This is a genomic window from Xanthomonas sp. F10 (assembly GCF_014206815.1).
Lineage (GTDB): Bacteria > Pseudomonadota > Gammaproteobacteria > Xanthomonadales > Xanthomonadaceae > Xanthomonas_A > Xanthomonas_A indica.
On the sequence record NZ_JACHNP010000001.1, the window covers coordinates 1,129,403 to 1,186,059 of the forward strand.

48 protein-coding genes and 5 tRNA genes (2 of these 53 running past the window's edge) are annotated in these 56,657 nt (G+C 68.3%); 22 read left to right on the forward strand and 31 right to left on the reverse strand.

Going from position 1 to position 56,657, the window contains the following annotated elements; all coding sequences use genetic code 11:
- From phaE to FHR56_RS05025, 4 genes are all read left to right on the forward strand, one after another.
- On the forward strand, positions 1 to 284 hold the end of the coding sequence (gene phaE / locus FHR56_RS05010; protein WP_160947271.1) for a class III poly(R)-hydroxyalkanoic acid synthase subunit PhaE. 835 nt of this gene lie to the left of the window's left edge; only the last 284 of its 1,119 coding nucleotides appear in the window; the start codon falls outside the window, past its left edge; it ends in the stop codon at positions 282 to 284.
- On the forward strand, positions 281 to 1,357 hold the full coding sequence (locus FHR56_RS05015; protein ID WP_160947270.1) for a class III poly(R)-hydroxyalkanoic acid synthase subunit PhaC: 1,077 nt from the start codon (positions 281 to 283) through the stop codon (positions 1,355 to 1,357). Before phaE ends, FHR56_RS05015 begins: the two co-directional genes overlap by 4 nt.
- An 81-nt stretch (positions 1,358 to 1,438) precedes the next feature.
- Positions 1,439 to 1,639, forward strand: coding sequence for a PspC domain-containing protein (locus tag FHR56_RS05020; RefSeq protein WP_026144177.1), 201 nt, complete (start codon positions 1,439 to 1,441; stop codon positions 1,637 to 1,639).
- Entirely contained in the window at positions 1,636 to 2,091 is a 456-nt protein-coding gene (locus tag FHR56_RS05025) for a hypothetical protein (protein ID WP_160947303.1), read from the forward strand. The genes FHR56_RS05020 and FHR56_RS05025 overlap by 4 nt, the downstream gene beginning before the upstream one ends.
- Before the next feature lie 138 nt (positions 2,092 to 2,229).
- Here FHR56_RS05025 and FHR56_RS05030 read toward each other — a convergent pair whose 3' ends face one another.
- On the reverse strand, positions 2,230 to 3,441 hold the full coding sequence (locus tag FHR56_RS05030) for an FAD-dependent oxidoreductase (protein WP_160947269.1): 1,212 nt from the start codon (positions 3,439 to 3,441) through the stop codon (positions 2,230 to 2,232).
- A 177-nt stretch (positions 3,442 to 3,618) separates the two neighbouring features.
- Between FHR56_RS05030 and FHR56_RS05035 the strand changes: the two genes are divergently transcribed.
- The 3 genes from FHR56_RS05035 to FHR56_RS05045 all read left to right on the forward strand — a co-directional run bounded on the left by FHR56_RS05035 (position 3,619) and on the right by FHR56_RS05045 (position 8,010).
- Positions 3,619 to 3,834: a hypothetical protein gene (locus FHR56_RS05035; protein WP_160947268.1), complete on the forward strand. Its 216-nt coding sequence runs from the start codon at positions 3,619 to 3,621 to the stop codon at positions 3,832 to 3,834.
- Between the two features lie 75 nt (positions 3,835 to 3,909).
- Positions 3,910 to 5,544, forward strand: a complete 1,635-nt coding sequence (locus tag FHR56_RS05040; protein ID WP_160947267.1) for a hybrid sensor histidine kinase/response regulator — start codon at positions 3,910 to 3,912, stop codon at positions 5,542 to 5,544.
- 96 nt (positions 5,545 to 5,640) lie between these two features.
- Positions 5,641 to 8,010 (forward strand): Tex family protein, encoded by a 2,370-nt coding sequence (locus FHR56_RS05045; protein ID WP_160947266.1) that lies wholly within the window; start codon positions 5,641 to 5,643, stop codon positions 8,008 to 8,010.
- Between the two features lie 54 nt (positions 8,011 to 8,064).
- On the opposite strand, the gene FHR56_RS05050 is transcribed toward FHR56_RS05045, so the two are convergent.
- From FHR56_RS05050 to FHR56_RS05060, 3 genes are all read right to left on the reverse strand, one after another.
- On the reverse strand, positions 8,065 to 11,868 hold the full coding sequence (locus tag FHR56_RS05050; RefSeq protein ID WP_237473186.1) for a PAS domain-containing protein: 3,804 nt from the start codon (positions 11,866 to 11,868) through the stop codon (positions 8,065 to 8,067).
- A gap of 160 nt (positions 11,869 to 12,028) precedes the next feature.
- Positions 12,029 to 12,409: a response regulator gene (locus FHR56_RS05055; RefSeq protein ID WP_048489724.1), complete on the reverse strand. Its 381-nt coding sequence runs from the start codon at positions 12,407 to 12,409 to the stop codon at positions 12,029 to 12,031.
- A 180-nt stretch (positions 12,410 to 12,589) separates the two neighbouring features.
- Positions 12,590 to 12,676: transfer RNA gene (locus FHR56_RS05060), tRNA-Leu, on the reverse strand.
- Between the two features lie 422 nt (positions 12,677 to 13,098).
- Here FHR56_RS05060 and FHR56_RS05065 point away from each other — a divergent pair.
- The 4 genes from FHR56_RS05065 (at position 13,099) to FHR56_RS05080 (ending at position 13,603) form a co-directional block, all read left to right on the forward strand.
- Positions 13,099 to 13,174: transfer RNA gene (locus tag FHR56_RS05065), tRNA-Ala, on the forward strand.
- 45 nt (positions 13,175 to 13,219) lie between these two features.
- Positions 13,220 to 13,295: transfer RNA gene (locus FHR56_RS05070), tRNA-Glu, on the forward strand.
- A gap of 112 nt (positions 13,296 to 13,407) precedes the next feature.
- Positions 13,408 to 13,483, forward strand: a tRNA-Ala gene (locus tag FHR56_RS05075).
- Between the two features lie 44 nt (positions 13,484 to 13,527).
- Positions 13,528 to 13,603, forward strand: a tRNA-Glu gene (locus tag FHR56_RS05080).
- Between the two features lie 310 nt (positions 13,604 to 13,913).
- On the opposite strand, the gene FHR56_RS05085 is transcribed toward FHR56_RS05080, so the two are convergent.
- From FHR56_RS05085 to FHR56_RS05105, 5 genes are read right to left on the reverse strand one after another with little or no spacing between them, the layout of a single operon-like run.
- Positions 13,914 to 15,785 (reverse strand): alpha/beta hydrolase, encoded by a 1,872-nt coding sequence (locus tag FHR56_RS05085; RefSeq protein WP_160947264.1) that lies wholly within the window; start codon positions 15,783 to 15,785, stop codon positions 13,914 to 13,916.
- A complete protein-coding gene (locus FHR56_RS05090) occupies positions 15,782 to 18,856 on the reverse strand; it encodes an efflux RND transporter permease subunit (RefSeq protein WP_184502425.1) in 3,075 nt (1,024 codons plus the stop codon). The genes FHR56_RS05085 and FHR56_RS05090 overlap by 4 nt, the downstream gene beginning before the upstream one ends.
- The gene (locus FHR56_RS05095) at positions 18,853 to 19,971 is read right to left on the reverse strand and encodes an efflux RND transporter periplasmic adaptor subunit (protein WP_160947262.1); all 1,119 of its coding nucleotides are present in this window, start codon (positions 19,969 to 19,971) and stop codon (positions 18,853 to 18,855) included. The genes FHR56_RS05090 and FHR56_RS05095 overlap by 4 nt, the downstream gene beginning before the upstream one ends.
- A gap of 23 nt (positions 19,972 to 19,994) precedes the next feature.
- Positions 19,995 to 20,813 carry a MipA/OmpV family protein gene (locus FHR56_RS05100; protein ID WP_184502426.1) on the reverse strand — a complete coding sequence of 273 codons (819 nt, stop codon included), beginning with the start codon at positions 20,811 to 20,813 and terminating at the stop codon, positions 19,995 to 19,997.
- Positions 20,814 to 20,839: 26 nt separating this feature from the next.
- Positions 20,840 to 22,300 carry an efflux transporter outer membrane subunit gene (locus FHR56_RS05105; protein WP_184502427.1) on the reverse strand — a complete coding sequence of 487 codons (1,461 nt, stop codon included), beginning with the start codon at positions 22,298 to 22,300 and terminating at the stop codon, positions 20,840 to 20,842.
- A gap of 108 nt (positions 22,301 to 22,408) precedes the next feature.
- On the opposite strand from FHR56_RS05105, the gene FHR56_RS05110 reads away from it, so the two are divergent.
- From FHR56_RS05110 to FHR56_RS05130, 5 genes are all read left to right on the forward strand, one after another.
- Positions 22,409 to 23,098, forward strand: a complete 690-nt coding sequence (locus FHR56_RS05110) for a response regulator (RefSeq protein ID WP_160947259.1) — start codon at positions 22,409 to 22,411, stop codon at positions 23,096 to 23,098.
- A complete protein-coding gene (locus FHR56_RS05115; protein ID WP_160947258.1) occupies positions 23,095 to 24,345 on the forward strand; it encodes an ATP-binding protein in 1,251 nt (416 codons plus the stop codon). Before FHR56_RS05110 ends, FHR56_RS05115 begins: the two co-directional genes overlap by 4 nt.
- Before the next feature lie 68 nt (positions 24,346 to 24,413).
- Entirely contained in the window at positions 24,414 to 24,617 is a 204-nt protein-coding gene (locus FHR56_RS05120) for a hypothetical protein (protein WP_160947302.1), read from the forward strand.
- Positions 24,618 to 25,427: 810 nt separating this feature from the next.
- Positions 25,428 to 26,024: a hypothetical protein gene (locus tag FHR56_RS05125; RefSeq protein ID WP_160947257.1), complete on the forward strand. Its 597-nt coding sequence runs from the start codon at positions 25,428 to 25,430 to the stop codon at positions 26,022 to 26,024.
- The gene (locus FHR56_RS05130; RefSeq protein WP_160947256.1) at positions 25,990 to 27,546 is read left to right on the forward strand and encodes a hypothetical protein; all 1,557 of its coding nucleotides are present in this window, start codon (positions 25,990 to 25,992) and stop codon (positions 27,544 to 27,546) included. Before FHR56_RS05125 ends, FHR56_RS05130 begins: the two co-directional genes overlap by 35 nt.
- Positions 27,547 to 27,928: 382 nt before the next feature.
- On the opposite strand, the gene FHR56_RS05135 is transcribed toward FHR56_RS05130, so the two are convergent.
- The 3 genes from FHR56_RS05135 to FHR56_RS05145 form a co-directional block, all read right to left on the reverse strand.
- A complete protein-coding gene (locus FHR56_RS05135; RefSeq protein WP_160947255.1) occupies positions 27,929 to 29,419 on the reverse strand; it encodes a hypothetical protein in 1,491 nt (496 codons plus the stop codon).
- Positions 29,420 to 29,859: 440 nt separating this feature from the next.
- Positions 29,860 to 30,069 (reverse strand): CPCC family cysteine-rich protein, encoded by a 210-nt coding sequence (locus tag FHR56_RS05140; RefSeq protein WP_160947254.1) that lies wholly within the window; start codon positions 30,067 to 30,069, stop codon positions 29,860 to 29,862.
- A 91-nt stretch (positions 30,070 to 30,160) separates the two neighbouring features.
- Positions 30,161 to 31,378, reverse strand: a complete 1,218-nt coding sequence (locus tag FHR56_RS05145) for an FAD-dependent oxidoreductase (RefSeq protein ID WP_160947253.1) — start codon at positions 31,376 to 31,378, stop codon at positions 30,161 to 30,163.
- 134 nt (positions 31,379 to 31,512) lie between these two features.
- On the opposite strand from FHR56_RS05145, the gene FHR56_RS05150 reads away from it, so the two are divergent.
- Complete coding sequence (locus FHR56_RS05150) at positions 31,513 to 32,433, forward strand: LysR family transcriptional regulator (protein ID WP_202406979.1); 921 nt, start codon at positions 31,513 to 31,515, stop codon at positions 32,431 to 32,433.
- A gap of 121 nt (positions 32,434 to 32,554) precedes the next feature.
- On the opposite strand, the gene FHR56_RS05155 is transcribed toward FHR56_RS05150, so the two are convergent.
- From FHR56_RS05155 to FHR56_RS05180, 6 genes are read right to left on the reverse strand one after another with little or no spacing between them, the layout of a single operon-like run.
- Entirely contained in the window at positions 32,555 to 33,361 is an 807-nt protein-coding gene (locus FHR56_RS05155) for a hypothetical protein (RefSeq protein WP_237473174.1), read from the reverse strand.
- Between the two features lie 12 nt (positions 33,362 to 33,373).
- A complete protein-coding gene (locus FHR56_RS05160) occupies positions 33,374 to 34,033 on the reverse strand; it encodes a DUF3299 domain-containing protein (protein ID WP_237473172.1) in 660 nt (219 codons plus the stop codon).
- Entirely contained in the window at positions 34,020 to 34,613 is a 594-nt protein-coding gene (locus tag FHR56_RS05165) for a DUF3299 domain-containing protein (protein ID WP_160947251.1), read from the reverse strand. Before FHR56_RS05165 ends, FHR56_RS05160 begins: the two co-directional genes overlap by 14 nt.
- Before the next feature lie 2 nt (positions 34,614 to 34,615).
- Positions 34,616 to 35,869: an ABC transporter permease gene (locus tag FHR56_RS05170; protein ID WP_202406989.1), complete on the reverse strand. Its 1,254-nt coding sequence runs from the start codon at positions 35,867 to 35,869 to the stop codon at positions 34,616 to 34,618.
- A 2-nt stretch (positions 35,870 to 35,871) separates the two neighbouring features.
- Complete coding sequence (locus tag FHR56_RS05175) at positions 35,872 to 36,585, reverse strand: ATP-binding cassette domain-containing protein (protein WP_160947249.1); 714 nt, start codon at positions 36,583 to 36,585, stop codon at positions 35,872 to 35,874.
- Positions 36,582 to 37,118: a DUF2796 domain-containing protein gene (locus FHR56_RS05180; protein WP_237473163.1), complete on the reverse strand. Its 537-nt coding sequence runs from the start codon at positions 37,116 to 37,118 to the stop codon at positions 36,582 to 36,584. The genes FHR56_RS05175 and FHR56_RS05180 overlap by 4 nt, the downstream gene beginning before the upstream one ends.
- Positions 37,119 to 37,279: 161 nt before the next feature.
- Between FHR56_RS05180 and FHR56_RS05185 the strand changes: the two genes are divergently transcribed.
- The 3 genes from FHR56_RS05185 (at position 37,280) to FHR56_RS05195 (ending at position 39,729) form a co-directional block, all read left to right on the forward strand.
- Entirely contained in the window at positions 37,280 to 37,510 is a 231-nt protein-coding gene (locus tag FHR56_RS05185; RefSeq protein WP_160947248.1) for a hypothetical protein, read from the forward strand.
- A 377-nt stretch (positions 37,511 to 37,887) separates the two neighbouring features.
- Complete coding sequence (locus FHR56_RS05190) at positions 37,888 to 39,168, forward strand: phospholipase D-like domain-containing protein (protein WP_160947247.1); 1,281 nt, start codon at positions 37,888 to 37,890, stop codon at positions 39,166 to 39,168.
- A 279-nt stretch (positions 39,169 to 39,447) separates the two neighbouring features.
- Positions 39,448 to 39,729: a hypothetical protein gene (locus tag FHR56_RS05195; protein WP_160947246.1), complete on the forward strand. Its 282-nt coding sequence runs from the start codon at positions 39,448 to 39,450 to the stop codon at positions 39,727 to 39,729.
- A 102-nt stretch (positions 39,730 to 39,831) separates the two neighbouring features.
- On the opposite strand, the gene FHR56_RS05200 is transcribed toward FHR56_RS05195, so the two are convergent.
- The 3 genes from FHR56_RS05200 to FHR56_RS05210 form a co-directional block, all read right to left on the reverse strand.
- Positions 39,832 to 40,272 (reverse strand): hypothetical protein, encoded by a 441-nt coding sequence (locus tag FHR56_RS05200; RefSeq protein WP_160947245.1) that lies wholly within the window; start codon positions 40,270 to 40,272, stop codon positions 39,832 to 39,834.
- A gap of 134 nt (positions 40,273 to 40,406) precedes the next feature.
- Positions 40,407 to 42,128, reverse strand: coding sequence for an ABC transporter ATP-binding protein (locus FHR56_RS05205; protein WP_160947244.1), 1,722 nt, complete (start codon positions 42,126 to 42,128; stop codon positions 40,407 to 40,409).
- Positions 42,129 to 42,227: 99 nt separating this feature from the next.
- Positions 42,228 to 43,289, reverse strand: coding sequence for a serine kinase (locus FHR56_RS05210; RefSeq protein ID WP_160947243.1), 1,062 nt, complete (start codon positions 43,287 to 43,289; stop codon positions 42,228 to 42,230).
- 184 nt (positions 43,290 to 43,473) lie between these two features.
- Between FHR56_RS05210 and FHR56_RS05215 the strand changes: the two genes are divergently transcribed.
- Both FHR56_RS05215 and FHR56_RS05220 read left to right on the forward strand, forming a co-directional pair.
- Positions 43,474 to 44,976: a radical SAM protein gene (locus FHR56_RS05215; protein WP_160947242.1), complete on the forward strand. Its 1,503-nt coding sequence runs from the start codon at positions 43,474 to 43,476 to the stop codon at positions 44,974 to 44,976.
- Entirely contained in the window at positions 44,973 to 46,256 is a 1,284-nt protein-coding gene (locus FHR56_RS05220) for a nucleotidyltransferase family protein (protein ID WP_237473161.1), read from the forward strand. The genes FHR56_RS05215 and FHR56_RS05220 overlap by 4 nt, the downstream gene beginning before the upstream one ends.
- Positions 46,257 to 46,421: 165 nt before the next feature.
- On the opposite strand, the gene FHR56_RS05225 is transcribed toward FHR56_RS05220, so the two are convergent.
- The 10 genes from FHR56_RS05225 to FHR56_RS05270 all read right to left on the reverse strand — a co-directional run.
- Positions 46,422 to 47,558 (reverse strand): glycosyltransferase family 4 protein, encoded by a 1,137-nt coding sequence (locus tag FHR56_RS05225; protein WP_184502428.1) that lies wholly within the window; start codon positions 47,556 to 47,558, stop codon positions 46,422 to 46,424.
- Positions 47,555 to 48,703, reverse strand: a complete 1,149-nt coding sequence (locus tag FHR56_RS05230; RefSeq protein ID WP_184502429.1) for a glycosyltransferase family 4 protein — start codon at positions 48,701 to 48,703, stop codon at positions 47,555 to 47,557. The genes FHR56_RS05225 and FHR56_RS05230 overlap by 4 nt, the downstream gene beginning before the upstream one ends.
- A 2-nt stretch (positions 48,704 to 48,705) precedes the next feature.
- Entirely contained in the window at positions 48,706 to 50,217 is a 1,512-nt protein-coding gene (locus FHR56_RS05235) for a radical SAM protein (RefSeq protein ID WP_160947240.1), read from the reverse strand.
- A 23-nt stretch (positions 50,218 to 50,240) separates the two neighbouring features.
- Positions 50,241 to 50,936 (reverse strand): class I SAM-dependent methyltransferase, encoded by a 696-nt coding sequence (locus FHR56_RS05240; RefSeq protein ID WP_160947239.1) that lies wholly within the window; start codon positions 50,934 to 50,936, stop codon positions 50,241 to 50,243.
- Positions 50,933 to 52,165 (reverse strand): amidohydrolase family protein, encoded by a 1,233-nt coding sequence (locus FHR56_RS05245; RefSeq protein WP_160947238.1) that lies wholly within the window; start codon positions 52,163 to 52,165, stop codon positions 50,933 to 50,935. Before FHR56_RS05245 ends, FHR56_RS05240 begins: the two co-directional genes overlap by 4 nt.
- A 2-nt stretch (positions 52,166 to 52,167) precedes the next feature.
- Complete coding sequence (locus FHR56_RS05250; RefSeq protein ID WP_160947237.1) at positions 52,168 to 53,016, reverse strand: class I SAM-dependent methyltransferase; 849 nt, start codon at positions 53,014 to 53,016, stop codon at positions 52,168 to 52,170.
- 109 nt (positions 53,017 to 53,125) lie between these two features.
- Positions 53,126 to 53,971, reverse strand: coding sequence for a Wzz/FepE/Etk N-terminal domain-containing protein (locus FHR56_RS05255; RefSeq protein ID WP_160947236.1), 846 nt, complete (start codon positions 53,969 to 53,971; stop codon positions 53,126 to 53,128).
- 11 nt (positions 53,972 to 53,982) lie between these two features.
- Positions 53,983 to 55,149, reverse strand: a complete 1,167-nt coding sequence (locus tag FHR56_RS05260) for a hypothetical protein (RefSeq protein ID WP_160947235.1) — start codon at positions 55,147 to 55,149, stop codon at positions 53,983 to 53,985.
- A complete protein-coding gene (locus FHR56_RS05265) occupies positions 55,146 to 56,087 on the reverse strand; it encodes a glycosyltransferase (protein ID WP_160947234.1) in 942 nt (313 codons plus the stop codon). The genes FHR56_RS05260 and FHR56_RS05265 overlap by 4 nt, the downstream gene beginning before the upstream one ends.
- Positions 56,087 to 56,657 carry the end of an O-antigen translocase gene (locus tag FHR56_RS05270; RefSeq protein ID WP_160947233.1) on the reverse strand. Its footprint extends 683 nt past the window's final position, so the window shows 571 of its 1,254 coding nt (coding positions 684–1,254); the start codon falls outside the window, past its right edge; its stop codon occupies positions 56,087 to 56,089. Before FHR56_RS05270 ends, FHR56_RS05265 begins: the two co-directional genes overlap by 1 nt.

Sequence of the window (56,657 nt, forward strand, 5' to 3'; positions counted from 1 at the left end):
ATGCCGCGCATCGGCGCATCGCCGAGCTGGAGCGGCGGCTGCGGCGCTTGGAGCGCGGCGACGGGCAGGGTGCGACCGCCGGTCCGGCCGTGACGCCCGCACCGGCCGCGGCCACGCCGACCTCGCCAAGGAAAAAGACCAGGAACACGGCCGCCGGCGCGCCCGCTGCCAAGACCGCGGCGACCGCATCCAAAGCCAAATCCAAATCCAAAGCCAAGGCTGCGCTGGCCGCCACGCCGCGCCGCGCCGGGGCCGCGCCCGCCGCGCGTCGGAGTCGTTCATGAAAGGGCCGTTGAGTTTCAGCAGCGATGATCTGGTCCAGGAAACCCTGGAGCTGCAGCGCAAGCTGCTCGAAGGCCTGCGCGTGCTGCCGGGCCTGGACGCGGTGGACTACGGCGCCACCGCGCGCCAGGAGGTGTGGCGCGACGGCAAGGTGGTGCTGTATCGCTTCGTCGGCGAACGCCCGCCCACCGCCAAGGTGCCGCTGCTGATCGTCTATGCCCTGGTCAATCGCCCGTACATGGTCGACCTGCAGGCGGACCGCTCGCTGGTGCAGGGCCTGCTGGCGCTGGGCGAGGACGTCTATGTGCTGGACTGGGGCTACCCGGACCGCTCCGAGCGCTACCTGACGCTGGAGGACTACCTGCTGCGCTACATCGATGGCGCGGTGGACCACCTGCGCGCGGCCGGCGACGGCGCGCCGGTCAACATGCTCGGGATCTGCCAGGGCGGCACGTTCTCGCTGTGCTACTCCGCGCTGCAGCCGGAGAAGGTGCGCAACCTGGTCACCATGGTCACGCCGGTGGATTTCCACACCCCGGACAACATGCTGTCCAACTGGGCGCGGCAGGTCGACGTCGACCTGTTCGTGGACACGCTGGGCAACGTGCCGGCGGACCTGATGAACGTCAGCTACCTGATGCTCAAGCCGTTCCGGCTGAACCTGCAGAAATACGTGGGCCTGCTCGACATCCTCGACGATCCGCGGGCGCTGGAGGATTTCCTGCGCATGGAGAAATGGATCTTCGATTCGCCGGACCTGGCCGGCGAGACCTTCCGCGAGTTCGTCAAGCAGTTCTACCAGGACAACGCGCTGATGCACGGGCGCGCGCGCATCGGCACCCACACCGTGGACCTGGGCCGGGTCACCATGCCGGTGCTCAATGTCTATGCCGAGCAGGACCACCTGGTGCCGCCGGACGCGTCGCGGGCGCTGCGCGGTGTGGTCGGCAGCCGCGACTATGCCGAACTGAGTTTCCGCGGCGGCCACATCGGTATCTATGTCTCCGGCCGCGCCCAGCGCGAAGTACCGGCGGCACTGCACCGCTGGCTGGCCGAGCGCGATGGCGGACACTGAGCGCTGGCCCCATCGCGCCGTCACGCGGGATCCGCGTCGGCGCGGGTAGAGTGGGGCGCCGCCGTTGCTGGAGCCGCCGCCATGTCGCAACCCCGTTCGCTGTCGCGCTCGTTGAACGACCGCATGATCGCGGGCGTGATGGGCGGCATCGCCCACCGCTTCGGCTGGAATGCGACCCTGCTGCGGGTGCTGTACGTGGTCGGGTCGATCGTCTCGGCCGCGTTCCCCGGCATCCTGGTCTACCTGATCCTGTGGCTGCTGATTCCCAACGAAGCCGACTGAAGCGGCCGCTGCCGCTGGCCTGGCGCCGTGCCGGCATCGCCGTCGGCGCCCTGTGGACTTCGCCCAATACCTTGCTTGGTGTACTTGCCGGGGTCATCGCGCTGGCCTTCGGTGCGCGCTTGCGTTTCAGCCGCCGTGAACTGGCGCTGGTGTTCGAACGGGTGCCGTTGCGGCCGCGTGGGGCGATGACGCTGGGCAACGTGATCCTGCTCAGCGCCGACGATCTGGACGTGGCCTGCGCCACCTACGAGCACGCCGCCGGTCGCTGCCGGCATCCGGCGGTGCGGCTCGGCGACCACGAACGTGCGCACGTGCTGCAGTACATGCTGCTGGGGCCGCTGTTCCTGCCGGTGTACCTGGCCTGCGGTGGGGTCAGCGTGCGCAATCCCCTGGAGCGGGCTGCCGATCGCTACGCGCTGTACGGTCGCGGCTGGTGGCCGGGCACGGGCTGAGTGCGCAAACCGCTGCTTTGGCCATGCACGAGGTCATCGCGTAGGAGCGGCTTCAGCCGCGACGGGCGTTCCTGGCAATGCCTGCTCGCGGCTGAAGCCGCTCCTACGAGCGACCCACGTCCTTGCGAATGGCTGCCGTCAATCCAGTCGTGAAAAACCGAACAGGCGCTTGAGCGGGTGTGCGTGCCGCTCGATCTGCGCGCGCAGCAGGCCGGCGCCGATCATGCTGTAGGTGATGCCGTTGCCGCCGTAGGCCATGGCGAACTGCACGCGCGGGCCGTGCTGCGGATGCGGGCCGAAGAATGGCAGGCCGTCTTCGGTCTCGGCGAAGGTGCCGGCCCAGGCGAAGGTCGGCTGCAGCTCCAGCCCCGGGATCGCCTTGGCGATCTTGCGCGAGAGCGTGCGTGCCTTGCTGTCCACGCGCGCATCGCGTCGCGCGGGCACGTCGACGCTGTCGTCCTCGCCGCCGGCGACGATGCGGCCGTTGCCGGTGCTGCGCAGGTACAGATACGGCCGCGCGCTCTCCCAGACCATGGTGTCGTGCAGCGGGCCGAGCGCGGACGGATCCAGCGGGTCGCTGACGAAGGCATAGCTGCTGCGGTTGCGCGCCACGCGCTGGTCCAGCCAGTGCTGATTGGCGTAGCCGGCGGCCATCACCACGTGGCCGGCGCGCACCTGCGCGCCCTGGTCGGTGCGCAGGGTCACGCCGCGGCCATTGACCACGATCCGCGCGATGCGGGTGCGGTCGTAGACGCCGACGCCGCGCCGGAACGCCCGGCCGAGCAGACGGTAGGTGAGGCGGTACGGATCCACCCGCGCCGCCTGGTGGCTGAGAATCGCGCCGTGCGCCTGGATGCCGTAGTCGGTGTCCAGCGCCCGCGCGTCCAGCCATTCCACGTTCAGGCCGTGCCGCGCGCGTACCTCCAGCTCTTCCTGCAGCACCCGCACGTGCCGGCGTTTGCTGGCGTAGTAGAGGCTGTCGTTGCGGGAGAAGTCGACGTCGCGCAGCGGCCGCACCAGGTCGCGCAATTGCTCCAGCGCCTGCGCGCAGGCACCGTAGGCCAGCGCGGCGGCGGGTTCGCCATAGCGCTTGGCCAGGTCGATCAGGTGGGTGTCGATCTCGTACTGCAGCAGGGCGGTGCTGGCCGCGGTGCTGCCCCAGCCGATGTCGCGCTGCTCCAGGACCGTCACGGCATGCCCGTGGGTGCTCAGCTCCTCGGCGATCAACGCGCCGGTAATACCGCCGCCAACGACGGCGACATCGCAGCGCACGTCGTCGCGCAGTTGCGGAAAACTCTGCATCAGCCCGTTGCGGACCGACCAGAAGGGATAGCCGCTTTTAAGATCCATGACGACCCGGCGCAGAAAGGATGTGCGACTTACGCGCAGGCCCGGTTAAGTCCGCGTGAGGCGGCGCAGGCGTCACCTTGGGGCAAACAGCCGCGATTAACCTCGGTGCAGAAGTCCCTCACATGGCGCTGTGTATGGTGCGCGCCAGTTCCACGAATTCCCTGTAGAGGAAGCGTCATGTCGGTCGTTCTGTACATCGGTGGCAGCAAGGACGGAGAGAAGGGCGTGGTGCCCTACGGTTTCCGCAAGTCCATGAAGGAAACCGAGGCAGGCCCGGAGATCTATGTCGAGCGCGTGCTGGCGGTGAGCGATCGGCAGGTGCGGATCATGGCGCTGGAATCGCTGCAGGACGAGATCGTCGTGGAACGGCTGCACAGGTATTATTCGCGTTGACGCCGGCGTGCGAACCCCGGTGTGGCCGCCCGCCTAGGCGGGCCAGCGACGGTTCGCACCGACCTGCCATCGACCATGCCCGCACCAGAAACCAGTAACAGCCCGGCGCCGCCGACGACCGTCGACCCGAACGCACCCACCGACATGTCCAACCAACGCAGCGATATCTTCTTCGCTGCGGTGCAGACCACGCGCATGCCGATGATCGTGACCGATCCGCGGCAGCCGGACAACCCGATCATTTTCGTCAATCGCGCGTTCCTGGAGATGACCGGGTACAGCCGCGATGAGCTGATCGGCAACAACTGCCGCTTCCTGCAGGGGCCGGACACCGACCGCGAGACGGTGCGCAGTGTGCGCGATGCGATCACCACGCACGACGAAGTGGCGGTGGAGATCCTCAACTACCGCAAGGACGGTTCCAGTTTCTGGAACGCGCTGTACATCTCCCCGGTCTACGACGATCGCGGCGAACTGGTCTACTTCTTCGGGTCGCAACTGGATGTCAGCCGCCGCCGCGACGCCGAGGACGCGCTGCGCCAGGCGCAGAAGATGGAAGCGCTGGGCCAGCTCACCGGCGGCATCGCGCACGACTTCAACAATCTGCTGCAGGTCATGTCCGGGTACCTGGAACTGATCGAACATGCGGTCGAGAGCGATCCGCTGAACCCGTTGCTGCTGCGCAAGAGCGTGGAGCGCGCGCGCGACGCCGCGGGCCAGGCCGCGCGCCTGACCCAGCAGTTGCTGGCGTTCGCGCGCAAGCAGAAGCTGGAAGGGCGGGTACTCAACCTCAATGCCCTGGTGGCCGGCATGAGCGATGTGGCCGAGCGCACGCTGGGCGACGGCATCGCGTTCTCGCTGGAACTGGCGCCGGACCTGCGCAACTGCCGGATCGACCCGACCCAGGCCGAAGTGGCGCTGCTGAACATCCTGATCAACGCCCGCGACGCCATGGCCGACCAGGCGTCGCCGCGCCTGGTGATCCAGACCCGCAACGTGTCGGTGCGCGCCGACGAACCCACCACCTACGACAACCTGCTGCCCGGTCACTACGTCTGCGTGTCGATCACCGACAACGGCAGCGGCATGCCGCCGGAGGTACTGGCGCGGGTGCTGGATCCGTTCTTCACCACCAAGGAAGAAGGCAAGGGCACCGGCCTGGGCCTGTCGATGGTGTACGGCTTCGCCAAGCAATCCGGCGGCGCGGTACGCCTGTATTCGGAGGAGGGCCACGGCACCACCGTGCGCCTGTACTTCCCGATCGACGACAACGTCGAGAACATGGCGCCGCGCGATTCGCGCACGCGCCGTCCGTTCGACCGCCAGGGCGACGAGACCATCCTGATCGTCGAGGACCGCCCGGACATCGCCGAGCTGGCGCGGCTGTTCCTGGAGGACCAGGGCTATGCCACGCACGTGGTCTACAACGCCCGCGAGGCGCTGGAGTTGCTCGATACCGGCGTGCACGTGGACCTGCTGTATTCGGATCTGATCATGCCGGGCGGCCTCAACGGGGTGATGCTGGCGCGCGAGGCGCGGCGGCGCCGGCCCAAGATCAAGGTGCTGCTGACCACTGGCTACGCCGAATCCTCGATCGAGCGCACCGACGCTGGCGGCAACGAGTTCGACGTCTTGGCCAAGCCCTACAACCGCCAGGAGCTCACCCGCAAGGTGCGCATGGTGCTGGACGGCCCCAACGGGGTGAGCTGACGCGGCCAGGTCGGCGCGCGCCTGTCAACGGGTTCCCCGACGGCGCGTGCACTGCGAAAATGCGGGTTTTCCGCAAGGCGGCTTCGGCCGGACGCAATGCACGACACTCAGCTCGCCCAGCAGATCGCCCACACCATCGCCGCCGAGATCGGCGCGCAGCCGGCGCAGGCGCGTGCCGCCATCGCCCTGCTCGACGAGGGCGCCAGCGTCCCGTTCATCGCGCGCTACCGCAAGGAAGTCACCGGCGGGCTGGACGACACCCAGTTGCGCAACCTGGAAGTGCGCCTGACCTATCTGCGCGAACTGGAAGAGCGCCGCGCCGCGGTGCTGGCGAGCATCGCCGAGCAGGGCAAGCTCAGCGACGAGCTGCGCGCGGAGATCGTCGCCGCCGACACCAAGTCGCGGCTGGAAGATCTATACCTGCCGTACAAGCCCAAGCGCCGCACCCGTGCGCAGATCGCCCGCGAAGCGGGGCTGGAGCCGCTGGCCGACGGCCTGCTGGCCGATCCGGGCCTGGTGCCGGAGACCTTCGCCGCCAGCTTCGTCGATGCCGACAAGGGCGTGGCCGACGTCAAGGCCGCGTTGGAAGGCGCGCGCGCGATCCTGATGGAGCGCTGGGGCGAAGACGCCGCGCTGGTCGGCGAATTGCGCAGCTGGCTGGGCGAGGTCGGGGTGATCCGCGCCCGCGTGGCCGAGGGCAAGGAGCAGGAAGGCGCGAAGTACCGCGACTACTTCGATCATGCCGAAGCGCTGGCCAAGATTCCCTCGCACCGGTTGCTGGCGCTGTTCCGCGCGCGCCGCGAGGAGATCGTGTACCTGGAACTGGATCCGGGCAGCGAGGCCGAGGCCGGCCACCAGTACGCCGAGGGCCGCGTCGCGCTGCGCGCCGGTATCGCCAACCAGGGCCGCCCCGGCGACCGCTGGCTGCTGGATGCCTGCCGCATGACCTGGCGCGCCAAGCTGCACATGCACCTGCTGCTGGACCTGTTCAACCAGGCCCGCGAAAAGGCCGAGGCCGAGGCGATCGCGGTGTTCGGCGACAATCTGCAGGACCTGATGCTGGCGGCGCCGGCGGGGCCGCGCGTGACCCTGGGCCTGGACCCCGGCATCCGCACCGGCTGCAAGGTCGCGGTGGTCGACGCCACCGGCAAGCTGCTGGCGACCGACACCATCTACCCGCACGAGCCGCGCCGGCAATGGGACCAGTCGCTGCACACGCTGCGGCAGCTGTGCACGCAGCACGGCGTGGAACTGATCGCGATCGGCAACGGCACCGCCAGCCGCGAGACCGACAAGCTGGCCGCGGACCTGATCAAGCAGAACCCGCAGCTGAAGCTGGAGAAGATCGTGGTCAGCGAGGCCGGCGCCTCGGTGTATTCGGCTTCCGAATTCGCCGCCAAGGAGTTCCCGCAGCTCGACGTGTCGCTGCGCGGTGCGGTGTCGATCGCGCGGCGCCTGCAGGATCCGCTGGCGGAGCTGGTCAAGATCGAGCCCAAGGCCATCGGCGTGGGCCAGTACCAGCACGACGTCGACCAGTACCGCCTGGCGCGAGCGCTGGACGCGCGCGTGGAGGACTGCGTGAACGCGGTCGGCGTGTACGTCAATACCGCCTCGGCGGCGCTGCTGTCGCGCGTGTCCGGGCTGTCGTCGAGCGTGGCCGAGAACATCGTGCGGCACCGCGACGACAACGGCCCGTTCAAGCGCCGCAAGGATCTGCTCAAGGTGCCGCGGCTGGGCGAGAAGACCTTCGAGCAGTGCGCCGGCTTCCTGCGTATCGCCGATGGCGAGGAACCGCTGGACGCCTCGGCGGTGCACCCGGAAGCCTACCCGGTGGTGGAGCGCATCGTCGGCGCCACCGGCAAGCCGATCAAGGCGCTGATCGGCGACGGCGGCTTCCTGCGCGGGCTTAAGCCGGACCAGTTCACCGACGAGAAGTTCGGCCTGCCGACCGTGCGCGACATCCTCAAGGAACTGGAAAAGCCCGGCCGCGACCCGCGTCCGGAGTTCAAGGCCGCGCGTTTTGCCGAGGGCGTGGAAGACATCAAGGACCTCAAGCCGGGCATGGTGCTGGAGGGTGTGGTCAGCAACGTCGCCGCCTTCGGCGCGTTCGTCGACATCGGCGTGCACCAGGACGGCCTGGTGCACATCTCCGCGCTCTCGGACAGCTACGTCAAGGATCCGCGCGACGTGGTCAAGGCCGGCGACATCGTCAAGGTCAAGGTGCTGGAGGTCGACGTGGCGCGCAAGCGCATCGCGCTGACCCGGCGCCTGGACGACGCGCCGGCACCGGCGCGTCCGACCGAGCGCGACAGCGGCGCGCGGGGTGCCGGTGGCCCGCCGCGGCGCGAGCGCGACGGGCGCGGCAACTCCGGCGGCGGCAACGCCAGGCCGCGTCCGGCCACGACGGTGGCAGCGCCGGTGAACAGTGCGCTGGCCGACGCGTTCGCCCGCGCCAAACGCGGCTGAGGTTGCAGGAGGAAGGCCGGCGCGACCGCAATGCGGTCGTGCACCCGCGCCGGATCAGGCTGGTTCGGCGCGCGAACTTTGGTCGGTGGCGAGCGTGGCCGGCGGCGGTGCCACCAGCGATGCGGCCAGTCCGAGCAACTTGACCGGATCCACCGGCTTGCCCAGGTGTGCATCGAAGCCGGCTTCCAGGGCCAGCGCGCGATCCTCGCTGCGCACGTAGGCAGTCAGCGCGATGGCCGGGATGCGGCTGGCTGCGCCAGCGCCGCGGGCGCGCACGCTGCGGATCAGGCTGTGGCCGTCGCGGCGTGGCATGCCCACGTCGCTGACCAGCAGGGCATACGGCCGCTCGCGCAGCAGCGCCTCGGCATCGTCGGCGCAGACCGCGGTCTCGACCACGGCGCCGGCTTCCTGCAGGAAGCGCTGGGTGACGCCGCGCGAATCCATGTCGTCGTCCACCACCAGCACGCGTACGCCGTCCAGGCGGATGCCGCCGCGTCGCAGCACGCCGCCGGGCATCGCCGCGTCGTCGCCGCGGCGGATCGCGTCCAGGCCGTGCAGGTCGTTGCGCGGCAGCAGCAGGGTGAAGGTCGCGCCGAGACCGACACCGTCGCTGCTGACCGACAACTGCCCCTGGTGCAGTTCGGCCAGCTGCTTGGCGATCGCCAGGCCCAGGCCGAGGCCGCCGGCACTGCGCGTGCTGCTCGCATCGGCCTGGCGGAAGCGGTCGAACACGTGCGGCAGGAACACCGGGTCGATGCCGATGCCGGTATCGCCGATGGCGATGCGCACGTGGGTACTGGTGCTGTCCAGGGTCACCGTGACGGTGCCGGCGCTGGGGGTGAACTTGATCGCATTGCCGATCAGGTTGGTCAGCACCTGCTGCAGCCGCACCGCATCGCCCAGGTAGGGCAGGGCGGTGGCGTCGTCGGCGACCAGCACGATGTCGATGCCCTTGTTCTGCGCGCCGGGACGGGCCGCATCGATGGTCTCGGCCAGCAATGCGCGCAGGTCCAACTCGTCCGGCTCCAGGTGCACCTTGCCGGACAGGATGGCGCTCATGTCCAGCAGGTCATCGATGATCTGCGCCTGCGAGTGGGCGCTGCGTTCGATGACTTCCAGGCCTCTGACCAGGTCCTTCTCGCGCACCGTCTCGTCCTGCATCAGCCGCGACCAGCCGAGGATCGCGTTGAGCGGCGTGCGCAACTCATGGCTGAGCGTGGCCAGGAATTCGTCCTTCATGCGGCTGGCGCGCTCGGCCTCGCTGCGCGCGCTCTGCTCGGCGGCGAGCAACTGTTGCAGGCGCAGGTCGGTGCCGCGGCGCTCGATGATGATGCCGGCCAGGTGCGACGCCGAGCGCGCCAGATCCTGTTCGTGCGGATTGGGGTAGTGCACGAACGGGTAGTACAGCGCGACCACGCCCAGCACTTCGCCGTCGCTGGCCAGGATCGGCGTCGAGCAGCAGGCGATGATGTCCGCTTCCAGGGCGGTGGCCAGGTAGGCTTGCCAATGCGGATTCACCCGCACATCGCTGCACAGCACCTGCCGGCGCAGGTAGGCGGCGCGTCCGCAGCAACCGGTGTTGGGACCGATCGGCAGGCGCTGCACCGCCTTGCGGAAGGCGGGCGGCATGCTCGGCGCCGCCCCTTCCAGCAGGCACTGGCGATGCTCGTCCACCAGCATGATGGTGCAGCGCAAGCCGACATCGCTCTGCGACTCGATGCCGCGCGCGATCGCCTCCAGCACCGCGTTGAGCGGCTTGCCAGTGGTGATCATCTCCAGCGCGGCGCGCTCGGCGGTGGTGGCGTTCTCGATGCGTTTGCGCTCGGCGATGTCCAGCAGCGAGCCGATGAAGCCGAGGAACTGCCCCGACGAACTGAAGCGCGGCGTGGCGGTGTCCACGCACCAGCGATACTCGCCATCATGGCGGCGCAGGCGGTACTCAATGGTGTAGCCGCGCCGGTCGGCGCAGGCGCGCGCCAAGGTGCGGCCGATGGCGGCCAGGTCGTCGGCATGGATCTTTTCCTGCCAACCGCTGCCCATCGCCTCCTGCTCGCTCTGCCCGGTGAACAGATACCACTGGCGGCTGACGTATTCGCAGTCGCCGTCGGCATTGGACATCCAGATCATCACCGGCGCGTTGTCGCACAGCTGGCGGAAGCGCAGTTCGCTTTCCTGCAGGCGCTGTTCGACCAGGCGGCGGTCGTGGATGTCGGTATTGGTGCCGATCCAGCGCACGATGCGGCCGCTGTCGTCGCGGATCGGCAGGGCGCGGCCGAGATGCCAGCGGTACTCGCCGTCGTGGCGGCGCAGCGGATACTCGATCTCGTACGGCTTGCCGCTGCGCAGCGCCTCCGGCCACGCCTCCATCACTCGCGCCAGGCCTTCCTCGGTATGGACATGACGCCAGCTGTCGTAGCCGGCCTCGCCGAGCGGCAGCCCGGTGTATTCGTACCAACGGTGGTTGAAGTAGTCGACGTGACCGTCCGGCCTGGCGGTGAAGACGATCTGCGGCATCGCATCGGCCAGTTCGCGCAGCCGCGCGGCACTGCTGGCCAGTTCGCTTTGCGCGCCGGCGCGTTCCATCGATTCCCAGCAGCGCGCCGCCACCAGCCGCACCAGCTCGATCTCGGCCGACATCCACACCCGCGGCTGGGTCTGGTGCACGCCGATCGCCGCGACCAGCCGGCCGGCCTTGTGCAGCGGCGCGGTGAGCACCGCGCGCATGCCCAGGCGCCGATAGTTCGGATCGTCCATCCGCATCGGCGGCCGGTGGGTCTCGGTGTCCTGCACCACCCACGGCCGGTTCTCGCGCATGCAGTCCAGCAGGTCGCTGCCGAAGTCGCTGAAGCGCGAGCGCCCGGTCAGGTGCGTGGCGCCATCGACGTAGTCGGCGCGCACGTCGAAGGCATCCTCGTCGGCCTCGACGATCGCGTAGGCGCAGCGGCTGGCGCCCAGGTGCTGGCCGAGCAGGGCGGCCCCGGTCTCGCAGATCGCTTCGACGCTGTGCAGGTTCTGCAGCGTGTCCTCGAGCATCAGCAGGAAGCTGTCGTGCGCCTGCGCGCGCGCCTGCTCGGTGCGGTCGATGCCGTGCACCAGAATCCCGCTGACCTTGCCCTCGGCATCGTGCATCGGCTGATACACGCATTCCAGCGTGGTTTCCGAGGTCGCTTCGTGCGTCGTGCGGCAGAGCTGGAAGGTCATCGCCTCGTCGATGAACGCCTGACCGCTGCTGCGGACGCTGTCGAGCAGGCCAATGATGCCCTGCTGCCGGATTTCCGGAATGGCTTCGAGCAGCGGACGGCCGACCACCTCGCGCGGTCCGACCAACTGCTGGTAGCGCCGGTTGACGGTTTCGATCACGTAGTCCGGGCCGCGCAGGATCGCCAGCGCCGCCGGCGACTGCTCGAAGGCATCGGCCATCTGCGCGCGTTGCGCGTCCAACGCCTTGAGCAGCGCATCGCGTTCGCGGGCCAGGGTGATCCGCGCGGTGTCTTCGGTGCACACGCACAGCACGCCGGCGATATGGCCGTCGTCGTCGAACAGCGGGCTGTAGGAGAAGGTGAAGTACACCTGCTCGCTGTAGCCGTTGCGCATCATCGTCAACGGGATATGTTCGTTCCAGGTCGATTCGCCGCTGGCCATGACCTGGTCGGCCTGTGCCCGGACCTCCGGCCACACGTCCGGCCACACCTCTTCCATCGGCCGCGCGAAACCCTGCGGGTGGCGCAGGCCGAGGATCGGCACGTAGGCGTCGTTGTAGAGGTTGAACTGGCGTTCGCCCCAGCGCACCGCCATCGGGAACCGCGAGTTCAGGCAGATCGACAGCGCGGTGAGCAGGCTCTTCGGCCACTGCTCCATCGGCCCCAGTTCGTGCTCATGCCAATCGATGGCGCGCAGCAAGGCTCCCGTGGCGCTGCCGGCGGGAAACCGGACAGGGGGCGGCGAACAGTCCTGGGCGTTGATGGTGGAGTCCCTCGAAATCGTCCCCGCCAGGCGGCGGGCTTACGATCGGGGATTCTCAGGGGCGTGCGGTCGTCTTGGCGTGAGCGTCCTGCAAGGCCTTGATCAGCTGTTCGGACAGATAGGGCTTGGTCAGCACCACGCCGGCGGCGAAGCCGGTGGGCAGGGCATCGGCGGCCACGCCGGTGGCAAGCACGAAGGGCGTTCCGCGTTCGCTCAGCGCCCGCGCCACCGGCTCGCTGGTCTCGCCAGCGGAAAGGCGGAAGTCGAGCACGGCCCGGTCGGGGCGTTCGCTGTCGATCAGCGCAAGGGCCTGCTGCACGGAGGCGGCGACACCGACCACCTCGGCGCCCGCCTGGGCAAGCTGCAGTTCCAGCAGCGTGGCGTTCATCTCGTCGTTCTCGACCACCAGGATACGCAGGCCCCGCAATGCCGACATCGCTTGCTCGTTAAGGTTTGGGAACGGAAAGTATAGCGGGACCGTCACTGCCGCCGCCTAGACAAACGGCCGCCGGAAGATGAAGCGTTTACCTGTGATCGCCATCGACGCACCGGCGGTCGTGCAAACACGCGGCGGTCGCGCAAAAAAACAAACGGCAGCCGAAGCTGCCGTAAGTCCTGGTGCCGAAGGTGGGACTCGAACCCACACGCTTTTAAGGGCGGCGGATTTTGAGTCCGCTGCGTCTACCGATTCCGCCACTTCGGCGCGGCCGCGGAGTATAGCCGACTGTGCGGCCGTGCCGCTAGCGGCGCCATGCCGGTGCTGTCTCAGTGTGGGGCAGGGGAGAGGGATGGCAGTGGGCGAGGCGTTCCCGGGCCGTTCTCTCTATAGGCGGTACGCCGTCGCGACATCTGTGTCGCGCTTCCCAGGGCGCTTCGTGTTGTGCCGACATCGTCAATTGCGCGCCGGGCATGGCTGCAGACGCTCGGCAGCGTTTCTGTGCCGCGGACTGCCATGGACCCACATCGTCGTGATGGTCGATGCGAGGCTCGCGCGTCGTGGAATGCAGGCGTCCACGACGATTCGATGAGGTATGGCGGGTGCCTTGGCGATGCCACGAACGTTCCGCAAAAAAACGCTTGCGTGTGCCGATCACGATCGTTAATATTCCGCTCCTCGCAGCACGTGGGGCCATAGCTCAGCTGGGAGAGCGCTTGCATGGCATGCAAGAGGTCGCCGGTTCGATCCCGGCTGGCTCCACCAACTTTTCGGACGTAGGCCTGTCCGCAAAGCGACATCGTTAACAGCGTCCCCATCGTCTAGAGGCCTAGGACATCACCCTTTCACGGTGGCGACCGGGGTTCGAATCCCCGTGGGGACGCCAATTTGCAGGAATTCCTCGCACGCATCCGGGTTCGGCTCTGCCGAACGCATTGAGTGCGGGGTTTGTACATCGGAAGAAAGTCGGGTAAGATTCCGCTTCTGCCAGTACACGTGGGGCCATAGCTCAGCTGGGAGAGCGCTTGCATGGCATGCAAGAGGTCGCCGGTTCGATCCCGGCTGGCTCCACCAACTTTTCGGACATAGGCCGTCCGCAAAGCAACATCGTTATCTGCGTCCCCATCGTCTAGAGGCCTAGGACATCACCCTTTCACGGTGGCGACCGGGGTTCGAATCCCCGTGGGGACGCCACTCTTCGAAAACACCCGGCATCGCCGGGTGTTTTTTTATGCGTGCTGTGGTCGGGGCGGCGTCTTGGAGATGGCGGGGGCGTGCGCCCGTACCCTCACCCCAACCCCTCTCCCGGAGGGAGAGGTGCTTTGGCTTCTTCCTTCTCCCTGTGGGAGAAGGTGCCCCGCAGGGGCGGATGAGGGTCCGGACGCGCACGACATTTCAACTGTCGTGACATGCGCCTTGGCATTTCGACCGCACGTGGCTGCGCCGTACCCTCACCCCAACCCCTCTCCCGAGGGGAGAGGGGCTATTACGCTGCGGCGCCCGCTCAATGCAGCAGCCGGCGGATCTGCAGGATCGCTTGCGGCGTTTGTTGCACGCTGTGCCCGGAGACGATCACCGTTTCCGAGGCGGCGCTGGGCAGGTGGGCGCTCCAGTACGGCACGATGCCGTCGCTGGACTGCGTCAGCGGCACGCGCGGATCCTCCTGCCCGATGATCGAGTGGTAGGTCACCTGCGGTGAGATCGGCAACTGCGCCGCGGCAAGGATGAAGGGATCGCGGTCGCTGAGGCTGTCGATGCTGTTGGGCAGTGGGCCGAGCATGTCCTTGCCGGCAATGTCCTTGAACTGATCCAGGACGCGACGGGGCAGGCCGATCACGGCGCGCGCCAGTTCGCCGAGGGTACCGGCGGCCTCGGGCGTGCCGCGCTGCGGGGTGGCCAGGAAGATCGCTTCGGATACTTCCGGCATCGGCGCGAAATGCAGCATCGGTCCGAGCCTGGCTTGCAGCGCCTGGCGCGCCTGCGGATCCAGCGCGGCCCCATCGAACAAGGTGCGCCACAGCCGCTCGCCGTCGCTGGAGGACACCATCAAGCGCGCCAGCACACCGCCCATGCTGTGCCCGATCAACACCATGTCGTGTGCGGACACGCTGCGGCGCTGCGGATCGAACTGGTCCAGCGTCTGTTGCAGCGCCGTGCGCACCTGCAGGTGGGTGTAGGGAATCGGCAGGTTGGTCGGGTAGTACACCAGCCAGATCTGGTAGCGCGCGCGGACCTGCGGATCGCCGAGCAGGTCGTTGGCCAGGTTCACCCACGCCTCCGGGCTGCTGGCCAGCCCATGCAGCAGCACCAGCACGCGCCGGTTCGGATCGTAGGGCTGGGTCAGGAACACGTGCGGCCGGTCGATGCCGTGCCCCAGGCCAAGCAGGGTGCGCAGCGACTGCGCGGCGAAGCCGGCGCGGGCCATCCATACGCCATAGCCGGCGCTGAAGTTGGCGGCCAGCGGCACGTCGGCACCGCCCATCGCCACCCGCTCGCTGAGCGAGGGATCGTGGACCTCCACGTGGGCGCTGTGGCCGGACAATACCTCTTTGAGAGTGCGGCCGTCGAAGCGCAGCAAGACCGTGAGGTTGGGCGTGGGCATGTCGCTGTAGGCGGGAGCGGCGTCGGCAGCGCCGATGACGTCCGGCGCCGGCCGCGGCAGGACCGCGACCATTTCCGCACCGAACCCGTCGCGCCGATAGACGCTGCGCAGCCCGTCGAAGCGCAGGCCGCTGGCCGCCAGCATCGCTTCGGGCATCGGCATGTCCTTTGGGCTACCGATGCCGCTGGTATCCAGCGTCACCGTCCACTCGGGCAGGGCAGCGATCTGTGCACCGGCGTCCTGCGTGGCGGGTGGATGTCGCCGGTAGCGCGCGAACAAGGCCGTGACCGCTTGCTGCACGGCGTAGTTGTAGTAGTCGCGCACCTGGGTCTGGCGTTCCTCGAAGGCGCGTTCGCTGGGCGTGCGTCCGCTGAAGAACAGGTAGGCGTAGGCGTAGCGCGCGGTCTGCAGCCAGGCGGCCAGCGTGGCATCGCCGTCCGGCTGCTGCTTGGCGGCACGCTGCGCGGCCAGGAGCGACAGTTCCGACGCCGTCGCCAGGGCGCGTTCCTGGTCCAGGTCGGTGTTGCCGAGCAACTGCTCGACGCATCGCGCAACCGTTGCCGTGCAGCTTGCCGCGTCGAGGCCGGCGACGTTCAGCGTCTGCAGGGCGGCATGGCTGGGGCGCGCGGCGCTCAGGGCGTCGCCACGCTTGGCCTGGATGTAGCGCGCGGCATCCACGCGCTGCAGGGTGACGCTGGCGCAGCCGCCGGCGCACAGCGCCAGCCCCAGCACGACGCAGGCCAGCGCCACGCGGTGCCAGCGCTGGCGCCTCATGCCGCGGCCTTCGCCGGCATGCCCGCACGGCGCGCGAACAGCAGGTCGTACAGCACCGGGATCACGCCCAGGGTCACCAGCGTGCCCAGGGCCAGGCCGCCGATCATGGTGATGGCCATGCCGGTCCACAGCGGCCCGGCGAACAGCATCAGCGGAATCAGGCCGACGATGCAGGTCAGCTTGGTCATCACGATCGGGCGCAGGCGCTTGACCGCCGCGGCGATCACCGCCTCGTGCCGGCCCAGGCCATCGGCCAGTTCGGCCTCGATCCGCTCCAGCAGCAGCACCGCGTTGTTGACGATGATGCCGGCCAGCGCGAGCAGGCCGAAGGTGGCCATGAAGCCGAACGGATAGCCGGTGACCAGCAGGGCGAGGGTGGCGCCGATCAGCACGAACGGAATGCTGGCGACCACGATGAACAACTTGCGGAACGAATTGAACTGCCACACGAACAGCAGCAGGATCGCCCCCAGCGCATGCGGCATGTACTGCAGCAGCGCCTGGTTGGCTTCGGCGGCATCCTCCAGCTCGCCGCCCATCTCGATGCGGTAACCCGGCGGCAGGCGCAGCGCCGCCACCTTGTCGGCCAGCGCGTCCACCACCTGGTCGGTGGTCAGGTCCGGGTTGCGGCCGGTGATGGTGATGGCGCGGCTCAGGTTGCGGCGCTGGATGGTCGAGGGTTCCGAACTCAGCCGGATGTCGGCGATCGCCGACAGCGGCAGCGGCGCAGCGCCGGAGGACGGATAGATCGGCGTGTCGCCCGGGTTGCCGGCGCGTGCACGCTGGTCGCTGTCGCCGCGCAGCACGATCGGCACATTGCTGCCGTCGTCGTGGATCACCGAGGCGTCCACGCCGCCGTAGCGCAGTTGCAGCGCCTGGGCGATGTCCTCGCTGGCGACGCCGGCGCGGCGCGCCTTGGCCTGGTCCACCTGCACCACGTAGCGCGGGATGCGGCTGTCCCAGTCGTCGCTGACGTCCAGCGTGCCGGGCAGGGCGCGCAAGGCGTCGGCGATGCCGGCGGCGAGGCGGCGCAGTTGCGCCTCGTCCGGGCCGATCACCCGGTAGATCGCCACGCCGGATTCGGTGGAGCCCAGCGAAAAGCGCTTGGGCTCGGCGCGCACCGCCGGATACGCCTGGCGCAGGTGGGTGCGCACCTTGGCGATCAGCGCGTCGATGTCGGTGCCCGGCCGCACGCTGACGGTGAAGTAGGCGATGTTGGCCGCCGGCAGCGGCGGGTTCAGCCCGAGCACGATGCGCGGGCCGCCATCGGCGACATAGCCGATGCTGTCGACGATCTGCGGGTTCTGCCGGCGGTCGGCCAGCCATTGGCTGATCGACTGCACGGTGCGCAGGGTCTCGCGCGCATCGCTGCCGGGCTGCAGGGTCACCGGCATCTGGAACTGCAGGCGGTCGGACTTGGGCAGGAAGCTGTACGGCACCGAGACCAGCACCGTCACCGCCAGTGCCAGCAGCGCAAGCATGCTGCCCAGGAACAGTGCCTTGTGCGCCAGCAGTGCTTCGATCGCGCGCCGGTACAGGCGGTACGGCCTGGACGTATAGGTGTCGCCGTGGCCGTCGGCCGGCGCGGCATGCGCGCGGGCGAAGTACATGCACAGCAACGGGGTGATGGTGATGCTGAGCAGCCACGAGCCGAGCAGGGTCACTGCCAGCACGATCGCCAGCGAGCGCATGTATTCGTTGGTGCTGGTCTGGCCGAAGAAGAACGGCGAGAACGCCAGCACGATCACCAGCGAGGAGGTCAGCAGCGGGATCGCCAGGCTGCGGCCGGCGGCCTCGCAGGCGGCGCGGCGTTCTTCGCCGGCGGCCAGGCGCCGTTCGATGTCCTCGGCGATGACGATGCCGTTGTCCACCAGCAGGCCCAGCGCCAGGATGATCGCGGCGATGGACACGGTCTGCAGTTCCACGTTCAGCGCCCGCATCGCGATCAGCGCGCCGAGGATGGTCAGCGGCACGATCGCGCCGACGATCAGGCCGGTGCGCCAGCCGAGGAACAGCATCACCACCGCCATCACGATGACGATGGTCTCGCCCATCACGTGGTGCATCTTGCCCATCTCGCGCTCGACCACGTCGGCCTGGAAGGTGACCACGTGCTGCGCGAAGCCCACCGGCAGCGCCTTGGCGGTCTCGCCCAGGGTGCGCCGCAGCGCCTTGCCGACCTCGGCGACGTTGTTGCCCGGCGCCATCGACACCGCCACCACCACGGCCGGCTGGCCCTGGTAGATCGCGCCGGCCTCCGGCGGATCCACCGGCATCAGCTCGATGCGCGCCAGTTGCGCCAGCGGGATCTGCCGCGGGCCGTCGGTGCCCTGCGTCGCGATGGGCGTATTGCGCAGGTCGTCCAGGTCGCGCACTTCGCCGGAGGTGGTCACGGTCATCGCCATGCCAGATGCGGCGACCAGGCCGCCACCGGCGACCACGTTTTGCGCGCGCAGTTGCTGCGCGACCGCGGCGGGGGTGAGGCCGGCTTCGCCCAACCTGGTCCGGTCGAAGGCGACGTAGACGCGTTCGTCCTGCAGGCCGTGGAAGGTGACCCGCTCAACGCCCGGCACGGCATACAGCTGCGCGCGCATCTGCCGCAGCGGTCCGAGCATCTCGGCGGTGTTGAAGCCGGGCGCGGTGACCGCGATCGAGGCGATGGCGACGCGGCCGAAGTCGTCGTCCACCAGCGGCCCCTGGGTGCCCGCGGGCAGTTCCGCGCCGGCCTCGGCCGCCTTGCTGCGCACCCGCTGCCACAGCGCCGGCAGGTCCTTGACGCTGTCCTGCGCGGTGAGCTGCACGATGGCGCTGCCGGGATGGATGGTGGTGACGATCTTCTTCAGGCCGCTGACCTCGCGCAGCCGTTCCTCCAGCGGGCGCGCGAGCAGGTTCTCCACGCGTTCGCTGGGCATGCCGGGGAAGCCGACCTGCACGATCGCATCGCGCACGGTCACGCTGGGCTCTTCCTGCGAGGGGAAGCCGAGGAAGGTGACGATGCCGCCGATCAGGATCAGGGCGGCGCTGAACAGTGCCAGGCGGCTGGACTGCAGGGTGGCGCGGGTCAGGTTCATGGCGAGACGGTGCCGAGGCGGGTGGTGGGACGGAACGGCACCACGTGCTGGCCGTCGTGGAGGAAGGCGGCGCCGGCGGCGACGATGCGCTCGCCCGCGGCCAGGCCGCGCAGGATCTGCACGCGGCCGCCATCGCTGTGCCCGATCACGACCCGGCGGCGACGCACGCTGCCGCTGTCCTGGCGGTACACGAACACCATGGTCTGGCCATCGGCCATGCTCGGGAGCAGCGCGCTCAGCGGCACGCTCGGTGCCTGGTCGGCAACGCTGTCGGGCAGGGCCAGCAGCAGCGATTCGCCGCTGCGCGGCTGCGTTGCATCGGCGCTGGCGCTGTCGAACAGCGCCTGCACGGTGGCGCCACCGTCCACGCGTTCGGACACGCTGCGCAGGCGCAGCGGCAAGCCTTGCTGCGGCGCACTGCTGCGGTAGGCGAGCACACGCTGGCCGGGTTGCAGCGCCGCTGCGCGCTCGGCCGGCAGCGTCGCCAGCACCTGCGCGCGATCGGCACCGTCCAATTGCAGCACCGGCTGGCCGGCGCCGATCAGAGTGTCGGGTTGCTGCAGCCGCGCCACCACGCTGCCGTCGAACGGCGCACGCAGTTCCGACTGGCGCACCGCGCGGCGCGCCAGCGCCAGGTCCGATTGCGCGCTGCGCACCCGCGCCTGCGCCGCGGCGAAGGCGCTCTTGGCCGCGGTCAGGGTCGACGCGGAGGCGGCGCCGTCGTCGAACATGGCCTGCTGCTGGGCGAGCTGGGTCTGTTGCTGCTGCAGGTCGGCCGCGGCGATGCCGACGCCGGCCTCGGCCTGCTGCAGACGCAGGGCGTTCGGTTCCGGATCCAGGCGCGCGAGCACCTGGCCGGCGTGCACGCGGTCGCCCACGTCCACGGCGATGGTGGCGATGCGGCCTCCGCCTTCGAAGCCGAGGTCGGCGCGCTGTTGCTGGCGCACCTGGGCGAGGTAGCGGATGCTGTCGTGCGCGGCGTCGCCGCCGACGGTTTCCAGCTTGACCGCGCGCGGCGCATCGGCCGGCGGCGGGGCCTCGCGGTCGCAGCCGGACAACGCCAGCGCGGCCAGCGCCAGGCACAGCGGGAGAAGCAGGGTGGGGCGCAGGATCATGGTCGGCGGTGTCCCGGAAGCGATCAGAAGGTGTAGGTGAGGGTGGCGCCGCCGCCGGCACCCGCGCGGCGGCGCACCACCGGGCTGCCGTCGGCGGGGCCGACGTAGCGGGTGGCGTTGAGCAGCAGCGAGGCGGTCCAGTGCGGCGACAGGGTGTGGTCCCATTCGGCACCGACCGTGTAGGCGTACACGCCGGCATCGGCGCGATGCGGCTGAAAGCCGCTGGCCAGGCTCTGCGCATCGGTGACGCCGAAGTACGCCTGGTTGAAGCGGCGGTCGCCGAAGTGCGCGTCCAGGTCCAGGGTCACGTTGTCGGCCGCGGCCTGCAGCAGGGTGAAGCGCGCCCCGGCGCGGTAGCGGTTGCGGCGCGCGCCGTCCTTCAGCGCGAACTCGGCCTCGGCGTCCAGCGCCAGGTACGGGGTGAGTTGCTGCATGACCAGGCTGCGCGCGGTGATCGCGCCGGGCACGTCGCCCATGCCGGCCAGGTTCTTGGAGCCGGGGCGCCAGCTGCTGTTGCGCTGCAGGCGGCCGAGGTCGTAGCCGAACGACTGGCTGGCGGAGAAGCCGTGCGCGTTCTGGAATTGCACGCCGGCACCACGCACCGTGTCGACGAACAGGATGCCGCGCTGCACCGAGAACACCGGCACCGCCTGCACGCGATCGTCGGCGGAACCGGCATAGCGCGGGGTCAGCATGGCGCCAGCGCCCACGCTGAGTTGGGTGCGGTCGCCGAACAGGCCGGCGCTGAGCGCCGGGTCGGGGTCTGCGGCATGCGCGGCCGGCGGCAGTGCCAGCAAGGCTACGGTCAGCGTGGGCGACAGAACGAAGAGGACATGTTTCATCGGGGCAACCTCGGGTGGGGGAAAGGTCAGGGCGCGTGCGGCAGCGGCACGCCATAGAACGCGCGGAACAGCGCGATGCGATCGAGCAACAGGTCCTGGCGGGCCTGCAGGTGCGCCAGTTCGGCCTGGGCGGCCTGGATGTCGCCGGCCAGCAACTCGGGGCGGTCCTGCAGGCCTTGCGCCACGCGCTGCTGCAGGCGCGCCACGCGTTGGCGTTCGCGTTCCAGGTTGGTCCGTTCGCCGCGTTCGCGCTGCTGCAGCGCCGGCAGCGCATCCAGCGCATCGGCGACCTCGCGGAACGCCGCTTCCACGGTCTTCTCGTAGTCGGCCACCGCGCCGTCCTTGCGCAGCTGTGCGAGATCCAGGTTGGCGCGGTTGCGGCCGCCGTCGAACAGCGGCAGCACCAGTTGCGGCATGAAGCTCCAGGTGCGGCTGCCGGGCATGAACAGGCCGTTCAAGGCCTCGCTGGCGGTGCCCAGCGAGGTGCTCAGCCGGATCGACGGGAAGAAGGCGGCGCGTGCAGCGCCGATGTCGGCATTGCGCGCGCGCAGTTCGGCTTCGGCCTGGCGCACGTCCGGGCGCTGCAGCAGCAGCTGCGAATCGAGGTCGCGCCAGGCGCGGCCGTCGTTCTGCTCGGCGCCGGGCAACAGCTCCTGCAGGGTGCCGGCGCCGTCGGGCGCGGCGTAGCCAGCGAGCAATTGCAGGGCGCGGCGAGCGGCGGCGTGGTCGCTGACGGCCTGCTGCGCGCGCGCCTGCGCCTGGTCGTCGTCGTGGCGCTGGCGGTCCAGCGCATCTTGGGAAATCAGCCCGACTGCCTGCTGGCGCGTGGCGATCGCCAGTAGCGCGGCGCTGCGCTCGGCGATGGTCTGCGCCTGCTGCCGGCTCTGCAGGGCGGCACGTTCCAGCGTGTAGGCCCGGAGGACTTCGGCGATCAGCGCACCGCGCGCCGCCTGGCGACCTTCTTCGGTGGCCAGGTAGCGCTGCTGCGCCGCCGCCGACAGCGACGCCAGCTTGCCGAACAGGTCCAGTTCGAAGCCGTCCACGCCGACCGCAACGGTGCTCAGCTTCTGGCCATAGCGCGCCTGCGTGGCCGCGTCGTCGTAGCTGCGGCGCGTGCCCTGGGCATCGAGGCCGAGCTGCGGCAGTTGCTGCGCGCGTTCGATGCGGTACTGGGCGCGCGCCTGCTGCACGGTCAGCACGGCATTGCGGAAGTCCGGGTCGTGGGCCAGCGCCTGGGTCACGAGGGGGGCCAGGTCGTGCTGCGGCGAGAACGCCCGCACGAACCGCTGTTCCTGATCCGTGAGTGCGCTGTCGCTGCGGTCCGGGGCAGTGGCCGCGGTTGCGGCGGTCGCGCCCAGCGTAGGGGGCAGGGCAGGTTGCGGGCGCTGGTAGACCGGCGCCAAGGAGCAGCCCCCCAGGGCGAGCGCGAGCAGGCCGAGCAGGGCGTGGGCGCGACGCGGGCGGAGCAACGGGGACGGTAGAATCATGGCGGCGGTCGGGTGATCGAACTCGACTGCCAGCATCGGCGGGCATGTTCAAGCCGCCTTCTAGGAATCTTCAAGATTCCATCAAGACGCGAAAACGGGCACCAGGCAATGCACGCGAAGAAGATCCTGCTGGTCGAAGACGATGCCGACAGCGCCAGCATCCTCGAGGCCTACCTGCGCCGCGACGGCTTCGACGTCACCATCGCCGAGGACGGGCAGAAGGCGGTGGCGGTGCACGCGCAGTGGAAGCCGGACCTGGTGCTGCTGGACGTGATGCTGCCGCGGCTCAGCGGCACCGAGGTGCTGTCCACGATCCGCCGCAGCAGCGACACGCCGGTGATCATGGTCACCGCGATGGGCGATGAGCCGGAAAAGCTTGGCGCGCTGCGCTACGGCGCCGACGACTACGTGGTCAAGCCGTACAGCCCCAAGGAAGTGGTGGCGCGGGTGTATGCGGTGCTGCGCCGCGCCGGGCCGGCGCGTGCCAGCGAGGAGCCGCTGCGTCACGAGCGGCTTACCGTGGACACCGCGGCGGTGCGCGCCACCGTGCGCGCTGCCGACGGCCAGGAGGTGGCGCTGGAGCTGACCCCGACCGAATTCAACATCCTGGCCACGTTGATGAAGACGCCTTTCAAGGCCTTCACCCGCAGCGAACTGCTGGAGATCTGCCTGCCCGACAGCGATGCGCTGGAGCGGGTGGTGGATGCGCACGTGCACAACCTGCGCAAGAAGCTGGAGCATGAGCAGGTCACCGGCCTGTTGGTGACGGTACGCGCGATCGGCTATCGCTTCCGATGAACTGGTCCTGGTTCCGCCGCAATCGCCACGCGCCGCTGTGGCAGTGGGTGGGCTTGCGCATGAGCGCACTGGCGGTACTGACCATCATCGCGATCGCGCTGGGCATGGTGCTGCGCTTCGCGATCTGGGACGTGTCCACCCTGAGCCGCCTGCCACCGCAGGCGCGGCAGGAGATGCTGCAGCTGCGCGAGGATCCGCACAGCAATGCGCGGCGCCTGTGGGAACTGTTCGAAACCTATTACGACGTGGCCGACTTCCTGCCCGGGCTGGCCAGCCGCGACTGGTGGCTGCTGGCCGGCATGGTGCTGGCGTCGATCCCGGTGATCGTGGTCTGCGGCCTGCTCGCCTCGCGGCCGCTGTCGCGGCAGTTCTCCAACGTGGCCGAGGCGGCGCGGCGCATCAGCGACGGCGATTTCGCCGCGCGCGCCCGGGTGGTGCCCGGTGCGCCCGACGAACTGGCCGGGCTGGCGATCGACTTCAACGGCATGAGCGCGCAGCTGCAGCAGTACGAGCGCGAAGTGCGCGAGTCCAGCGCGATGCTGGCGCACGAACTGCGCACCCCGCTCAACGCCGCGATGGGGCGGGTGCAGGGCATGCTCGACCAGGTGTTCCCGAGCAGCGAGGAGCAACTGCGCATGGTCCAGCGCCAGCTGGAGCAGATCAATCGCCTGGTCGGCGACCTGCACCTGCTGTCGATGGCCCGCGCCAACCAGTTGATGCTGGAACCGCAGCGGTTCGCGCTCGGTGCGCTGGTCCGCGAGCGCCTGACCTGGGCCGCGCAGCCGCTGCAGGAGGCCGGCATGCACGTGCAGGTCCGCATCCCCGAGCAACTTCACATCAGTGCCGACCGCGACCGCCTGGGCCAGGTGTTGTCGGTACTGATCGACAACGCACTGCGCTACGCCGCGGTCGGCGGCGAACTGGCGCTGGAGGCGCAGGCCGATGCCGATGGCGTGCTGATCCGCGTCGCCGATCGCGGCCCCGGCGTCGACGAAGAAGCCCTGGCACGCATGGGCGACCGTTTCTGGCGCGCCGACGACTCGCGTGCGCGCCATTCCGGCGGCAGCGGCCTGGGCCTGTCGATCGCTGCGGCCATCTGCCAGGCGCACGGCGGTGCGCTGGAGTTCGCCAATCGCGGGGGCGGCGGACTATGCGCCCAGGTGCGGTTGCCGTCCGGGTTGGCAGGTGATGCGGGCGCGGGTCGCAGCAGTGCGCCTGCGCCACATCCGCGCAAACGGCAAGCGTGAGATCGGTGCGGTAAAGTCCGCTGCACGAACGGAGACGTTCCGTCCCAGGCTTCCAGGTGAGTACCGCATTGGATACCAACCGCCAGCGCCAGGCCGTCCCAACGGGCAAGACCGCCGAGGAGTGGCAAGAAATCGAGCACGCGGCCATCCAGGAGTTGCAGCGCCGGGCTGACGAGGCGCACGCGACCGTGGTTGCGTTGCTGGATCGCCACGGCGGCAACTTCAGCGCCAGGCAGATGTCGCAGATACGGCGGCGGCTGGAGAAGCGTTGAACGGGTGACGTGGACGCGAGCGGCGCTGCGGCATCTGAATTTACATAAGATACATTATGCGAAATTTCGTGCACATGGTATGGGCGCGGCTGCGCTGGGTGTGGCAGTGACTTCCTGATGAAGTTCGTTGTTGTGGTCTTTACGAGCTGGCGGGAACGCCATTTCGGGCAGATGGCAGGATGAGGCGTCTCCGCAGGGGGCCAGCCTCTGTACCCCGATCACCTGCATGCATCGTGTACAGCGTTGTCCATCTGACTAGACAGCTCAAACGATCGATGCACCCCAGCGGCAGCATATACCGCCTCACGCTGCCGCTTCGCAGCCTCGCAGGCATCGCCGGACTGGGAACCAGAGACGGAAGCGCCATAGCCGCCAATAGAATGCTGAGCGGCGTATCGTCGGTCTAGCTCCTGCTGCAAGCGGTAGCGGCGCCACAACTCAGCGTTTGACGGCTCGGGAACAGGAGTGGCGTCCCAGGACTTGACTGCCGAGCCGGAAGCACAAGGCGAGGACTGATACGTCACCGCCTTGCCGGCGACGCACTTGTAAACCTGCTGCCCATAAGCAGGCAGAGCAACTACAGCTAGAACAAAGAAGAATGCGCGAGCGTCCATGACCCCTCCCCTATTGCCCGGGATCATACCTAAGAGGCAGCGGAGTAAATTAGACAAAGACGTGGGCCCCGGGTAACAGGCGAGAGTTAGGCGCTATCCGTAGGGAGCGATGCCCCCTACACTCCCAGTCGAAAAAAGCGCCCCAAGCTCAGCTTTCATGCTAGTAAACTCCCCCTTTTCTGAGGAGGCAGATCTTATGTTGCCCGATCTCCGAAAGGTAAAGCACGAGCTGCAAAAGGTGCATCTCAAAACGATCAGCGCCTTGGCTCAAAAGCAACTTGGAGCATTCTCTGACATACCCAGACACATCATTCATGAAGGCGATGGCATGACTACTCTGCGCGCCGATGGGACTGCAGAGGAAAGCGGCATGTCGACGATCTCCGCAGAGAGCTCACTCGATGTCAGAAAAGTGGCGACGCTTACATCGGCTGAGCGCTACGATGTTCTAGCTGACTTGGCGCGTCGGATGGCGGAGGGGATGTCTAGAAAACTTTACAGTGACCTTGACCGCACGCTGGAGGCTGCCGGCCAGGTGGTAAATGGAAAGGGGAAGGGGTTCACCCCCGAGCTGTTATTGGAACTACTCGAAAAAATCGAAATGGATTTTGATGACACCGGTCAGATAAAAAATATGCGGCTGGTGATGCACCCAGAATCCAGGCAGGATCTTGCCAGAGCCCAAAGGCAGTTGGACACAGACCCGGTCCTACAGCAACGGTACAAAGACATCATGCAGCGGAAGCGAGAGGCATACCATGCTAGAGAAGCTGCTCGAGAACTGGTTGGATAGTGCGAGTGAATTGAGTTACCAGCAGGTCTTCGTCCAGATGCTATCTGCATCCGGGTACACGGTTCTCCACAGCACTCGCCATTGCCTGCTTGAGTTCGGAAAAGATGTACTGGCAATCGCACCGGACGGAGTGGGGTGCGCCTTCCAGCTAAAAGGTCAGCCCAATAAGCAGATGACTGTCGGCGAGTTCCGAAGGGAAATCCAGCCTCAGCTGGTCCAGCTTATGTCCCAGCCACCCGCGATGCCTGGCTTCCCTCCTGGCGTTTATCGATCTTACTTGGTCAATAACGGAAGCTTTGGCGAAGAGGTACAGGTAGCCGTTTCGCAGATGAACTCAGCACCCTATCCCTCAAAGCTTGAGTTGTGGAGCCGGGGCAAGCTGTTGGAGATGGCTCTTAGTGCGTCAACCAGGTTATGGCCCAGCGAGATCGACGACACAAGGCGACTTCTGGACCTTTACATGGCAGATACGTCGGATCAGCTTCCCCTAGACCTACTTGCAGGCATGCTGAGCTCTATTCTTTTGCTGGACCGACTTGATTCTGAAAGTGACCAACCCTCTATTCTGGAACTCTCTCGAGTTGCTAGCAGTGCAATGTGGGCAACGAGTATTGCCCTGTCACCCTTTGCGATGAGCGAGAACCACCAAGCGGTAGCGGTTGGCTGGACCGTGTGCCGGGCTATGCTGCAGGCGATGTACGAGAAGAGTGGTGGAAAATGTGAGGTAAGCCACCATTTCGAACTCGCCGAGAGGGCCATCCTTGACGCGCTGGCAGCTCTTTGGGCCGAAGTCAGTCGGCGGGATCACCTGGCAATGCCCTCGGGGTTAGAGGACTCCGTCATCTATGGATGGCGGATCGGCGTGCTACGAGGGCTATTGTCCTCCCTGTACCTAGCTAACGAATCTCAGCCTTTATTACTGCCCGACGACCACACGGCTTTGGGAGATTGGCTTATGGAGGAGCGCAGCGCTCCAGACCTTTGGGGCGAGGCCGCCATTGCTTACGAGTTCCCTCCTCTACTCGTTCTTCGCAAGATGGGGGACGAAGGGCGGGTGGCGGCTAACCTAGCAAGCCTCGCGGCCGAAACCATCGCGTTGAATCAAGCCGATTCAGGACTAGCATTGTCGAGTCCCTATTACGACGGAACAGCTAGCTTTCTCGCTCAGATGTCGCTCGACGTGGAGGAAAGTGAGAGGGAGACTTTTGAGGGCTCCTCGTACATGGCACGGGTTCTCCTACTTTCACTGGCGGCAATCGGCAAGAAGTCGGAGTGCAAGCGCCTTTGGCGTGATTTCTCCAAACTCTCCCACCGCTACTTCCTGCACGCCGAAGAGTGGATGTACCTTGTTCCTACGGCAAGACAGGGGCAAGAGCTGACACGCATTTATCCGAATACGTACGAATGGTCCTCCCTGGTTTCCGAGGCCGAGGGACTTGGACGCCCCCTAACCTGCCTATTTGGCTGCTCGCAATGTGGTGGCAGGCGTGCCCACATAGAGCTAGCGCAGAGTCCTGGTTAAGTTCGCTAGTATCAAGTCGAAATAAGTTCGCCCCGGGCGCAAAATGAAACCCGTTTTTTTAGTTTGCGCTCCCGCACCACTACTCGCGACAAATTTCTCTAAACGAGGCAGTTGGAGCAATCCGCTGTTCGTCTGCAGCGTCCGCTTCTCAGTCAATCAGGGGCTTACGCGAATCCATATCATCATGTTCGGCAAAGCTAGTGCAGATAGCCATTATGAATTTCGCCTCTGATTGTATGTAGGCGTGTTGTTTTGATGGCCATATTAATCCTCTGCGGGATGAGTGGATGCCAGTGGCCAACCAAGGAGGGAGCGCCGGAGGCAGGAAAATCTTGGACCAGGCACATGGATTTAGCAAAGGCGTTTTGATCTGGTTGCGATACTAAAGGTGAACTGTCGCGCCAATAGATTTCGATGCAGATTGACTCATGGCTATTTTTGATTTCTCGATGACAGGTAGAATCAACGTGTTGAAATCGTCTTCGAAGTTGCCTACGCTATCCGTGTCTGCATTTTGAAAGCGACTCTTCAGGTTTGTGAGGAATAACAGTCCATTGAAATCTGGATTTTTCTCAAGTCCGAACACCTCGATCATCGATTGCACCTTGAGCGTCGCGCAGGTGTATATCGCACCTTCAAAGCTGAGCACGCGATACGGCACCTTATCGATCAGTTCTGCAGGAAGGCTCTTCTTGCTGAGCTGATCGACCACGTGACTATGTAACATTGTCGTAGTGATATTGCTAAACAGGATCCAGTCTTCTAGAGTGGTGACGATGTTGAAGTATAGGCAATCCTCTTCCTGCTTATCCTGCATCTCACGATGGATGTTGGCGTAGTTCTGAACAACCGCCTCGGCGAGTTTGACCATGTCTTTTTCCAGATCGCTGACCTGCTCTGCCACACGTCCACTCAACGACAAACGCTTTGACTTGCATTCTACAAATGCGCAGTTTCCGTGTGACCTAACTATCCAGTCCGTTCCATCATATCTAACCTTTTTAATCTTCTTGGGCTGCACTTCTTCGACTTCATAGCGAGGTTCCAAACTCCTGAGTATCCGACCCGTGATGCTCTCGAAGGCATCACCGAAAGCGTTGGGAAAACCCTTGGCATCAACTAAATCGAAGTAAAGACCTTCAAGCAATCGCCGCTCCAATGCTGGTGGCAGCGGACACATGACGCGCTCTGGGTGGTCTGGAAATAGTGAGATCAACGGATAGAAGTGAAGTGCATTGAAGGTGTACTCCCAGCAATCGTTCTGACGCTGGGTATCAATTAGCTTCTTGCGCATCGGCTCCAAGCTACCGCTGATGCGTTCGAAGAAGCGTGTCGACTGCGATCTATCCACTCCCAGAATTTCGTAGTCCGTCGTGGTATTCATCTGTACCCGGTTGAGTGCTGACGCGATCACGGCAAACGTCAGGACGAAATATGTGTCCACATCGATGCCCAGATGCTCTTCGAAGATCGCCCGAAGGGCTGGCGTTCGATACATCGCTAGGTAGCGACCGATCTTGGCACGTGTCAGTCGGCTAAACCCCGGAAATTGGGCCTGCGCAATCCGGTGCAGCGTCAGCATGATGTCGGTGTTTGGATTGTCCTCGTGTACGTCATTGGCGAACTTATCCAAAGCACTCTTTACGTTGACAAAGTCCGGCCAATTCGCCAGAGAATGGCCTGTAGGTCTCCCACTCCTGTCTGCATGCAAAAGCAGCTCGCGAGCCAGAAGCTCAACCTGGTGAGGGTGGAGATACTTCTCGATATCGTGGGAGTAGCCCCGCTCATCCCGGTGGACATAGCTGTCAGGTAGCTTCACCTGACCCGACACGAGCCTTGAGTACTGCCACACGTGGCGAAGCGAATCCTCCAAGGGCACCTTCCGTAGCGCTGATTTGACCTTTCCATAGTCGGCTGGCACGTTGCGGATTGCCCCTGAGCGTAGGTGCCAAGATTAGCACCGGCACGCCCCCCAATGCTCATAGTGTCGATCTGCGCGACGGCAGCATTGCATGGTTGCCGGAATCGGGAGCATGATCCTGGGTCACGTCCAGGACAACGCAGGTTCCCAGCAAATCCTCACACACCACTGATGACCGCTAAGCCCGCTGGCCGGTTTTCGGAATATGCCTGGGGTTCCTGACCCTAGTGGTTTGTAGTCCTTATAAAAATCCTTAATCACTTTGCTGCTACGCTTGCTATAGGCCAAGAGAACATTTCGCGGTTTTGTTGTATGCCTAGCTAGAGCCGGGTTGGCTGTCCCCACTTTACGTCCCTTCACCTAAGTGCAGGCGTACATATGGGAGATTCCGTCTACGAAAGGCACCAGAACTTCTGATAGTTGGCCCGGGCTTGTGTGAGGCTGAGGTTGCCATTGAGACCACCTAGTACCTCATCAGCATCATTGTCATCTTGACCATCATCCTCCCAGAAACAAACAGCGCAAATCTCAAATGCTGCTCGCTCGGAAAGCGCCTTGTAGCCACAGCAGGGACGGCGCAGTGGAGGGTCTTTGATCAGCATGACGTAGTAACCCAATAAAATGGATCCCCGGATCCGGTGGAAATACTTCCTGCAGCGGAGTGCTACGCGACGCTCGGATCAGGATTGTCTGTCAAAGGCGATACAGACTGCCAGCGCCGTTCGCCGGCGTCCCGTCAATGCAGTCTGCCATCGGCAGGCCCTGCGACCAGCCTGCCGCCATGGCCTGGGCATCGCGCAATGGATCGGAAGCCTTGGCGCGCTCATTGCGAACACGGCAGGTTTCGGGGTCTTGGGCGAAAAGCCCGCGCGCGAACAGTCTGCCCTGCTCTGCCAGCTTTGTGGTCTTGGGTCCGCGGATTGCGGCAAAACGCGGCAATGCCTGATCCAGCGCACCGCCGGCCTCTTCGAGGCACCGCGCCAGATGCCAGGCGTCTTCCAACGCCTGACAGGCGCCCTGGCCCGAGGTCGGCAGTGGCGCGTGTGCCGCATCGCCGACGAGCAGCACATTTGCTCGGCTCCAGGTGTGCAGCGGCTCAACGTCATGCACGGCGATCCGTTGGATGGAGTGCGCCGGCGTGGCCTCGATAATGCGGGCGACCGGCTCGGGCCATCCTGCACACAGATCCATCACCTCCTTGCACATCTCCGCTGCGCGCGTCGCCTCGGGCAATGGCCGCGCCTGCGCGGCGGCCCAGTACACCAGATCCGTCCGGATCGGCACGCAACCGACACGATCGCCGGACCCCCAGTAGTCATGAATCGCCATGTCGCTCAGCAACGGGCCATTCCCCTGTGCAACGCCGATCCAGTTCACGAACCCTTGGTAGATGGGGGGGTTGTCTCCTGCGACGAACTTGCGCGCGACCGAGTCCATGCGGCCATCGGCACCAATGAGCAGGTCTGGGCGGATGCTCTTCCCGTTCTCGAACCGCGCCAAGGCCTTGTCGTCGGCATCCAGATCAATCGCGACCGCCCGATGCCCGAACTCCACCTGGATGCCAGTGCGTGCCACGTGGTCCAGCAATACCCCCTGCAAGTCCCGACGCAGAATGGTATGGGTTGGGTAGCCCATGAGTCGGTCCAGCACCGTGATGTCCAGGCCTCCCAGCGCGTTGCCCGCTGCGTCTTTGCGGTGGACCGACAATGGCCGACCGCCCACCGCCCCGACATCCTCCAACAACCCGAGTTCCTGCAGCACAAAGCCCGCGTTGGGCCAAAGCGTCACGCCAGCGCCCATGGTGGCCGGCCCGTTCCGACGTTCATAGACGCACACGGTGTGCCCCTGCTTGTGCAACACGAGAGCCACGCTCAAGCCTGCGATGCCGCCGCCCAGTATTCCGATCTCCATGCCGATGCATCCCGATTCAATGGGTCCAGGCGTGCCGTTGCAGGGCAGCCGTTGGACGGGAGTGCATCTTGGTCCCCACCAATTGCGCAAACTAGCATGCAAAAATGGCGGGCTTTCATACCTCAGATGGGATAATGATGCGCGACAAGCTCGACCTGAATGCAGTCCGCGTCTACGTGGCCGTCGTCGACGAGCAGAGCTTTTCCGGCGCGGGGCGCCTGCTGGCCCTGCCGTCGTCGAACGTCAGCCGTCACGTCGCGGCGCTGGAGCGCAGGCTGGGCGTGCGCTTGCTGGAACGCAGCACGCGCCATCTGCGCATGACGGAGGCCGGCAGGCTGGTGTACGAGCGCGCCAAACCGGTCCTCGATGCCTTGTTGTCCACGGAGGAGGAGCTTGGCGCGGTACAGGGCGAATTGAAGGGGTCTCTCAGGATGTGCATGCCCAACGAAGCGCCCAGGCTGCTCGGGCCTATCCTCGCCGAATTCTGCAGTCTTCATCCTGGCATTGAGTTGGAATGCGACACGCGCCTCACCGGCCTGGAAGTGTTGCGTGAGGACATGGACCTCTCCATCGTCTTCCACCGCGGGCGTCAGGACGACAGTGCGTTCATCACCCGCGAACTGGCGACATTGCCCAGCATCGTGGTCGCGTCCCCCGCGCTATTGGCCCAAACCGGAACGCCGCGCCACGTGCGCGACCTCAAGTCCTTGCCGTGCATCACCACCGTGAGCGCACTGAAGGGGCAGCCCTGGCAGTTTCTCGATCCTGCGGGCGAGATCGTGAAGGTGCCTGTGCGCAGCCGGTATCGCGTCAACAGTGGGGAACTTGCGGTGGCAGGTGCCCGCCAGGGACTTGGCTTCGCGATCATTGCGGCCCACCCATGCCAGGACGATCTTGCCGCGGGTCGATTGCAGGAAGTGCCACTGGATCTAAGCCCTGCACCACTGCAATTGCTTGGTGCCTACAGTCACCGTCATTCAGTCACTGCGCGAGTTCGGGCGTTGCTGGAGTTCATCCAGGTGCGGTTGCAGGGGTTCGGGGGCAAGTCAACGTAAGGCCGAGCGCGACAAGGTGGCGTGGAACCTGCCTAATCAGCTGCTCCGCGAACTTCTGTCTTTGCCAACTCCTGCCGTTCGCAGTGGTTAGCTTCCGCCGTGCAAAAGCATAAGCACGCGCTCAGCGACAGGACTCCGGCAACTTCTCCAGCAAGCCCGCCACCACCGGCGTCAGCCGGTTCGCGACCTCCGGCGGAATCGCCTCACCCGCCCCCTGCCCGGCTTCGCTGCGGGCTTGTTCGCAAGCCTTGACGATCCGCGGGCGCATGCCCGACCAGAGTGCCCTGCACTGCCAACCGTCCCGGCCCAGCGGCAACACTGCGTAGGCGATGGACTGGCATTCCTGCGCGGCGCGGGTGCCCAGCGGCTGGCCGGCATACTCGTGCGGCACGGTGTCCAGCGTCGGTTGGTAGTAGGTATCGGGAAACGCCGCCGCGTAGCGTTCCGGGTCCAGTTGCAGCGGCAGGCCGGTCGCCGTCAGGTCGAGCGTGCGGCCGCAGGGTGCCGCGGCGGCGATGTGCTGGATCGCCTGGTAGATCGGATGGTCCAGGTCGGGTTCGCGTGCGGTCACCTCGGACGTTGCGGCCAGCACCGGCAGGCGGGCGCGGTTGGCCATCTTCGCCAGTTCGCCGGCATGGGCCGGTGCGCAGCGTTCGCGCAAGCTGGCTGCAATGAGGAACGTGGCGTCGCGCGCGAATGCTGGATCGCTTTGCAGCAGTGCGGTGATGCGCTTGCCGGTCGCATCATCGGGCAATGGTGCGACATGAAATGCGGGCACAGTTGGCGGATGGGCCGCCTTGGTCGCAGCAGCACGCGGTGTCGGCGCCACGTGCCCGTGCGTGCGCAACGCAAACAGCACGCCGCCGGCAACGATGACCGCACAGGCGGCGATCGCGATCGCCCAAAGCATCGCCGATTTCAGGCGCATCGAGCCGCGCACTCAGCCTTGCACCGGAGTGAGCGTGGCGTCCTCCGCCTCGTAGGTGGCATTGGCGATATCGGCCTTGAAGTCGGCCAGATGCAGCCGCCCTTGCAGGTGGAACGAGTCCCACAGCTCCGGCACGTCGATCGGGGTGCGCAGCACCACGTGCAGGATCTGGTTCGGCGGCGGTGGCGGCACGTGGATGCAGGCGCCATAGAACGGCACGAACAGCAGTTCGCTGACCTTGCCCTGGTCGTCGCTTTCCAGCGGCACCACGTAGCCGTCCAGGGCGAAGCGCTTGCCTTCCAGGCCTTTCACCACTTGCGAGGAGCCGAACTGCGCGGCACGTTGGGTGCCGGAATGGTCGATCGGCATGCCGTTGACTACTGACGGGCCATCGTCGACGGGCGCCGGCTGGTCCATCACCGCGGCGTCGCCGCGCCAGGCCGTGCTGATGCGCGGCGGCGGGCGTTGATAGATATCGTTGGCCGGCGCCAGTTGTTCCCAGCGTTCGACCGTGTCCGGAACAGCGTCGGCGTCTGCGGTCGCGTGGGCGGGCGCATGCGCCGCAGCACGTGCTGGTGCCGACGTGGTGCCAGCCTGCCCGCCGTCGCCGTGGCAAGCCGCCAGCAGGCACAGCACCATTGCCAGCGGGAGATAGCGCTCAGCCTTTTTCATAGGGATGCAGGTGGGCCTGCTCCATCGTGTAGGCGGTGCCGGCGAGTTCGCCATGGAGGGTTTCGGCGCGCAGTTGGCCGCTCAGGTAGAACGGGCTGTACATGTCGGGCGGATCGATGGGCGTGTTCAGGCGCACATGCACGATCTGGTTCGGCGGCGGGGGCGGCACGTGGATGCAGGCGCCGTAGTACGGCACGAACAGGAATTCGCGCACGCGGCCGGCGTCGTCGCTGTCCAGCGGCACCACGTAGCCCGGCAGGCGCACCTTGCGCGCCAGTACTGCCGGCACGGTGTTGTAGGTGCCGGTCTGCGGCATCGCCTGCTTGCCAGTGTGGTTGACTGGCGCTTCGTCGCTGTTTTCCAGCGCCTTCAATTCGGCCGGCGGCAGCATCGCGCTCCAGTCCAGTTCGCGATAGCCGTCGGCATCGGGCTCGCCCAGCGGTGGGTTGATCGCCGCGTCGTTGGCCGGCGCCGATTGCGCGGCCGACGTCTGTGGCGCTTTTTTTGGGGCGGCGGGTTGCTGTCGGCCGCAACCGCACAGCACGGCGAGCGCCAGCAAGGAAAGGATCCAGCGCGTCATGCTCACAGCTCCGGCGACAGGCCATCGGCCAGGGTGCGGCGATAGGCCAGCAGCGCCGGCACGATGCCGGCGAGCACACCGGCCAGCAGCACGCAGCCGAGCCAGCCCCACTCCACCGCACTGGGCGCGACGCGGTTGATCGCCAGGCCGAAATGATCGAGCACCCAACCGCGCGCCAGCCAGCTGGCCGCCGTCACCACCGACAACGCCAGCGCGCACGACACCACGGTGACCAGGCCGGCTTCGAACAGCAGCAGCCAGGCGATGTCGCGTGGCCGTGCGCCGACCGCGCGCAGGATCGCCATCTCGCGCCGGCGCTCCTGCAGCGTGGCCACCAACAGCGCGACCATCGACACCAGGCCGAGCAGCACCACCAGCGAGGCGATCATGCGCAGGGCGCCTTCGGCGGTGCCCAGGGTGCCCCAGAGTTGCTGCAGGGTGACGCCCGGCATGATCGCCAGCATCGCTTCCTCCGGATACTCGTTGATCCGCCGCTGCACCGAGAAGGTGGCGATACGGGTCTTCAGGCCGAGCATGAAGGCGGTGATGGTGTCCGGGGTCAGGTCCATCGCCCGCGCCTGCGCGGCGCTGACATGGTGGCCCGGCAGGCGCACGCCGGAATGCCAGTCGATATGGATGGCCTCGATCGCCTGCAGCGACACCAGTACGCTGGAATCCACCGGCGTGCCGGTGCGGCGCAGGATCCCGACGATCCGGAATGGCTTGTCGGCATGGGTGGCCAGGCTGATCCGGCCGGTGCCATGGGTCAGCACGATCTCGTCGCCGAGGTGGCGGCCGAGCGCGGCGGCGACGTCGGCGCCGATCACCGCATCGTAGAGGTCGTCGAACGCCCTGCCCTGCGCGAACGCCAGGGGGTGCTTGGCGCCGTAGTGGTAGTGTTCGAAGAATCCGATGCTGGTGCCGACCACCCGGTAGCCGCGGTAGGAATCGCCCAGCGACAGCGGCACCGCCCACTTCACCTCGGGCATCGCGCTCAGGTCCTGGTAGCTCTTCCAGGAGACGTTGTTGGTGGCGTCGCCGATGTGGAACACCGAATACAGCAGCAGGTTCACCGGGCCCGAGCGCGCGCCGACGATCAGGTCGGTGCCCGAGACGGTGCTGGCGAAGCCTTCATGCGCCTGGGTGCGGATCCGCTCCACGCCCAGCAGCAGGGTCACGCTCAACGTGATCACCAACACCGTCAATGCCACGCCCAGGCGCCGGCTGCGCAGGCTGGCCAGCGCCAGCTTCAACAGCGTCATCGCGCACCTCCTGCGCTGGCGCGGTTGAGCGTGGCCAGGTCGGCCTGGGCGTCGAACAGCGGTGCGATCGACGGATCGTGGCTGACCACGATCGAGCTGGTACCGCCCTGCCGGCACTCGGCGAACAGCAGGTGCAGGAAGGCCTGCGCGGCGACCGGGTCGAGCGCGGAGGTGGGCTCGTCGGCGAGCAGCAGCGGCGGCCGCGCGATCAACGCGCGTGCCGCGGCCACGCGTTGCTGCTGGCCGACGCTGAGGCGCGCGGCCGGTCGCGACCAAAGCGCCGCCACGTCCAGGCCCAGCGCGACCATCAACCGCTCGATCTCCGCGTCCAGCGCGCTCGTGCCGGCGGCCAATCGGCCGCGGCGCGCGGAGAACTGCAGGCCCAGTGCGATGTTGTCGCGGGTGCTGAGGAACGGCAGCAGGTTGAACTGCTGGAACACCACACCGCAGTGGTCGGCACGGAAGCGGTCGCGCGCGGCCTTGCGCAAGGCCGCCAGGTCCTGCCCGGCCACGTGCACGCGGCCGGCGGTGGGCTGCAGTACGCCGGCGATCAACGCCAGCAAGGTGCTCTTGCCCGAGCCGCTGGCGCCGCGCAGCAACAGCTGTTGCCCACGCGGCAGTTCAAACGCTGCGATGTCCAGCACCGGTGCGGTGGCGCCGGGATAGCCGAAGCGCAGCTCGTTCAGTTCGACGACATGCGGCTGGTTCATTCCGGCAACTTCACCTGGGGCTGCCCGGCCACCACCTCGGTGCGGCCCTGGCCGGCCGCGGTGGTGACGTCCACCAGCACCGTGTGCAGCCACGGGAAACGCTGCGGCAGCAACACCTGCAGGTGGTCGAGTCGCGCCGGCTGCGCGCAGTCGAACGCGTAGTGGGCGTGAAACTCGGCGTGGGTGTGGCCGGGTTCGTCCGGATCGGCCATCGCCACGTCGTAGCCCTCGGTGGTGACCTGCGCGCTGCGCAGCGAACAGGTCGCGGCGACCGGGAACTGCAACCAGCCGGCACTGCGCAGGGTGGCGACCGCGGCCGCCAGGCGCTGGCGTTCGCCCGCATCGCGCGCCGGATGTTCGAAGTCGAGGATGCCGATGCCGGGCGCACTGAGTTGCACGTCCACGGCAGTGCCATCGACCGCGACCTCCAGGTTGGCCTGGCCGTGCACGTGCGGGCCATGGTGGCGAACCGCTGCGGCGGCCGGCGAACTGGCGAAGAGACACAACAGGATCAGGGGAATGCCAGGTCGCATATGCAGCGCATCGGTTGAGTTACACTATAACATTAGTGAACAATCGAACACGGGTGCAAGCCTTGCGCTGCCGTCAGTCAGCCGCGGTTCGCCTGCGGCCATTACCGATGTGTCGCGCGGCAGGCCTGCGCCGCGATGGGCGCCGAACTTCAAGGACTTCGATGTCTTCTTCCATCATTCCCGACAGCTACAGCGCCTGGCGCCACTGCATCGAGGTCGACTGCGGCTTGCGTCTCGACCGGGCGTATATCGCCCAGCGCATCGCCGCGCTGAACGACACCACCGACCATCACACCCAGCAGTTCGTACGCTGCTGGGGCGAGCCGCATCGCCAGCAGGTGCTGCAGTGGTTCGCACAGGCGCAGGCGGCATTCGCCGACGGCCGCGGCTGAGCGTCATCCTCGGCTGCCGCGGTGGTTGGGTGTGGGGTGCAACGTTGGTGGCCGTCTGCTGCAAAACGCTGCACCGCAGGTCGCGCCGCCCGTGGGTGCTCGTCTGGATGAGACGGTGATGCGCTGATCCACTGCTCGCGCCGGGTCGGCAGGCTAATGGCGGCCGCTGCGACCGGCGCGCACCGGCGGTACGCTGATCCCTGGCGTTGTTGGCGCGGACTGCCCTGGCCTCCCCATCCGGAGCACATTCGCTACACCCGCCTTTCAATGACAAGCGCGCGACAACCGCGGACTGCCCAGCCACGGCAGCTGCCGGTAGCATGCACGCGCACAGCCCTCCGGCATCCACTTTCCCAGCTTCCGCAAGGACCCCCAACGTGCGTCTTTCTTCCCCCGCCAGCGCGCATCGCGCGCGTCGCCTCCTGTCCGCCACGCTGGCTTGCCTGCTGCTCTCGGCAGCGACTGGGCTTGAGGCCAGGCCGCAGGCGTCGCAGTTCCAGATCGTCGAAAGCGTGCCCGAGGCTAGCGTCTACGGCGAGCCTGGGGTGCCGCGCACCCAGCAGACCTGGCTGGCCATGATCAATGGCGCCAAGCAGCGCATCGACATCGCCGCGTTCTACATCTCCGAGAAGCCCGGCACCGGCCTGACCCCGGTGCTGGGCGCGCTGGCCGCCCGCGCCCGCGCCGGCGTGGCGGTGCATCTGCTGGTCGACCACACCTTCCTGGCCAAGAATCCCGACAGCGTCGCCTGGTTGCGCGAGGTACCGGGGATCACCGTGCGGGTGCTGCCGGTCGATACGCTGACCGGTGGCGTGCTGCACGCCAAGTACATGATCGTCGACGACGCCAGCGTGTTCGTCGGCAGCCAGAACTGGGACTGGCGGGCGCTGGAGCAGATCCACGAGATCGGCGCGCGCATCGACGATGCGCGGTTCGCCAAGACCTTCGCGGCCAGTTTCGATTACAGCTGGCGCCTGGCCGACGAAGGCGATCTGGCCAAGGCGCAGGTCCGCGGCGTGCAGCCGCCGGATTTCGCGCCGGTCACCGCCACCGATCCGGTGCTGCTCGATGCCGGCAGCGACGCGCCACTGATCGCCTTCCCTGCCTTCAGCCCGCCGGCGCTGCAGCCGGCCTGGGTCACTGCCGAGGAGCCGGCGCTGGTCGACATGATCCGCGCCAGCCAGCATGCGCTGCGCATCCAGGTGATGACGCTCTCGGCGATCCGCAGCTTCGGTCCCAAGGGCTGGTGGGCGCCGGTCGACAGCGCCATCCGCGACGCCGCCGCACGCGGCGTGCAGGTGCACATCATCGTCGCCGACTGGGCGCTGCGCGAACCGATGCAGGCGTATCTGAAAAGCCTGGCCGCGCTGCCGAACATCGCGGTGAAGTTCAGCCGCCTGCCGCCGGCGCCGCAAGGCTTCATTGCGTATGCGCGGGTGGAGCACGCCAAGTACGCGGTGGCCGACGACCGCAGCAGCGTCATCGGCACCGGCAATTGGGAATGGAGCTACTTCAACACCGCGGTGGACGCCTCGGTGTTCGTCAAGGGCAAGGGGCCGGCCGAGACGCTGACCCGCATCTTCGACCGCGACTGGAACGGGCCCTACGTGACGACGCTGCAGCCCGGCCAGAACTACGAAGCGCCGCGTACCGAATAGGCTCCGCGTCCGTGCTGGCGGCATGCAGCCTTCAGGTTGGGTACTCCTGGGCCGATGCGCGCTTCATCGCGTATTGGACAGAGAACGTCGCTGAGATGGAATGCACCGTCGATACGAGGATGACGCTGCGACGATGCGCCGCAGCCATCCCCACGAGGCCTTAACCCGCGCTCCCTATCCTGGCGCCGCGCTGGAAGGCGACCGCTGCGCCAGGCCCTGCTACTCGCGCCACGACGCATGCCTCCAGCCGCGTACGGACATCCAACACAAGGAGACGCCATGAAGAAGCTGCACGCACTCGTGTTCGCAGGGAGCTTGCTGGGACTCGCCTCGCCGGCCTTCGCCGAGGTCGCCAATCTGACCAACAGCGCCGACGGCGCCAATCGCGAAGCCGGCATCGCCGCGGTCAAGAAGAAGCTGCAGGAGGCCTGCACGTCGCGTAAGGGCACGCCGGACCCCGATTCGTTCGAGGTGGTGTTCGAGAAGACCAGCCAGAATCCGGACGTCCCCAAGCCGTACTACGTGGACGGAAAGATGAAGTGCGACATTCCGCAGGGCTGAGCTGGATGTCAGGTGGACTCACACCGCACATGCGCCTGAATGCGCACAAGGCCCTGCTTGCGGGGCCTTGTTTCTTCGGATGCGCCGCGTACATCCGCTCCGTCACCTGCCGATGAATCCCGACGGCAGCTCCACCGACGGTCTGCACCGCAGGTAATTGCGATCGCGGTCCAGCGCCTGCTCCCAGCCGTTGCCCACTTTGCGGATCACGCGCCCCTCCGAACAGGAAACACCGGCGGCCCGCGCTTCGGCAGTGCCCAGCGCGGGAATGTCGAGTTGGATCTGCGACGGCCGTGGCCGGCCGAAGGTATGGGCCAGGCTGTCCTGCATGGAGAAGTCCACGTGTTCGCAATAGGCATGGGTCCAGGGACGCGGATCGTTTGCCAGCAGCTTGCGGCAATCCAGGCGTGGAATCGGGGCGACGTTACGCTGCGGATTCACACGTTCGATGCCCCGCCCGACCGCCGAGCGTGTTTGTGCGAATACGGTCGCCGAAACGGCGATGAGGAGCAGCCCTGCGGCTGCCCGTTGCATGACGTCCATGATCTCCCCCTGTGCGGAGAGCTTAGCGACGCTCAGTCCATGCCGCTTAGACAAAATCGCGCCTAGCACCCGTGGGCGCCTAGCGCAGTTGCAGGCAATAGCGGCAGGCCCCGCCAGAGCATCGCCGCGCTCGCTCAGGACGCGCGATCGGCCAACAGCAGTGGCGCCACGGTCGCGCGTTGCACCATCACGCACTGGTCGGCGATGGCGGACAGGCCGAGGCGGTGCGAGACCGCCACCAGGGCGGTGTGCGGCAAGCGGCGCCGCAGCGTGCCCAAGACTTGCTGCTCGGCGACGGCGTCGAGGGCGCTGGTGGCTTCGTCGAGCAAGGCTACGCGCGGTTGCCGCAGCAGCACCTGGGCCAGCAGCAGCCGCTGCAGTTCGCCGCCGGACAGGCGTGTACCGACGCCATGCGCGGCGGTGTCCAGGCCGCCGCCGCCCTGCAGGCGCGCGGCCAGGCCGACATCGCGCAGCGCGTCCCACATCGCCACTTCGCTCGCAGCCGGCGCCGCCCAGGCCAGGCAGTGCCGCACCGTTTGCTGCCAGGGGCGCACACCCTGAGCGATATAGGCCAAGGGCTGCAGCGCGGCGCGATAGCCGGCGAAGTCGAGCGTGCAGCCGTTGCAGTGGGCGGCGAACTGCGGTGGCGCGACCATGCCGGCCAAGGCGTCCATCAGGCTGCTTTTGCCGACTCCGGACGGGCCGCTGATCAACGTCAGGGTGCCCGGCGCCAGGACCAGGTCGTTCAAGGCGACCGCGGCCAGTGGCGGTGCCAGGCCGATGCGTTCGATCTGGATCGGTGGCGGCGATGTCGCCACGGTCGCTGCAGGGGGCGTTGCCGCTCCCGTACGCTGCAACGCCGGGAACGGCGTGCCGAGCGCAACGTAGCGTTGCCACAGTTCCAACGCCGGGGCGGCCGAGCGCAGTTGCTGCACGCTCTGCCGGGTCGAGACCAGGTACGGCAACAGCCGCCCCAGCAGCAGCCCGACGGTGATCAGCGCGCCGCGGTCGATGCCATGCCACACCCCGGCCAGCAGCATGATTGCGGCGATGGCCGCTACCGCCGCCAGTTCCAGCAGCAGGCGGCCGGAGGCGACCAGCGCCTGCTGCCGCGCGTAGCCATCGGCGAGCCGACCGGCGATCGCGTCGTAGGCTTCCTGCTCGCGCGCCTCGCGGGCGAACGAGCGCACGTGGCGCAGGCGCCGCGGGAAATCCTCGCTGAGCCAGAACAGTCGGGTCATGTCGGCGACGTACTGGCGGCTGACCCGGGCCTGTTCATGCCCGGCGATGCGGAAGGCGAGCAGGCCCAGCGCCAGCAGCGGCGGCAGCGCCAGCACCAGGATGGGCGAGACCAGGAACGCGGCGGCCAGGCTCACCGCCGCGGTGATCGCCGCCACCAGCAGCTGCAGCAGCGCGCTGAAGCCCTGCACCACGATCTCGACGTTGTAGGTGAGCAGGTTGGCGATTTCCGCCGAACTGGCATCGGCCAGTGCCGGCAATGGCACCTGCAGCAAGCGCGCGTGCACGTGCCTGCGCAGACCCAGCGCGTGGCGGCTGGCCAGGTCCGCGGCCAGTCGCGTGCCCCACCAGCGCAGCAGCGCAAAGCCGCTGCTGGCGGCGACGAACAGCAGGGTCTGCGCGAACAAACCGGTCGGCAACGGCAAGGCGTGGCCGGCCAGGGTCAGCACATGGCCGGGTTGCACCAGCGGCACCAATGCGACCGCGGCGAGCGCGCCGGCCAGCGCGCCGAGCAGCGACAGCAGCACGTACCCGGCGATGCGCAGGCGCTCGCCACGGCCGAGCACGGCGACGAAGGCGCGCAGCAAGTGCGATGCGGGGTCCGGACGCGCGCTCATCCGCTGGCGTCTGCGTGATGGGCGATCGACGCCACGCCCAGCCGCCGCGCATGCGCGCCGGCATCCTGCGTCGCCGGTTTCCTGGTGGCGCGCGGGGCCTCAAGCCAACAGCGTCTGCAGTGCATCGACCGAAGCCTCCGGATGCGTGCCGCGCTGCAGCTCGTACACGCCCAGCCGCTGCAACTGGCGCGCGAACAATGGCCAATGCGGCTGGCCAGCGGCATAGGGCTGGTCCGCGGCCAGGCGCGCGGCCACGTCCGCGTCGGTGACCGGCTGCAGCAGCCGCTGTGGATCGGCCGCCAGGGTGGCCGAGACGAACACCGCCGCGACCAGCCGCAACGGTGCCTGGGCCAGGCGTCCGTCGCCGTGGCGGATGTCCACCTCGTGCTTGAGCGCCCCGCTGCGGCGGCGGATCAGCGGTGCCGCGGCGATCCAGGCGCGGGTCTGCGGGTCGAGCAGACGCAACAGCTCCGGCCGCAGGTGCAGGAAGTTGCCGATGCCGGTGGCGAGCAGATACTGCGGCGCGACGAACAGGGCGTCCTCGGCGAGGAACTCCAGCCCGCGCAGCAGACTGTGCAGGGCCAGCGTGGACTTGCCGGCGCCGCTGCCGCCGAGCAGCAGCACGCCGCGGCCATCGCGGCCGACGCAGGCGCCGTGCAGCGGCACCAGGTGCATGCCGCGCGCGGCCAGGACGAACACCGCGAATTCGATCAGTTCGTAACGCACATGGTAGGCGTGGGCGAGCATGTCCTCGGACACCACCACCAGCGCCCTGCCCTGCTCGGGCACCAGCACCACGTAGTTGTGCGCATCGATCACCCCGCTCAGCACGCCGGCGCCGGAATGGGTCTGCACCGGCGGCGGCTCCACCGCCAGCGCGTAGGGTGCGTCGCCGCGGTCCACCAGGGTCAGCTCGATGCGGAACGAAGCGCTCTCCGGCAGGCGATGCGCCGGTACCGCGCCGAAGGCCGCTTCCACCAAGGCCAGCAGCGCCGGACTGTTGCTTTCGAAGTGGAAGCGGCCGCCGAGCAGTTGCTTGCTGAGCGTGTGCGGGCGCCGCAATCGGGTTTGGAACGGATCGCAGGCGCCGCCAGCAGCGACGACGGGCGTGGGGTGGTCGCTGGCCGCCACGTCCAGGACACGCAGGGTCGATCGCGGCATCGGAGAAGAGTCGCTTGAGGGGATGCAGCGTGGGTGCGCCTGGCGCAGCCAAAGGTTGCGCCGGCGGCAACCACGCGGCGCGCAACCAAACGGCGCAGCCCCGGCACCTACCGCCACGGCCACCTGCGCGCGGCCATCGCTGCATGCGCCCTTCCCCCGCGGCGCCGAACGAGACCTTCCGCCGATGCTCAAGATCCAGGTCAGCCACTCCTACTTCCTGCGCTACGACCCCAAGCAGTGGGAACGCGGAAAACCTTACCCGCCGCTGGCCACGCTGCAGGTGGCGGCGCTGCTGCGCCAGCACGGGCACCACGTGACGCTGTTCGACGCGATGCTGGCCGAGGGCGTGGAGGACTACGACGACGCCGTGCGCACACAGCAGCCGGACCTGGTGGTGGTCTACGAGGACAACTTCAACTTTCTCACCAAGATGTGCCTGAGCCGGATGCGCGAGGCCGCGTGCCGGATGATCGCCGAGGCGCGCGCCGGCGGTAGCCGCGTGATCGTCGCCGGCTCCGACGCATCGGACCATCCGGAGGCGTTTCTTGCCGCCGGTGCCGACGCGGTGCTCATCGGCGAAGGCATCGCGGCCTTGCTGGAACTGGTGGCGCGCCTGCAGGCGGAGCCGGACATCGACCCGGCGCGCTGGGTGGCTGGCCTGGCCGAGGTGGCCAGTGCGGTGCTGCCGCAGCTCAAGCGCGCGCAGATCGGCGCGCGGCCGCCGGATCCGCGGCTGTCGGTGACGGCGGCCTGGGACTTGCTGGACATCGCACGTTACCGTGCGTTCTGGCAGCAGCGGCACGGCCATTTCAGCCTGAACATGGCCGCCTCGCGCGGCTGCCCGTTCCGCTGCAACTGGTGCGCCAAGCCGATCTGGGGCAATCACTACAAGCGCCGCGAGGCGCAGGACGTGGCCGCGGAGATGACCCAACTCAAGCGCAACGTCGCGCCCGATCATGTGTGGATGGCCGACGACATCTTCGGCTTCCACGTCGACTGGGTGGAGGAGTTCGCCGACGCGCTGGCCGCCGCCGATGGCGCGGTGCCCTTCACCATCCAGACCCGCGCCGACCTGTGCAGCGAGCGCATGACCGCGGCCCTGGCGCGGGCCGGTTGCCGCGAGGCCTGGATCGGCGCCGAGAGCGGCAGCCAGCGCATCCTCGACAAGATGACCAAGGGCACCGACGTGGAGGGCGTGATCGCCGCGCGCCGGCGCCTCGGCGCGCAGGGCATCCGCGTTGGCTTCTTCCTGCAGCTCGGCTACCTGGACGAGCAGCTGGACGACATCCTCGCCACGCGGCGGTTGGTGGCGCAGGCGCGCCCGGACGACATCGGCGTCAGCGTGTCCTATCCCCTGCCCGGCACCGTGTTCTACCAGCAGGTCAAGGATCAGCTCGGGCGCAAGACGCATTGGCAGGACAGCGACGACCTGGCGATGATGTTTCGCGGCGCCTACGACTCGGCGTTCTACCGCCAGGTGCGCGACCTGCTGCACCGACAGGTGGACCTGCAATGCCGCGAAGACGCGGCCCCGGCGCACGAGCAGGACTGGGCAGTGCTGGACGCCGACTGGGCGGCGCTGATCGCGCGGGAGGCGCAGCATCGGACCGAGGCGCCGCCCGCGCAGGCGGAAAAAGTGCTCGGCGCTGGCGGCCGCCGCCGGATTCCGCTGGTGCAGCGCGCATGACCGACGTGGCGACGTCATCGGATCCGGCCGTGGCGGCCGACCTGCCGACAGCCGCACCGGCGGCGGCGCCCGCGTCACTGCCGTTGCGGCGCATCGGCCGCGGCCTGCGCCTGGCCACCGAGACCCTGGCGCACGAACTGGCGCGCCCCGGCGGGCCGATGCCGACCTGGAACGGCCTGCACTGGCAACTGGCCGCGGCGGCGGCGGTGGCGCATGGCGTGGCGCCGCTGCTGAGCCGGCGCTCGCAATGGCCGGACCGGCGGTGGCGCGCCTTCCTCGACGCACAGCGCGAGCACGTGGCGCAGCGCTACCAGCGCATCGCCGCACTGCTGCAGCGGATCGACGCCCTGGCGCAGACCGCCGGCCTGGCGATCGTGCCGCTGAAGGGTGCGGCGCTGCATGCGCAAGGCCTGTATCGGTTGGGCGACCGGCCAATGGCCGACATCGACCTGCTGGTGCGTCCGGAGGACGCCGAGCGCGCAGCGACGCTGCTCGGCGCACTGGGCTACGTGGCCGAGTTCGCGCAGTGGAAGCACCAGACCTTCCGCCCGGCAGATGCGAAGGCCGTGCCGGCGCTGGGCGAGCACCGCGATACGCCGATCAACATCGAACTGCATGTGCGCATCCAGGAGCGCCTGCCGCTGCGCACCGTCGACCTCGGCACGCAACTCCTGCCGCGTGACGGCAAGCCCGGCTTGCGTCCCTACCCGAGCAACGGCGCGCTGATGCGCCATCTGCTGCTGCACGCGGCCGGCGGGCTGTGCAGCCGCAGCCTGCGGCTGATGCACCTGCACGACCTGGCCCTGCTCGCCCCGCACATGCGCGCCAGCGACTGGCAGCTCGTGGCCGGAGCCGATGCCTGGTGGGCGTGGCCGCCGCTGCGGCTGATGTTGCGCTATTACCGCGCGGCGATTCCGCCGGCGGTTCTGAAGCAACTGCGTGCGCAATGTCCGCCGCTGCTGCGGCTGCGCGCACGCGGGCTGGACCTGACCGCGGCGTCGTGTTCGCAACTGTGGCTGCCGGCACTGCCGGGCATCGAATGGGCACGCTCTGGCAGCGAAGTGCTGGACTATCTGCGTCAGCGCCTGCAGCCCTCGGCGGAAAGCCGGCAGGAACGTGCCGAGATGATCCGCACCCAACTGTGGTTGCAGGGCCAGGACTGGGTGCGCCTGCCGCAGCGCCGCCGCGTGCTGCAGCGGCTGCTGCACCCGGTGCCGCGGATGGACACGCTGTACGCGGTGCGGACCGCGCTGCAAGGCTATGCGCCGTCGTCGGACTGACGCTCGCTGTCACCAGGGAGCGCGGTGAACCGCCGTTGTAGGCGCGGCTGCAGCCGCGCCACGCGTCACCGCTGATGGCTGTCGCGGCTGAAGCCGCTCCTACAAGACAAGTCGATACGACCGGATTCGTCGCGAACGCGCGTTGTCCTGACGCCGCGCTGCGCGTCAACCATTCCGCACGGCGCGTCGGCCATCGGCGTTGCGCGGTACGCACACACGCTGGTACAGCGCGGTGAAGCCGCGCACGCTGCAGTCGGCATCCTCGCGCACGGCCCGGCATTGCGCCGCCCAGGCCAGGCGCAGGCGCAGTTCGTCGTCGCTGAGCACCTGGCGCAGCGCATCGGCCAGCCCGGCCCAGTCGCCGACCGGTACCGCCAGCGCCGCCGATGGCGACCACTCCTGCAGATGACCGACCGAGGTCCCCACCGTCGGCACCCCGGCCACCGCCGCTTCCAGCAGCACCAGCGGCCCGGCTTCGTGCTGCGACGACAGCACCAGCAGATCCGCCGCCTCCACCAGCGGCCGCAGGTCGCGCTGGGTCTTGAAGCCGAGGAAGCGCACTCGCTCGCTCAGGCCCAGCGTGGCGGCCAGGCGCTGCATCGCACCGTCGAGCGTGTCCACGCCGACCAGATCGATGCGGAAGTCGACCCCGGCGCGGGCCAGCGCAGCGAGGGCGCGCAGCAGGGTCGGCTGGTCCTTGACCGGGTTGAGGCTGGCCACGTGCAGCAGCCGCGCCGGCCCGTCGCCGCGCGGACGCGGCGCGCGTGGCGGCCAGGCGCGCAGGTCCACGCCCAGCGGCACGCGTTCGGCGGCGATGCCCAGCGCCTGCAGGCTGTCGAGGATCGGCGCACTCGCTGCTGTCACCGCGCTCGCCAGCCGCAATACCAGCGCCTCGCGCAGCCGTCCCGGCCATTTGCGCCGGCCGCCGTAACCGATCGCGTGCAGTGCGACCAGTTCGCCGCCGGCGATGTGCACCAGGCTCGGGCGCCGCAGCCAGCGCGCCGCCGCCACCGCGATCAGGCTGCAGTGGCCGGAGAACAGCGACTGCACCGCGTCGAACGGCGCGCGGCGGTGTTCGGCGCGGATCGCCGCGATCGCGCGCCAGCGCGTGCGCACCGCGCCGATGTTGTGGATGCGCGCGCCCAGCAGCTCCCACTGCGCCGGCAGCGGTTCCTGGTGCAGCACGAACACGTGCAGCTCGTGCACGCGCGCCAGGCGCTCGATGAGGCTCAGGAAGGCCGGAATTACACGGTACTCGCCGCTGCGGTCGACGCCGCCCGGCACCACAAGGGCCAGCTTCATGGCGCGCTCCGCGGCGCGGCGCCGAGCAATTGCGCATAGGCGCGCGCCCAGCGCCGCCCGACCGCCGCGAACGACAACTGCGCATCGAAATGCGCATGCACCAGCGCCCGCGACGGGCCGTCGCGCGATGCCTGCAGCAGTGCGGCCGCCAGGCGTTCGGCGTCGCCGCAGGGCCACAGCGCCCCGACCCGGCCGCCATCGCTGAGCGCACGGAACGCCGGGATGTCGGTCAGCACCGGCACCGCGCCGCAGGCATAGGCTTCAAGCGCGGCGTAGCCGCAACTCTCGGCCAGGCTGGCGGATACGAACAGGTCGGCCGCACGCATCATGGTCTGGATCTGCGCGTGCTCCACCCTGCCCAGCAGGTGCACGCGGCCGGCCAGGCGCGGATCGGCCTGGATGCGCTGCTGCACCATCGGCAGCAGTGGCGCAGTGCCGAACGCGCAGAACAGCTGCAATCCGGGCAATTGCTCGCTGGCCCGGGCCACCCCTTCGAGCACGGTGAGCGGATCCTTGCCCTCGCTCAGATGGCCGACCCACAGCACGCAGGGCGCGCCGTGCAGTCCGCTGTCGCGGCGTGCCTGGTCGCGCTCGCCGGGAGTGAAACGACAACTGGATTCGGGAATTGCGAACAGGCGCGTGGAGCCGGCGAACAACCCGGCACCGACGAAGCCGCGCGCCAGGTCCAGCGAAGTGAAGGCGATGCCGGCCGCCGCCGCGTACCAGCGCCGCCACCGCGGTCGCCGCCACCAGCGCGGCGGGCGGTTGGCGTGGTCCTGCAGCAGGATGGGCCGCGACGGCTGCCAGCGCGCCAGCGTCGCCGCCTCGCGCGCGAACTGCAGGCCGTGCACGTGCACCACGTCGGCGTCGAGTTCGGCCAGCAATGCGGCGACGCGCCGCAGATGGCGCTGGCGCCCGGCTTCGGCACGGCGCAGGAAGTGATAGTCGACGCCGTTGCGCCGCAACTGCGCATCGACCGCGGCGGTCTGGATCACCGACACGCGGGTGCCCGCGCTGGCCACCGCCTCGGCGATATCGGCCAACGACGGCCACCGTGCGAATGCCTGGTCCGGCGTCACCCCGTCCGGCAGCGGCACGAAGTTGAGCTGCACGGCATGCACGGTACGGGCGACGGTGCCGGCCATGCTCAGATTCCGGACACCTGCGGCCGGTGCAGGCGCACCAGCCGGTTGGCCAGGTTCAGCTCCCACGGCCGGTCGTAGCGCCGGTAGCGGTAGCGCCAGGCGGCCAGCGCGCTGAGCCCGCGCTTGGCCCAGCCCGGCGAGCGCTGGTCCTGCGCGGTGGGATAGCGGCAGCCGAGCACGGTGACGAAATCGCGGATGCGCTGGCGCAGCGCATCGGTGAGCCAGGGCGCATCGGCGTGGCAGGCGTAGTCCACCCACTGCGGCTGCGCCCATTCCTCCGGCGTACGCGGGAACTGCACCGGCACGCCGTCGCGATCGAGCAAGGGCATGCCCGCGCGGCGGCCGCGGTCCTTCTCGTGGCGGCTGCTCTCGGGCAGCGGGGTGTACACGTAGACGATGATTTCCGACTGCGGGTTGATCCGCTTCAGCTCGCGGATGAACTCGAAGGTCTGTTCGGTCTCGCGCTCGCTGTCCTGTGGTGGCGCGACCATGAACGACAGTTCGGGAATCACCCCGTTGCGCCGGCACAGCTCGGCCACTGCCAGGGTCTGGTCCGGCCGCGTGCCCTTGCGGATCTCCTTGAGCATCGCCCCGCTCGGCGACTCGGCGCCGATGTAGGCCATGCGCAGGCGGCTCTTGCGCACCAGCTTCCAGGTGCTCTCGGACAGGTTGAGCAGCGCGTCCGCGCGGGCATAGCACCACCACGGCAGTTCCAGCTTCGCCATCACCTCCAGCAGCGGGATCATGTCGGCTTCGCGGTCGAAGAAGTTGTGGTCGAAGAACTGGATCGAATCGGCGCCCAGGCCGTACTTCAGATACCCAAGCTCGCGTTCCAGGCGTGCCGCGGTCGGCAAGGCGGTGGCGCCGCCGAACATCGCCGCCACCCCGCAAAAGGTGCAGCGGAAGCGGCAGCCCAGCGCGGCCTGGTGCGAGGCGGTGCGGCGGCCGAGGAAGGTGCGGCCGAGATAGCGGCGCGGCTCGCCGAGCTTCTCGTACGGCAGCGACGGCAGCGCGTCGCCGCGCTGGAAAGCGCGGTTGCGGTTGTGCACCACGGCGCCATCCTGCTTCCAGGACAGCCCATCGACCTGCGCCAGCGTCGGCCCCTCGCCGCGCAAGGCGGCCAGCAGTTCCGGCAAGGTGTCCTCGCCCTGCGCGCGGATCGCGTAATCCACGTACGGCGCGGCCAGCGCGGTGTCCGGGTACAGCGTGGGGAAGTAGCCGCCCCAGACGATCGGCAGCGCCGGGAAGCGCGCGCGGATGGCCTGCGACAGTGCGATCGACGGCGCCAGTTGCGGCCCGCCCATCACGCTGATGCCGACAGCGTCATAGTGCTGCTCCTGCAGCGCCTGCAGGCTGCGGTCGATGAAATCGCGGTCGACGTTGCCGTCGATGATGCGGCTGTCGCCGTGGCGATCCAGCGCCGCCGCCAGGTTCAGCAGCGACAGCGGGAAGCGGGCGCTGGACGGCTTGGTGATGGTGGGATTGACCAGCAGCGTGTTGGGTGTGGAGGACATGGCGGGCGAACGCAGGACGGGGGTCACGGCAGCCGCCGCAGGCGCAGCACCAGGGCCACCGGCACCTGCAATGCAGCGGGATCGAAATGGGCGCCGGCGGGAATGTCCGCCGGGTCGAGCATCGGCTCACTGACGGCGTCGATGGCCAGCCCGAGCGCGGCACAGGCGGCATGCCAGTGGCTGTACAGGTGCTGGGTGTGATGCACCGCGTAGCGCTGGCCGCCGGCCTTGAAGTCGCGGCGCCAGCCCAGCGCCGGGCCGATCGGGTGCACGTCGCTGCACAGCACCCAGCCGCCGGGCCGGGTGACGCGGCGCAGTTCCGCCAGGGCCGGCGGCAGCTGCGGCAGGTGTCCCAGCGCCAGCGCGCAGAGACTCAGGTCGACGCTGGCGTCGGCCAGCGGCAAGGCCTCCAGGCTGCCCTCGCGCAAGCTGCAGCGGCCGCCATCGACGTCGGCCAGTTCCTGCGCGGCGCGCGCCAGCATCTGCGGCGACAGGTCAACGCCGGTGACATGCGCGGCGCCCCGCTGCAGCGCATGCAGCAGATAGCGGCCGCTGCCGCAGCCGGCATCGAGCACGTGCTGCCCGCGCAACGACGGCGGCAGCAACGCCAGCATGGCGCGCTGTTCGGCCTGCATCACCGGGTTGTGCGCCTGCGCCGGGTAGCTGTCCGCCCACAGCGCGTAGGCGGCGAGCGGATCGAGGGTCGGCACTGCGCTCATGTCTGGCACGCCTGCTGTAGGTCCGCCGTGCATGAACGCGGCGGCGCAACCTGAAGTTCCAGGCCCGGCTCCAGCGCCAGCAGCTCAGGATCGGCCAGCTCCGCGGCCAGCAGTTTGGGGGCCCCGTCCAGCGTCACCGACACCGCGTCCACACCGACGCCGGCGAACCACGCGGCGAAATCGGGATCGGCGATCCGCGGCCGCCCGTCGCGCACCACCGCACGCAGTGCGCTGCGCGGCAGCCCGACCAGGCTCCGGGCCGGCACGCCGCCACGGTCGGCGACGATCACCAGATCGGCATGCGCGCCCGGCCCCAGATGGCCGCGATCCGGCAAGCGCAGGATGTCGGCCGCGGCGTTCGTGGCCAGGCGCAGTGCCTGGGTCGCGTCCAGACCATGGGCGGCGGCCAGGCGCAGGTCGTCGAGCAGGTCGCGGCCACCGCTGACGCGCGCATCGCTGCCCAGCGCCAGGCGTCGCGCGGCGTTCAGGCGCTGCGGGTCCAGGGTGCGGCCTAGTAGCGTCAGGTTGCTGCTCGGGCACCACACCACGGCTGCGCCGCGGGCGAGCACGCGCGTGACGTCGTCCGCGCCCAGGCCGACGCCGTGGATCAGCACCGTGTTGCCGGCCAGGTAGCCGCGCCGCTCCAGCTCGGCGAGTTCGCCGGCGGCCGCCGTGTCGGTGCCTTCGGCCAGGTGGATCATCCAGGGCCAGCCGGCGGCGGACGCCGCGGAGAAGCTCTGCGCCAGCGGCGGGCCGTAATCGGGGCCATGCAAGGTATAGCTCCAGCCGAACTCGCGCAGCAGCGCCACCGGGAAGTCGGCCGCGTCCAGCGCCGCATGCCAGGGATCGTGGTGGGCCACACAGGTCACCCCGGCCAGCAGGTTCTTCAGCCCGCCGTGGCGCAGCCGCAGCGGCTTGGGCAGCGCCAGCGCGGCGGCCACCGCCGCAGTGCGGAAATGCGCGGCGAAGGCGTCGATCCAGGCGTAGCTGTTGGCGAACGGCGCGGCCTGCGGCAGCCGCGGTACCGCATTGACGTGCAGATGGTCGTGCGCGTTGATCAGGCCGGGCAACACCAGGTGCCCAGGCAGGGCGATGCGCAGCGCGGTCGGCGCGGCCGCCGCGGCGATGCGGCCGTCGCGCAGCGCCAGCGGCGCGTGCACCGCGCCGGCGGCATGCGCGACGCGCACACCGTCCAGGCAGACGTCGACGGGGGCGGCAGGCACGGCCATGCTCAGCGCTTGCGCATCACGATCAGGAAGTGATCGCCCATGTCGCGCAGCAATGGCCAGCCGCCGATGCGGTCGTCGAGGCGGCCCAGCGCTTCGCCCAGGCGCGGGTGACGCTGGTAGTGGTCGACCAGGTACGGCGGCGGCAGGCACAGGCTGAGCGCGCGGTACGACTCCAGTGCGAAATGCGGCGCGAACGCGCGGTAGAACTCGCGTGGCAAGTAGTACCAGGTCCAGATCGTGTGGCCGTTCATGCCCACCGCGGTGGCGCCGCGCGCGGCGCGGACGGCGGCACGGCGCAGCCGCCCGCGCAGCAGATAGTGGCCCAGCTCCCACGGACACAGCCGGCCGATCACCGAAAACACCAGGCGGCCGTCGCGGCGCAGCAGCCGAGCGCAGTGGCCGGCGACCTCGGGCAGGTCCGGCGCGCAGTTGAGCGGGCCGAAGTTGGAGTACATGCCGTCGAACTCGCCGTCGAGCAGATCCAGCTGCTGGATGCCGACATGGGCCACGCTGAGCCGCCCATGCAGGCTCGCATCCTGGGCGCGGCCACGGGTGCGTTCCACCATCTGCGGCGACCAGTCGGTAGCCAGCACGCGGTAGCCGCGCTGGGCGAAGGCATGCGCGTCCAGGCCGGTGCCGCAACCCAGGTCGACCAGGCGCGAGCCGACCGGCAACTGCGTGCCCACCGTGTCCCACAGGGTCTTGCGCATGCGCTGGATCAGCGCGTTGTTGCCGCGCGGGCCATCGTAGTCGGCGGCCACGCTGTCGAAGGCGCGCTGCGTGTCCAGCAACCGTACCGGGTCCAGAGTGGTCGTGTGCGCCGCGGCGCCCGCCTTGCCATTCGATGTCACCTGCCCTGTCTCCACTACCCTGCCCTTGTCGGAATCCACGCGAACCCATCGCGTGGTGGTGCAGGTAGGTGCGTCGGTCGTGCCGTTTGGTTGAATCGGCGGGCTGCCGTCATGCGACGGCGTGCGCCCGTGAAGGCCGCGCCTGGCGCCGGCGCAGTGCGTTGCGCGCCACCGCGGCCAGCACGCCGCCGCCGAGCCCGGCCAGCAGGGCCGCCGCCAGCACCAGCACCGGATTGGGGAACGCCGCGCGCGGCGGCACGTAGGTCTGCCAGGGCGCCGAGGTGTCGTAGGTGTAGCGGGCGCCGAGCCGGCCGAGCAGATCCTCGCGCTCGGCCTTGAGGCCGCGCAGCGTGGTGGTCTTCTCCGACAGCAGCATGTTGCCGAGCAATTGCTGCTCGACGCTGCCGCGGCCGTCGCGCTGCTGCTGCAGCAGGCGCTCGCGCTCGGCCTGGGTGGCGGCGATGTCCGCGGCCAGTTCCTGCAACCGCGCAGTGGCCTGCTGCAGCGGCCCGGCCTGGATGCGCCGGTGCAGCGCCTGCAGCTGTGCGATGGTGGCCGCAGCCAGTTGCCGCGCCTGCTGCGGCGATTCGGCGCGCAGGGTCAACTGGATCAGGTTGGCGTACGGGTCCGGGTCCAGCTTGAGGCTGTCGCGGTACAGCGCGGCCTGGCGGCTGTCCGGCGCGACGCCGGCGCTGTGCAGCACCTGGTCCTGGAACAGCCGCGTCTTGATCCGGTCGATCACCCGCTGGAACGGCTCCAGCTTGGGGTCGCGCCCGGACGGGGTCGGGCCGAACTCGCCGACCTGCACCCAGGCGGTGGCCTGCCACTGGCGGGTTGCGCCGTGCAGGAACAGTGCCGCCAGCGCCAGGGCCAGCAGCAGTGGCAGCAGACACCAGCGCCATTCCCGTCGCAGGATCCGCCACAGGTCGATCAGGTAGATTTCGTCTTGGGGCATGGCGGTGTCGGTCATGGCAGCGGGGATCTCGGGGAAACGGAAGGCAGGCCCGCGGCCGGTACGGCGCAGCGGCGGTTCGGCAGCAAGGCGCTGCAGGCATGCAGCAGCAGGCACAGCGCGACGAAGCCGGCATTGGTCCAGGTGAAGGCCTGCGGCGCGAACGGCGACATCACGCAGGCGTAGGCGATGCGCAGGAACACCAGCAGGTTGAACAGCGCCACACCTCGGCCAAGCAGGCGCACGCTCCACAGCAGCGCCGCGTACAGCGCCAGCATCGCCGCCAGCGCGGCGCCGGGGCCGCCCGCCAGCAGGAACGGCAGGAACTCGGTGCCGACATTGATGTTCGGCGCATCCAGCGGGATGCCGGTGCCGGCGGTGGCGATGGAACCGCTCAGCGGCACCAGCTGATTGACCAGGAAACTGGCGTTGGCGTAGCCCTTGCCGAGCAGCGCGCCGAAGTTGTACGGGCCGGCGCCGATGTACAGCAGCAGCCACTTGATGCCCTGCGGCGCGGCCCGGTACAGCGCGCCGAACGGTAGCGCCACCGAGTCCAGCGAGCCCGAGCGCAACGTGCCCAGCAGCGAGAACGCGGCAGCGCCGGCACAGAGCAACGCCAGCACCCGCTTCCACGGCAGCGGCCGCGTCGGCTCGCGGCGCAGCAACAGCAACAGGCCGACACTGAACACCGCCGCGAACAGCCGGTTGCGGTCGATCACCAGCACCGGGAAGGCGAAGCCGGCCAGCAGCAGCGCGTTGCGCACGCTGCGCGCGCGCACGCACAGCAGGCCGATCGGCGGCAGGATCCAGCACATGTTCGACACATGCCGCACGTGCGCCTGCAGCGGGCTCAGGTCGGCGTAAGCCGAGGGGTCGTGCAGCAACGGGATCGGGAACAGCAGCAGGTCCAGCAGGCAGAACAGCCCGACTGCGGCAGCCAGGCCGAGCGCGACGAAGGCCTCGCGGGTGCCGGCATACTCGCGCGCCCGGAACGCCGCCAGTGGCGGCAGGCGGATGCCGAGCAGCGCATCCAGCGCCAACGTCGCCAGCGCCACGGCGGCCAGCAGCGCGATGCCGGCGAGATAGCCCGGCGGCAGGTCGAAGGTGAGCAGGGTCAGCGCGCAGCTCAGCAGCAGCGGCAGGCCGAAGTAGGCCGATGGCAGGCGCAGCAGCCGCTTCATGCGCGTTCGGCCAGCGCCGGCCGGCCGCCCTGGCGCAGCCGCGCCAACAGCGACAGCCATGCATGCGCCAGCAAGTGCCCGCCCAGCGCCAGCGGGCTGCGCCGCAGGAACGCGATCTTGGCGGCGATGTAGTGCGCCTGCGCGTGCAGCAAGGTACGGCAGGCCGGATCGAACAAGCGCGCGCGGCGCAGCGCGACTTGCCGCGACTCGGCCAGGTTGGCCAGGCGGCTGGGCAGGTGCCGCGTGCGGCTGGCGTTGTGGTCGTGCACGCGGTAGGCGCACACCGCCACGTCCAGGAAGCCCAGGGCGTCGCGCGCGACCAGGCGCAGGAAGAAATCCCAGTCCTCGATGCGCAGGCCTTCGTCCCAGGCCGCGCCCGGCTGCAGCGCGCTGCGCCGGACCAGCGCCACGGCCCCGCTCACCGCCCAGTGGCGGATCACCGCGCGGCGGATGCCGGCCTCGCTCAGGTACAGGCGTTTGTCCACGCCGTGCAGGTCGCGCATGCTGCTCTGGTGCATGGTGCGGTCCTGCGCGTCGACCACGATGGCATCGCCGATCACGGCCGCCTTGTGCGGATGCGCGCCCAGGTACGCCACCTGCACGCCCAATCCGCCCGGCAGCAGATAGTCGTCGCTGGCACCCAGGCGCAGGAACTCGCCGCGGGCCATCGCCACCAGGTGGTTGAGGGTGGCGGCGATGCCGAGGTTCTCGCGCGGCCAGAAGCGCACGTGCAGCGTGTCGCCATGCTGCGCGATCCACGCGGCGATGCAGTCGGCGGTGCCGTCGCTGGAGCCGTCGTCGACGATCACCAACTCCTTGTTCGGGTACGGATCCTCCAGCACGCTGTCCAGGCAGCGCTGCACGAAGCGCGCGTGGTTGTAGGCCGGGATCAGGATCGACACCAGTGGCAGCGTCGGCGGCGTGTGCGGTACGTCCATCAGCCCAGTCCTCGCAGGTAGCGGCGCACCACCAGCACGTTGAACGCCAGGTACAGCGCGTAGTTGCAGGCGAACGCGTAGGCCGCGCCGATCAGGCCCATGTGCGCGGTGAAAAGGACCACCAGGCCCAGGTAGCTGGCCGCGAACAGGCATTCGGAGAGCACGAACAGCCGGGTCATCGCCTTGGCCAGCATCAGGTAGGACAGCACGAAGGAGGCGATCTTGAGCACGTCGCCGAGCAGTTGCGGCGCGTACAGCGGCAGCGCAGCGGCGAAATCGGGCGAGAACAGCAACCGGGTGATCCAGCCGCGGCACAGGTACACCGCCGCCGCAGCCACGATCACCGCCGGCAGCACGTAGCGGTAGGCGCCGCGCAGTTCCTGCAGCAGCGCGCCACGCGTCTGCAGCGCCGCCAGCTTGGGCAGGTAGTAGACATTGATGGCGGTGGTGAAGAACAGCAGATAGGCATCGGAGACGCGGCTCACCGCCTGCCAATAGCCGACCTGCTGCCAGCCGAACTGGCCGGCCAGGTGGTCGCGCACGCCGATGTTGACCAGCAGCGGCAGCAAC

Bases quoted from the DNA above. Each gene is read 5' to 3' on its own strand.
- FHR56_RS05185 (WP_160947248.1), top strand. From the start codon at position 37,280: ATGTCTTCTTCCATCATTCCCGACAGCTACAGCGCCTGGCGCCACTGC.
- FHR56_RS05260 (WP_160947235.1), bottom strand. From the start codon at position 55,149: ATGAAGCGGCTGCTGCGCCTGCCATCGGCCTACTTCGGCCTGCCGCTG.
- FHR56_RS05220 (WP_237473161.1), top strand. From the start codon at position 44,973: ATGACCGACGTGGCGACGTCATCGGATCCGGCCGTGGCGGCCGACCTG.
- FHR56_RS05130 (WP_160947256.1), top strand. From the start codon at position 25,990: ATGCTAGAGAAGCTGCTCGAGAACTGGTTGGATAGTGCGAGTGAATTG.
- FHR56_RS05160 (WP_237473172.1), bottom strand. From the start codon at position 34,033: ATGAAAAAGGCTGAGCGCTATCTCCCGCTGGCAATGGTGCTGTGCCTG.
- FHR56_RS05265 (WP_160947234.1), bottom strand. From the start codon at position 56,087: ATGGACGTACCGCACACGCCGCCGACGCTGCCACTGGTGTCGATCCTG.
- FHR56_RS05200 (WP_160947245.1), bottom strand. From the start codon at position 40,272: ATGGACGTCATGCAACGGGCAGCCGCAGGGCTGCTCCTCATCGCCGTT.
- FHR56_RS05125 (WP_160947257.1), top strand. From the start codon at position 25,428: ATGTTGCCCGATCTCCGAAAGGTAAAGCACGAGCTGCAAAAGGTGCAT.
- FHR56_RS05235 (WP_160947240.1), bottom strand. From the start codon at position 50,217: ATGTCCTCCACACCCAACACGCTGCTGGTCAATCCCACCATCACCAAG.
- FHR56_RS05050 (WP_237473186.1), bottom strand. From the start codon at position 11,868: ATGGAGCAGTGGCCGAAGAGCCTGCTCACCGCGCTGTCGATCTGCCTG.
- FHR56_RS05145 (WP_160947253.1), bottom strand. From the start codon at position 31,378: ATGGAGATCGGAATACTGGGCGGCGGCATCGCAGGCTTGAGCGTGGCT.
- FHR56_RS05020 (WP_026144177.1), top strand. From the start codon at position 1,439: ATGTCGCAACCCCGTTCGCTGTCGCGCTCGTTGAACGACCGCATGATC.
- FHR56_RS05140 (WP_160947254.1), bottom strand. From the start codon at position 30,069: ATGCTGATCAAAGACCCTCCACTGCGCCGTCCCTGCTGTGGCTACAAG.
- FHR56_RS05205 (WP_160947244.1), bottom strand. From the start codon at position 42,128: ATGAGCGCGCGTCCGGACCCCGCATCGCACTTGCTGCGCGCCTTCGTC.
- FHR56_RS05085 (WP_160947264.1), bottom strand. From the start codon at position 15,785: ATGAGGCGCCAGCGCTGGCACCGCGTGGCGCTGGCCTGCGTCGTGCTG.
- FHR56_RS05110 (WP_160947259.1), top strand. From the start codon at position 22,409: ATGCACGCGAAGAAGATCCTGCTGGTCGAAGACGATGCCGACAGCGCC.
- FHR56_RS05165 (WP_160947251.1), bottom strand. From the start codon at position 34,613: ATGACGCGCTGGATCCTTTCCTTGCTGGCGCTCGCCGTGCTGTGCGGT.
- FHR56_RS05045 (WP_160947266.1), top strand. From the start codon at position 5,641: ATGCACGACACTCAGCTCGCCCAGCAGATCGCCCACACCATCGCCGCC.
- FHR56_RS05210 (WP_160947243.1), bottom strand. From the start codon at position 43,289: ATGCCGCGATCGACCCTGCGTGTCCTGGACGTGGCGGCCAGCGACCAC.
- FHR56_RS05225 (WP_184502428.1), bottom strand. From the start codon at position 47,558: ATGAAGCTGGCCCTTGTGGTGCCGGGCGGCGTCGACCGCAGCGGCGAG.
- FHR56_RS05105 (WP_184502427.1), bottom strand. From the start codon at position 22,300: ATGATTCTACCGTCCCCGTTGCTCCGCCCGCGTCGCGCCCACGCCCTG.
- FHR56_RS05030 (WP_160947269.1), bottom strand. From the start codon at position 3,441: ATGGATCTTAAAAGCGGCTATCCCTTCTGGTCGGTCCGCAACGGGCTG.
- FHR56_RS05245 (WP_160947238.1), bottom strand. From the start codon at position 52,165: ATGGCCGTGCCTGCCGCCCCCGTCGACGTCTGCCTGGACGGTGTGCGC.
- FHR56_RS05055 (WP_048489724.1), bottom strand. From the start codon at position 12,409: ATGTCGGCATTGCGGGGCCTGCGTATCCTGGTGGTCGAGAACGACGAG.
- FHR56_RS05195 (WP_160947246.1), top strand. From the start codon at position 39,448: ATGAAGAAGCTGCACGCACTCGTGTTCGCAGGGAGCTTGCTGGGACTC.
- FHR56_RS05115 (WP_160947258.1), top strand. From the start codon at position 23,095: ATGAACTGGTCCTGGTTCCGCCGCAATCGCCACGCGCCGCTGTGGCAG.
- FHR56_RS05100 (WP_184502426.1), bottom strand. From the start codon at position 20,813: ATGAAACATGTCCTCTTCGTTCTGTCGCCCACGCTGACCGTAGCCTTG.
- FHR56_RS05150 (WP_202406979.1), top strand. From the start codon at position 31,513: ATGATGCGCGACAAGCTCGACCTGAATGCAGTCCGCGTCTACGTGGCC.
- FHR56_RS05095 (WP_160947262.1), bottom strand. From the start codon at position 19,971: ATGATCCTGCGCCCCACCCTGCTTCTCCCGCTGTGCCTGGCGCTGGCC.
- FHR56_RS05040 (WP_160947267.1), top strand. From the start codon at position 3,910: ATGCCCGCACCAGAAACCAGTAACAGCCCGGCGCCGCCGACGACCGTC.
- FHR56_RS05180 (WP_237473163.1), bottom strand. From the start codon at position 37,118: ATGCGACCTGGCATTCCCCTGATCCTGTTGTGTCTCTTCGCCAGTTCG.
- FHR56_RS05090 (WP_184502425.1), bottom strand. From the start codon at position 18,856: ATGAACCTGACCCGCGCCACCCTGCAGTCCAGCCGCCTGGCACTGTTC.
- FHR56_RS05215 (WP_160947242.1), top strand. From the start codon at position 43,474: ATGCTCAAGATCCAGGTCAGCCACTCCTACTTCCTGCGCTACGACCCC.
- FHR56_RS05175 (WP_160947249.1), bottom strand. From the start codon at position 36,585: ATGAACCAGCCGCATGTCGTCGAACTGAACGAGCTGCGCTTCGGCTAT.
- FHR56_RS05255 (WP_160947236.1), bottom strand. From the start codon at position 53,971: ATGCCCCAAGACGAAATCTACCTGATCGACCTGTGGCGGATCCTGCGA.
- FHR56_RS05015 (WP_160947270.1), top strand. From the start codon at position 281: ATGAAAGGGCCGTTGAGTTTCAGCAGCGATGATCTGGTCCAGGAAACC.
- FHR56_RS05240 (WP_160947239.1), bottom strand. From the start codon at position 50,936: ATGAGCGCAGTGCCGACCCTCGATCCGCTCGCCGCCTACGCGCTGTGG.
- FHR56_RS05230 (WP_184502429.1), bottom strand. From the start codon at position 48,703: ATGGCCGGCACCGTCGCCCGTACCGTGCATGCCGTGCAGCTCAACTTC.
- FHR56_RS05035 (WP_160947268.1), top strand. From the start codon at position 3,619: ATGTCGGTCGTTCTGTACATCGGTGGCAGCAAGGACGGAGAGAAGGGC.
- FHR56_RS05155 (WP_237473174.1), bottom strand. From the start codon at position 33,361: ATGCGCCTGAAATCGGCGATGCTTTGGGCGATCGCGATCGCCGCCTGT.